The following is a 57671-nucleotide window of genomic DNA, read 5'->3' on the forward strand; positions in this document are numbered from 1 at the left end:
CTGCGATGACGGTTTCGCCGCCGAACTTCTTCACGCCAAGGCGCTTGGATTCGGAATCGCGACCGTTGCGCGAGGAACCGCCAGCTTTTTTATGTGCCATTGGAGTTCTCCTTTAAACCTGAAACCCGTTGATCTTACTTGGCAGCCACGATGTCCGTGATACGGACGACCGTGTGATGCTGGCGATGGCCGCGCGAACGCTTCGAATTCTGACGACGGCGCTTCTTGAAGGCGATGACCTTCTTGCCGCGGGTCTGGTCGACGACTTCCGCCTTGACGGAGGCGCCGGCTACGAAGGGCGCACCGATCGCCGCGTCGGCGCCTTCGCCGATCACGAGGACTTCGGTGAATTCAATGGAATCGCCAGCGGATGCTTCAAGCTTCTCGATGGTCAGCACGTCGTTGGCTGCCACACGGTACTGCTTACCGCCGGTCTTGATGACTGCGAACATTTTTTATCCTTTCATGTTCGTTCCAGCGCTCCCCGCTAAGCAGGTGGCTGTCTTTTTATCAGTCGAAGTTGAGCAGGGATTTCAGGGTACTGGCCCGGAATTCTGGTCTGCCGGTGAAACCCCGCGCGAGCGCGAGGCGGGCAAGGGGCGGACTACTCCACTCCTATTGCGGATGCGGGATACGCGAGTGACCGAAAGGTGTCAAGGCAAAAGGATGGAAAAGCTTGAGATTTCGGCTTGCCAACCTGTCATATGCCCGTTATGAGAACGCCCGCGCCGAACAAGCGCCGACCAAGACCGCGGAGAGGTGGCAGAGTGGTCGAATGCACCGCACTCGAAATGCGGCATACCTGCAAGGGTATCGTGGGTTCAAATCCCACCCTCTCCGCCATTCATCCACTTGTCCATTCCGGCTGCACAGTCTGATTTTTCCGGCGAAATCGGCTCGCCTCGATTCACCGGTCAAGGTCGACTGTAGTTCGCCGCCAGCAGCGCCGCCAGTTCGGCACGACAGTCGTTGAGCGGGCCGACATCCTGGCTTGTCTTTGCCATTGTCATGGCGCCGGAATAGGCGGCGATGACCAGCGTTGCGACTGTCCGTGGATTGAGCCCGATGGCGCGTTTTGCTTCCAGATCTGCCGCAAACTTGACGGAGAGCGCTTGATGCCAGGCTGCGAACACGGCATCGACAAGAACTCGCATTTCGGAGTCAGACTGGGAAACTTCCATTGCCATATTGTTGAGCGGACAACCGGAGACCCGGTCCTTTTGCGTCAGTTCGCCTATGATGGCTTCAAAAATCAGATCTATGGCGGTTGGCGCATCCGCACATCTGCGCAGCGGCTCGATCCATGTCTGCCGAACGGCGGCAGCGACGCGATCACGGATGACTGCAAGTCCGAGGTCGCGCTTTGCAGGGAAATGATGCGCCATCGCGCCGCCGGACACGAAAGCCCGCTCGCGCAGCTCCAGCATGCCGGTCGCGAGATAACCCTGCGTGACAAAGGCGTCATAGGCGGCATCGATGATCCGGCGGCGCACGCCTTCGGGGTCATTGGTTCTCTTGTTTTCGATCATTGTGTCTCACGTGAAATCGACCCTCACTCTAGCAGCTTGACAAAACAGGTCAATTGTCCTGTGATAAAACAGGATGATCGACCTGTCAGGAAAAACCATGGACCCTCACATCATATTCGAGCTTCGCCGCTATCGGCTTCTTACCGAGCGCAGAGAGGCATTGATCCGCCTGTTTGATCGCGAGTTCGTTGAGCCCCAGGAGGCGTTGGGCATGCGCGTCGAAGGGGAGTTTCGCGATCTCGGCGATCCCGATTGTTTTGTGTGGGTTCGCTCCTTCAAGAACATGGACGCCAGAACAGATTCGCTCGAATCCTTCTATTCGGGGCCGGTGTGGAAGGAGCATGGACCGGCCGCCAACGCGACAATGCTGAACTCGGACGATGTCCTGCTGCTGAAGCCGGCGGCCGGCGTTCTTCCGTTTGCGCATAACCTGCCACGGGAGAAAGAGGCGGAGCGCGCGGAAGCACAAGGGCTGATCGTCGTAAACATCTGTTCGCTCGCGCCCGGAACGGAAGAAGATTTTTCGGAATTTTTCCGCGACAGGGCGATGCCGGCCATGTTGGCCGCCGGTGCGCGGATCGAGGCGGTGTTTATGACCGAGCGAAGCAGGAACGGTTTTCCCCGCCTGCCGGTGCGCGAGGGAGAAACGGTGTTCGTCTGGTTTGAAGCTCACGCGGATCAAAGCGGTGCAGCCGCCTACCAGCATCGATTGCGGCAGAATCCGATCTGGACGGCGGAGATTTATCCATGGATGGACAGCCGGTGCTGGCGGAGTATCGATGTCGCACTGTTGTCGCCGACGTCGCGGTCGCTTTGCGCCTAGTGAGCGATCTTGCCCGCACGTCGACGCAATTTCTTCCCCGTCAGTCATCGAAAAGATATTTCAGGATCGACCCGGATCGATTTTGTCATGCAATGCGGTTGATCGGCACGTTTTGCGAACTATCATCAGGATCGGATAGTGGCGGCGCGTCCTCTCGCCTCCATCTTGATCTCATCGCCACCCATTCCGTCCTGATTGCTCCCACTATCAACCGAGGTTTCCCATGCGCATCGCCGTCGGTGGCATTCATACCGAATGCAGCACATACAATCCCGTTCTGAACGAGGAGAAGGATTTTCGGGTGTTGCGCGGGGAAGGGCTGCTGGAATCGCCCTATTTCGCTTTTCTGAAGGATTATGATGCCGAGTTCCTGCCGACGGTCCATGCCCGCGCCATTGCCGGCGGGCCGGTTTCGCGCGCCACCTATGAAGGCTTCAAGAGCGAATTTCTCGAGCGGCTGAAGCCGCTGCTGCCGCTCGACGGTCTCTACCTTGCCATGCACGGCGCCATGTATGTCGAGGGCATGGAGGATGCCGAAGGCGACTGGATCGGTGCGGCCCGCGCACTCGTCGGCGAGGAATGCACCGTCTCGGCAAGCTACGACCTGCACGGCAACGTCACCCAGCGCATCATTGATGCGCTCGACATCTACTCCACCTATCGCACCGCCCCGCATATCGATGTCGAAGAGACGATGCGCCGCTCGGTCTCGATGCTGGTCAAGAGCCTGAAAACCGGCGTGAGGCCGTTCGTCCTCTGGGCGCCGATCCCGGTCGTCCTGCCCGGCGAGCGCACCAGCACCGTCGATGAGCCGGCGAAGAGCCTCTATGCCAGGTTGCCCGAGATCGACGCGATGGATGGTGTCTGGGATGCGTCGCTGATGGTCGGTTACGTCTGGGCCGACGAACCGCGCGCCACGGCCGCCGCTATCATGACCGGCACCGACCGTGCCGTGCTGGAGCGTGAGGCGAAGCGCCTCGCCAAGGCCTATTGGGATGTTCGCGAAGACTTTGTCTTCGGCTGCGAGACCGGTTCGGTCGAGGAATGCGTTGTCAAAGCAATCGCCAGTCCGACCGCTCCCGTCGTGCTCGCCGAATCCGGCGACAATCCGACAGGTGGCGGCGTCGGGGACCGGGCCGATGTCCTGGCCGAGTTGATCGCCAAAGATGCTGACGGCGTCGTCTTTGCCGGTATCGCCGACAAGGCGGCGACCGAAGCCTGTTATGCCGCAGGTGTCGGTGCGCAGCTTGTCTTGAGCGTCGGCGCCTCGCTCGATAGCAAGGGCAGCAGACCGGTCAACGCGCGCTTCATCGTCAAATTCCTGCATGAGACCCCAGACCCCGCCGATCGGCAGGCAGTCGTTTCAATCGGTGGCATCGATCTCGTGCTGTCGGCCAAACGGCGGCCGTACCACACTATCGCCGACTTCACTCGGCTCGGCCTCGACCCGCATGGCGCCAGGATCATCGTCGTCAAATCGGGCTATCTCTCGCCGGAACTGGCGCCGATCGCCAATCCCAACCTGATGGCATTGTCGGAGGGCGTAGTCGATCAGTTCGTCGAGCGTCTGCCGCGGCTGCGCAAGCAGCGTCCGACCTATCCCTTCGACAAGGATTTTGCCTTCGAGCCGCAGGTCTTCCTCTCCGCGCGCTCGCCAGAGGCTTGAGTCCCAGCGATCCGAACGGGAGATGATTTCCCAAGGAAGGATGTTCGGCATGACCGGATTTACGACCCGTCCTGAAATTCTCGGCACTTTCGGCGTCGTCACCTCGACGCACTGGATCGGCTCCGCAGTCGGCATGAGCATTCTCGAAAAGGGCGGCAACGCTTTCGACGCGGCGGTGGCGACCGGCTTCGTGCTGCAGATCGTCGAGCCGCATCTCTGTGGCCCCGGCGGCGACCTGCCGGCGGTGATCTATTCGAAGAGGAAGGACAAGGTCGAGGTCATCTGCGCCCAAGGGCCTGCCCCTGCCGGCGCAACGATCGAGCACTATACGAGGGAAGGCCTGACTCTGATCCCCGGCGACGGCCTGCTTGCGACGGTCATTCCCGGCGCCTTCGACGGCTGGATGCTGATGCTGCGCGACTACGGCACGATGAGCGTGCGCGAGGTGCTGGAACCGGCGATCTATTATGCCGAGCACGGCCATCCCCTGCTGCCGCGCGTCGCAGCGACCATCAAGGGGCTTGCGGCTTTTTTCGAAAAGGAATGGCCGACCTCCCACGAAACCTGGCTGCCTGATGGTAGCGTTCCCGAAGCGCAGGCGAATTTCCGCAATCCGGCGCTGGCGCAAACCTGGAAGCGCGTCATTGCCGAAGCCGAGGCAAAAAGCGGCCGGGAAGCACAGGTGCAGGCGGCCCGCGACGCCTTCTATCGCGGCTTCATCGCCGAAAAGATCGACGCTTACCTGAAGACGGCCGAAGTGATGGATGCAAGCGGCAACCGCCACAAGGGCGTGCTCACCGCAAGCGACATGGCCAACTGGTCGGCGACGATCGAGGAGCCGCTGACCTATGACTATCACGGCTGGACCATCGCCAAAACAGGTCCCTGGGGTCAGGGGCCTGTCTTCCTGCAGACCCTGTCGATCCTGAAGGGCTTCGACCTCGCCGCAATGAGACCGGATGGCGCCGATTTCGTTCATACCGTCGTCGAGGCGATGAAACTCTCCTTTGCCGACCGCGAGGTCTATTACGGCGATCCCAGTTTTTCCGAGATCCCGGTCGCGCATCTGCTGTCGGAGAGCTACGCTGCCGAACGCCGCAAACTCGTCCGCGCGGATGCCTCCTTCGATCTTCGCCCCGGCGTCATTCCGGGTTTCGAAGCGCAGCATGACCTAACGATGAAGATGCTCGGCGCCGAGTCCAAGACCGGCGCCGTCTACGAGCCAACCATGGCGCATCTGTCGGAAAAGCGCGGCGACACCGTGCATATCGACGTGATCGACCGTGACGGCAACATGGTCTCCGTCACGCCGTCCGGCGGCTGGCTGCAGTCTTCGCCAACCGTGCCCGGCCTCGGCTTCTGCCTCAATTCCCGCGCCCAGATGTTCTGGCTGAAGCCTGGCTTGCCGACCTCGCTTGCTCCGGGAAAACGGCCGCGCACGACGCTGACGCCTTCCCTCGGCCTCTATGAAGGCCGCCCGACCCTTGCCTTCGGCACGCCGGGCGGCGATCAGCAAGAGCAATGGCAGCTTTCCTTCTTCCTGCGGCACGTCCATCATCGGCTGAACCTGCAGGCGGCGATCGATCAGCCGCTCTTTCATACCGCTCATTTTCCGAGCTCCTTCTATCCGCGCAGCCGAGAACCCGGCAGCCTGATGACGGAAGAGAGTTTCGGTCCGGATGTGCTCGACGCGCTCGCCAGAAAGGGCCACAAGCTGACGATCACCGATGCCTGGACGATCGGCCGGCTGACCGCCGCGCGGCGCGATGCCGACGGGCTGATGCGCGCCGCAGCCACCCCGCGCCTGATGCAGGCCTATGCTGTCGGACGATAGCGAGCCGCTTTCCAGAGCGCCTGTAGGCAACAAGTATCGGCTGACATAAGCTGTGCCGATGCGGTGCGCGGCCGTGCTTTTGCTGCACCGCTTATATGACTTATGCTAGATATTATTTCACCGATAATTGTTAACGACCGACCGCCTCCGTTTGTGTTCTCTTATCCCTGCGAATCAAAAAGGTTTGATTTGCCCGGGGACGACCACCATGTTCAAGCATGGGTCGATGCAACAGTTGGGTAGGAGCCTATGCTGCAACGGATCGAAGACATTGATGCAGCCCTCATCGACAGGTTGCAGCATTCGGCTTTCAAGTACTTCCTGAAATATTCCAATCCCGAAAATGGCCTTGTGGCCGATACCTCGATCGCCGGCGTGCCGGCGAGCATCGCGGCTGTCGGCTTCGCCCTTTCCTCCTACCCCGTTGCCGTCGAGCGTTGCTGGATCAGCCGCAAGGAAGCAGCCGAGCGCACGGTCAATACGCTGCGTTTCTTCGCCGAGGCGCGCCAGGGCGAAGAGCGCCACGCGACCGGCCATCGCGGCTTCTTCTACCATTTCCTCCACATGGATAGCGGCAATCGCGCCTGGAACAGCGAGCTTTCGACCATCGATACCGCGCTGCTGATCGCCGGCGTGCTGACCTCAGCGCAATATTTCAATCGCGACGACGAGACGGAGACTGATATCCGTGAGCTCGCGACCTTCATCTACGAACGCGTCGACTGGCGCTGGGCACTGAACAAGGGCGACACGATTTCCATGGGCTGGAAGCCTTCGTCGGGCTTCCTGCGCTGGCGTTATCACGGTTTCGACGAGGCGATCATCCTTTATGCGCTGGCGCTCGCCTCGCCGACCCATCCCCTTCCGCAGTCGAGTTACGACGCCTTCACGTCAAGCTATTCCTGGATGATGTTCGGTGACCAGCCGTACCTCTATGCCGGCCCGCTTTTCATTCATCTCTTCTCGCATGCCTGGATCGATTTCCGCGGCATCCAGGACAAACCGATGATGGAGCGCAACTGGGATTACTTCCGCAATACCCAGGTGGTCATCAACATGCAGCGCGACTATGCCGAGCGCAATCCCGGCGGTTTCGTCGGTTACAACAGGAATGTCTGGGGCTTTACCGCCTGCGACGGCCCACCGCCCACCCGGCGCATGCGCGGCGGCCGGCAGCCGAAGGTTCTGGGTTATGCCGCCCGCGGCGCGCCGCTCGGACCTGATGACGGCACGATCGCCCCCTGGGCCGCACTTGCCTGCCTGCCCTATGACCGGCAGGCGGCTCTCGACGGCACCAAGGCGCTGCTGACAACCTATCCGAACCTGCTGTTGGAAGGCGGTTTCCCCGGCGGCTTCAATCCGACCGTGCAGACCAAACGTCCGGAGGGTTGGGTCGACGACCGCACCGTCGGCATCGACCAGGGCCTTGTCGTCATGACCATCGAAAACGAGCGTTCCGACTTCATCTGGAAGCTGATGCGGCAATCGTCGGTCATCCGCCTCGGGCTCGAGCGCGCCGGCTTTACCGGCGGCTGGCTTGAGGGCATCGAACCGCAAGAGCTGGTGCGAAGGGTCGGCTAAGCTCAGCGCTCGAAGACGTGCGCCTTGCCCGAGATATCCAGGCGAACGAGATCGCCCCGCGAGGGAAGGGCGACGCTCGAGGTCTTGATCCGGATCGGCGGCAGGGCAACGCCGTCGAGCGAGACGGCGACGGTGCAGACCGCGCCGCCGAATTCCACTTCGACAACCCGTCCGCCGTAGTCGCGATCGGTTTCACCGGCAACGACGCGGATCTGCTCGGGCCGCAGCATAATTTCCGCCTTGCCATGACGACTGCCTTCGACGGCGACATGGCCGAGGGCACAGTCGGCAAGGCCGTTGCGGATGATGGCCGGAAGCAGCACGGCGTCGCCGAGGAACAGCGCCGTCTCGCGATCCTTGGGATGAAGATACAAGGTTTGCGGCGTTCCCGCCTGGATCAACCGCCCTTCCCGCAGAACCGCGACCTGATCGGCAAAACTCAGTGCCTCTTCCTGATCGTGCGTCACGAGAACGGCGGTAATGCCGGCCGCCTGCAGGACGCGCGCGACAGCCTTGCGCATGTTTTCACGCAAGCCGGTGTCGAGCGCTGAGAATGGTTCGTCGAGCAGCATCAGCCGCGGCTTGCGGCCGAGCGCGCGGGCGAGTGCCACGCGCTGCTGCTGGCCGCCGGAAAGCTGGTGCGGGCGCCGCGCCAGCATGCCGCGGTCGAGCTCGACCATATCGAGCAGTTCGGCGATGCGCCGCTCACGATCGGCAGCACCCCGTTCGAAGCCGAAGCCGATATTCTCGGCCACGCTCAGATGCGGAAACAGCGCCCCATCCTGCGAGACGATGCCGATGCCTCGCTTGTGAGCCGGCATCGCCGCGGGGCCATCGGCCAGCACGTCGCCATCCAGGGTCACCCTGCCGGCATCGGCCTGCTCGAACCCCGCAATGATGCGCAGCAGCGTCGTCTTGCCCGAGCCGGACGGCCCGATGACGGCGGTGCGGCTGCCTGCCTGGACATCGAGCGATATATCCTTCAGCGCCTGGACAGGCCCGTAGCGCTTGCTGATGTTTTCGATCGTAAGCAGCGTCATTGGCCGGCGGTCCGTTTCGATTGCGTATAAAGCGTCAGGGTGAGCGGCAGCGACAGCACGACCATCATGAAGGCGTAAGGGGCGGCCGACACATAATCGATCTCGCTCGTCAGCGACCAGAATTTCGTCGCGAGCGTATCGACGCCGTTTGGCGAGAGCATCAGCGTCGCCGTGAGTTCATTGGTAATGCCAAGTGCGGTCAAGGCGACGCTGGCAGCGGCTCCCGGTGCGGCAAGCCGCATGGTGATCTGCCGCACCGCCTGACCGGGGGTGCGGCCGAGGCCCATCGCGGCGCGCTCCAGCTCCACCGGCGCCTGAGCGATGCTGGCGCGTAAGCCGACCATAGCACGGGGCAGAAAAAGCATCACATAGGCCACGAGCAGCGTTGCGAAGGTCTGATAGAGCGGCAGCACGAGGCGCACGGTGATCGTCACCAGCGCCAGCGCCACGACGACGCCGGGCAGCGAGCCGACATAATAGTGGCAGGCTTCGAGCACGCGCTGGAAGCGGCCGGGCGCGCGCACGGAGAGCCAGGCCATGGGGGCTGCGGCAGTTGTCGCCAGCACGCCGCCGGCGAGAGCGAGCGCCATCGTCTGCAGGAAGGCAGTGCCGACCTCGATGCGCCAGATCTCGCTGCCGCCGAGATAGAGCCAGCGGCCGAGCGTCATCAGCGGCACGCCGAGTGTCAGCACCGCCAGGACAACAGGCAGCAAGATGGCCGGCACCACGAACCAGCCGAGACGCCGGCGATCGGCCGGACGCGGCGAGCCGGAGCCGACGCGGGCATAACGTTCATTGCCGCGCAGCAGCACTTCGAGACCAAGCAGGAAAAGACAGCAGGCGACGAGCACGCCGCCGAGCATGTTGGAGGCCGGGCTGTTGTAGGAGGATTGGAACTGGTCGACGATCGCGGTTGCGAAAGTATCGAAGCGGATCATGACGAACAGCCCGTATTCCGACAGGAGATGCAGCGCAATCAGCAGCGAGCCGCCGCAAATGGCAAATCGCAACTGCGGCAGCACGGTGCGGAAGAAGACGCGCCAGGGATCGAGGCCGAGGGAGGCGGCGGCATCCTCGATGGCCGGATCGAGACGGCGTAGCGCTGCAGCGACCGGCAGATAAAGAAAGGGATAGTAGGCGATAACGGAAACGAAGACGCCGCTCTGCAGGCCGCGCATGCCGGGAATGAGGCTGACCCAGGCGTAACTGTGCACAAAGGCCGGCACCGCGAGCGGCGCGATCGCCAGCCAAGCCCAGAGTCTGGCGCACGGGATGTCCGTGCGTTCGGTCAGCCAGGCAAGCGTCACGGCCAGCACGATCGACAGCGGAATGGTGGCCGATTCCAGGAGGACCGTGTTGACGAGCAGTTCGCCGACACGTGGCCGGAAGACGAGCGTTTTCACCGTTTCCCAACCGACGTCGTAGGTGATCCAGCCGATGAAGCCGAGCGGCACGAGACTGAAGATCGCGATGATGGTCGCGAGAAGCATCACCGGCGCGTGCGGCATGCGCTGGCGCGGCGATAGCATTCGCGCGGCCTTCGGCGCGACCGGCGCCTTGTTGCCGGCTACGAAAAATCTGTTGTCCTGCAGCAAGGCCGATGCCTTCATACGCCGAAAAAGGAAGGCAACCGTCTTGGAAAGACAGTTGCCTGATCCCGTCATGCCCTAAGGTTTTCTTGAGCCAAAAGCAATAGTTTTGGCTGCTGCAAGCCTGCGGCAGAAAGCCCGCAGCCGCTCCCGCGTAAGTGCTGCGGCACGTAGAGAGCCTAAATCAGACCTGCCGCCGTCATCAGTTCCACGACCTTCTTGCTGTCCAGCGTCGAAGCTTCGACCTTCGGAGCATTGAGATCGGCAAGCGGAACGAGCTTGTCGTTGGAAGGGGCGTCCTTGCCGACGGCATATTCATAGGACGTGCCGTTCTTAAGCACGGCCTGACCTGCTTTGCTGGTGACGAATTTCAGGAAAGCCTGCGCTTCCTTCATATGCTGCGTGGACTTCAGGACACCGCCGCCCGACACGGAAACGAAAGCGCCCGGATCCTGGTTCTTGAAGTAATGCATGCCGACATTCTTGCTGTTTTCGCCGGTCTTCGCCTGATCGCCGAACCAGTAGTAATGATAGATGACCGCGCCTTCGACTTCACCAGCATTGACGGCCTTCATGGCAACGCTGTTGCCCTTGTAGGGCGTCGCATTGTCCTTGAGACCCTTCAGCCATGCCTTGGTGGCATCTTCACCCTTCAGCTGCAGCAGCGCGGCGACGATAGCCTGAAAGTCGGCGCCGGCGGGCGATGCACCCCAGCGGCCCTTCCAGGCGGGATCGGCGAGGTCGAGCAGCGACTTCGGCAGCTTGTCTTCGCTGAGCTTCGTTTTGTCATAGGCAAAAACGGTGGAGCGGGCGGCAATGCCGGTCCACATGCCGTCGGCCGGACGATACTGCTCCGGGACCTGATCCAGCGTTTCCTTTTCGACCGGGGCGAAAAGGCTGGCGCCGTCGACCAGCGTCATGGCCGGCGAATTCTCGGTCAGGAAAACATCGGCGGGCGATGCGTCGCCTTCCTGAATGATCTGGTTGGCGAACTGCATGTCGCCGCCCTGGCGCATGGTGACCTTAATGCCGGTCTCCTTGGTGAAGGCATCGATCCATTCGCGGCCCAGGCTTTCATGCTGGGCATTGTAGACGACAAGACCTTCATCCTGCGCATGGGCGCTGCCTGCAAGCGCCGTGGCGGAGAGAAGCGACGCGGCGAGCGCCACCACGTGGGAAAAACGGTTAACAGCAATAGTCATGATGGCCTCCATGGCAATGTCACCCAGACGGGGTAAGAGGCGTATATTTTTCTTGACTGGCTATTTCAAGTTTCGTCACCAAGAAAAAAGCATCACGATATCTTGACCCAATATTTCAGATAGCGGGCGAATAAATCTCGATCGAGCCAAAAGGCGACGCTCGGCCAGCATCGCCTTTTTCGCTGCAATGTTTATTCGACGTCGAACTTGACGCCTTGCGCAAGTGGCAGCGTGCTGCCGTAATTGATGGTGTTGGTCGCGCGGCGCATATAGGCCTTCCAGGCATCAGAGCCGGATTCGCGTCCGCCGCCGGTCTCTTTTTCACCGCCGAAGGCGCCGCCGATTTCGGCGCCCGAAGGGCCGAGGTTGACGTTGGCGATACCGCAATCCGAGCCCCGCGCCGAAACGAAGGTTTCCGCTTCGCGCATGTCATTGGTGAAGATCGACGACGACAATCCCTGCGGCACGGCATTGTGCAGCGCCAGCACCGCGTCGAAATCGCTGTATTTCATCACGTAGAGAATGGGCGCGAAAGTCTCGTGCTCGACCGGGCCGGTCTGATAGGGCATTTCGACGAGCGCCGGGCGAACGTAGAAGGCATCGGCGGAGCCATTGTCGACGCGTTCGCCGCCGGTCACCTTGCCGCCGGCCGATGCCGCCTGACCAAGGGCTGCTTGCATCTTCTCGAAAGCTTGGCCGTCGATCAGCGGGCCCACCAGCGTGCCGGTCTCCAGCGGATTGCCGATGGTAACGGAGCCATAGGCCTTCTGCAGGCGCGGCACCAGCTGGTCGTAGACGCTTTCATGGACGAAGAGACGGCGCAGCGTCGTGCAGCGCTGGCCGGCCGTTCCCATGGCGGAGAAGGCGACGCCGCGCAGCGTCAGGTCGAGATCGGCGCTCGGGCAGACGATGGCTGCATTGTTGCCGCCGAGTTCGAGAATGGCGCGGGCAAAACGCTGCGACAGGCGCGGGCCGACGGCGCGGCCCATGGCGGTCGAGCCGGTGGCGGAAACGAGCGGGATCTTCGGGTGGTCGACCAGCACCTCGCCGACCTCGCGGCCGCCGATGATCAAGGTCGACAGATTGGCCGGCGCCTTGCCGCCCTCGGCGACGAAGCGCTTCAGCGCCTTTTCGAACAGCGCCTGCACGGCAAGGGCCGTCAACGGCGTCTTCTCAGACGGCTTCCAGACGGTGGAATTGCCGCAGACCATCGCCAGCGCCGCATTCCACGACCAGACGGCGACCGGGAAGTTGAATGCGGAAATGATGCCGATTGCGCCGAGCGGGTGCCAGCTTTCCATCATCCGGTGTTCGGAGCGTTCGGTGGCGATCGTCAGGCCATAGAGCTGGCGCGACAGGCCGACGGCGAAATCGCAGATGTCGATCATCTCCTGGACTTCGCCGAGGCCTTCGGAGGTGATCTTGCCGACTTCGATCGAGACGAGGCGGCCGAGCGCCGTCTTGGCGCTGCGCAGTTCCTCGCCGAGCAGGCGGATCAGTTCGCCGCGCTTTGGCGCCGGTACGGAACGCCATTCGAGGAACGCCTTGTGCGCCTCTTCGATCGCCGCTTTCGTTTCGGAAACGGAATGTTCTCTAAGCCTGCCGATTTCCTTGCCGGTTACGGGCGAGGAGACAGACAGCGTGCCGCCCTGATAGCGGCCGGCATCGACGCCGAGTTCGGCGAGCAGCTTGGCGGTTTCGGTGGCGAGATCGAGGACGGCGATGGTCATTGTCGTGTTTCCAATCTTATTGTTCTCAGAAGCGCTTGTCGGTTTTCAGAAGCGGGCATCGGCGAAATGGGCGACCTGAGCGCCGGCTTCGTACCATAATTCCTTGAGCGCACGGAAGCTCGGCTCGGTGGGTGACGTCAGCGGCAGCGGCAGATCGGCCTCGGCAAGCCGGCCGAGAATATGTTCGGCCAATGTGCGGCCGAAGACCGTACCGGGAGCTATGCCGCGGCCATTATAGCCCGAAAAGCCGATGACATTGGGGGCGAATTTGTGGAAGCGCGGCAACGCATTGTCGGTCATGCCGATCTGGCCATACCATTCGCATTCGAATTCGACGTCGCCGATTACGGGAAAGAGCCGCTTCAGGGCGCGCTTGGCCCAGCCCTTATGCACGGCAAGCCCGGTATTGCGCAGCGCGCCGACGCTGCCGAAAACGAGACGTCCAGCCTGATCCATGCGGAAGGAGGAGAGAATGTCCTTGGTGTCCCATGCGCCCTCCCGCCCGGGCAGGATCGACTGACGCAGATTATGGCCGAGCGGCACGGTGGCGAAATTGAAATAGGGCAGATAGACCTGCTCGTTGCGCACCTGCTCGAAGGGGCCGGTGCTATAGGCATCGGTCGCGACGATGATCCAGTCCGCGCTGACCTCGCCGCTTTCCGTCTTCACGGTCCAGCGGCTGCCGCGACGCTCGGTTGCGATGACGGGGCTCGATGTATGGATGGCGACGTCGGCCTTGACGGCGGCATGGGCCAGGCCGCGCGCATAGGCAAGCGGCTGCAGCGTTCCGGCGCGCAGATCGAGCAGCGAGCAGGCATAGGCTTCGCTGCCGGTGCGCTTGGCCGTTTCAGCCGCATCGAGCAGCACGACGGGCGCGCCGCGGGCAGACCATTGCGCCGCACGCTCCTCGATCTCCTTCAGCCCGTCCGCGCCGACGGCGCAGTGCAGCGTGCCGTTGCGTTCGAGTTCGCAGGCGATCCCATGTTTGTCGATCAATTCCATGACGAGCTTCGGCGCATTGCCGAGCAACTCGAGCAGGCGTTCACCATGGACGGGGCCGAGCACGCCGGGCAGGTCGTTGGGCATCACCCACATGCCGGCATTGATCAGGCCGACATTGCGCCCCGCACCGCCGAAGCCGATCTCTTTCGCCTCCAGCAGCACCACCTTCGACCCGGCCTCGGCAAGATGCAGGCCGGAGGACAGGCCTGTGTAGCCGCCGCCGACGATGACGACGTCGGCCGACACCGCGCCTTGGAGGGGTGAGGTCGCCGGCGGTTCGCCGGCGGTCTTTTCCCAGAGGCCGTGGGAGCGCGGATCATTCAGCATGGCACAGTCCGATCGGATTGAAGCCGGCATACTCTAGCGCATAAGAACAGGTGTTGAAGCGGCGATTTCACGCAACGGTCCTCAGCTGCAGGCCCGCGAGCCCGAGCGCCTCCATCGCCGCATCCAGCGATGCGGCCTGCCGTTCCGCATAAAGCGCCAGTTCGTCCTGAACGGTTGCTCCAAGTGCGGTCTCGAAGGCGTCGCGGTTCGAGCGCGTTGCATAATTCTGCTGCTGGTCTGTGCCGAGATTCGACTGGAAGATGCCGGCCGCGCTGACGGGCAGGAAGTCTTCATAGACGATCGGCGCAAAGGCGAGGTAGCCCTTGGCGACAAGCGCTTCGGGATCGTGCGGCAGTGTCCCGGCGACGGAGGCGGCGATGCCGGCCGGCGTGGCGGAATAACGGAAGAAGGCGAGATCCTGCTTGCGCAGCTCATCCCAGCCGTCCGGCAGCGCCTTGAAGCGCTCGGCCAGTTCCTGGTCATAGGCGCCGGCCTTGGCGCCGCCGGCGCCGACCTGCACCTCGCCGCGAACCGAGGCAAGCAGCCGGTCGTAGAGCGCCCGGCCTTTCGCCGTCAACGCCACGCCGCGCTGCTCGATCTCGCCGAAGCGGGCGGTGTGCGTGCCCTGGACCGCGCCCTCGTCACCTGAGAAGACGATCGCCTCCTCCAGCGCCTTGAAGCTCGTCTGCCGCAGCAGGATGTCGCACTGCCGGCGCGGCGGCCCTTCGATGACGGCCTTCGGGGTGATGCCGCGTTCCGGCATGCGGGCCTGCACCGCATCGATATCGAGCGTGCGCGGCGTCAAGTGGTTGATGTGCGGCCCCTTGAAGCTGACGACGTCGGCGATCAGCCGATGCGCATCGTGCAGGCGCTTGTAAGTTTCGGCGCTGACCGTCGCCTCGCCGTGCCAGCGGAAGGTTTCAAGCGCTTCGGCGACGAATTCGCTCGCTTCCGCCTCGGTCAGGCCGCCCTTCTGCTCATGACGCTCGATCAGCGCGATGGCGCGCGGCGTATAGATGCGCCGCGCTGCCAGAATGGCTTCGGCCTCCCGGCGCAGGTTTTCGTCCTCGATCAGTTCCAGGCGCAGCAGCGAGGTGAAGACGCGGAACGGATTGATGTTGAGCGCCGCCTCGTCGATCGGCCGGAAGCAGGTGGAATGAACCGGCACGCCGGCAACCGAAAGATCGTAATAACCGACCGCCTGCATGCCCATGACGGCAAACAGCCGGCGGATGGTGAAAAGCTCTTCCGCCGTGCCGAGGCGGATGGCGCCGTGGCGCTCAATATCGATGCGCTCCAGTTCGCCGGCGCCGGCGAGCCGTTCGCGTAGCGCGGGATTGCTTTCGAGACAGCCGGCATTCACATCCGCCACCAGTTCAATCAGCGTGCCGTATTGCGGCACCTCCGTCCGGTACATCTGCGACATCGCCTCGGTGAAAAGCGATCGGATACGGTCTGTGGAAACGAAGGCGTGCGGCATCTTGGAAAACTCCGGCTCATTCCGTTTTTGCAGGATGAAACTCTTTACAATCGCGGGAAACCCGAAAATATCGACATTTCGGAAATAGCTCATTCTGAAATGGAATGATCATGCTCGCTTCACGACGTTTTCTGCCGTCGATTTCACATCTCGCCGCCTTCGAGGCGGTCGCCCGCACGGGCAGCGTGACGGCAGCGGCGCGCGAACTCGATCTGACGCAGAGCGCCGTCAGCCGCCAGGTTAGCGCGCTGGAGGAGCAGCTCGGCGTCGAGCTCTTCCTGCGCGAACGCCAAACCATGCGGCTGACGCTCGCCGGCGACAGCTATGCCCGCGAGATACGCGAGGCGCTGCGACGCATCTCGAGCGCTTCCTTGAACCTGCGCGCCAATCCGCATGGCGGCACGCTCAATCTCGCCATCCTGCCGACCTTCGGCACGCGCTGGCTGGCGCCGCGCCTGGGGCGCTTTCTTAGCACCAATCCCGGCGTGACCATCAATCTGGCGACCCGGCTTTCGCCCTTCGACTTCCGGCTCGATTCGATAGACGCCGCAATCCATTTCGGCCACCCGCACTGGCCCGGTGCGGAACTGACCTTGCTGATGTCGGAGCGCACGGTGCCGGCCTGCAGTCCTGCTTTCCTGAAGCAGCACAGGATTTCGCGGCCAGAGGATCTGCTTGCCGTTCCGCTTCTGCATCTGACGACGCGCCCCGATGCCTGGGAACAATGGTTCGCCGGCAATGGCGTCTCCTTCGAAAGCGTGCACGGCATGCTCTTCGATCAGTTCGCCACCGCAGCACAAGCGGCAATCGCCGGCCTCGGCGTCGCCCTGTTGCCGACATTCCTGATGCAGGAAGAACTCAGGCGCGGCGATCTCGTCGCCGCCGTCGACCGGGAGATGGAGAGCCGCGAGCGCTATTATCTCGCCTGTCCCAGCGAGCGCGCCGATTATGCCCCGCTCGCCGCCTTTCGCGACTGGATCGTCGCGGAAGCGACGGCCGGAGAGACCACGTGAGGAACGGCTTGCATCCGCATGGCGCTTTCGACCATTATGCGGGCCAAACAACTTTGCAGGAAATTTCCATGAAGCCGATCTTCGTCCAGCTCCAATGCGCCCCCGGCAAGACCTATGAGGTCGCCGACGCCATCTACCAGACCGAGCTGGTGTCGGAGCTCTATTCCACAAGCGGCGATTACGACCTGCTGTTGAAGGTCTATATCGAGGAAGGTCAGGATATCGGCAAGTTCATCAACGACAATATCGCCAATATTCCAGGGATCGTCCGGTCGCTGACAACGCTCACGTTCAAAGCCTTCTGAACTCCCGTCAGACACGATTAACCCTGTTGCGAAGAATCGCTTCCGCAGGACGTTGCTGAAACCACGCCTTAACGCCTGAGATATCTGGTCGTTGCTATAAATCCGCGCCAACACGCGTTTGGCACGCGCAGCGATAGGTGGAAAATGGCGATCGTCGAGGCAGACAGGGGGCGCGAGAATCCGCAGACGGAAACGGCTCCGTTGGTCGTTCATGTCGTGCGCCAGTTCCTGCCCAATCGCGGCGGCCTGGAAGACGTCGTCGCCAATCTCAGCCGCCAGACCCTCCGGCGTGGCTATCGTGTCCGCGTCGTGACGCTGAACTCGCTGTTCACCGCGCCTGAAGACAAGCTGCCGGCTTGCGAGAATATCGACGGCATCGAGGTGGTGCGCATCCCGTGGTCCGGCAGCAGCCGTTATCCGCTGGCGCCGGAGGTTTTTCGCCATCTCGGCGACGCCGATCTCGTGCACGTCCATGCCATCGACTTCTTCTTCGATGCGCTCGCCTGGGGCCGGATGCTGCACGGCAAGCCGATGATCGTCACCACCCATGGCGGTTTCTTCCACACTCGGAAATACGCGGCGATCAAGAAGATATGGTTCCGCACGCTGACCCGCGCCTCGGCGAGAGCCTATCGCCGCGTGGTCTGCTGCAGCGCCTCCGATCTCAAGCAGTTTTCCGAGATCGTGCCGGACAGCGTGCTGATCGAGAACGGCGCCGATATCGGCAAGTTCGCCGACACCGCCTCACGCCTGGCAAGGCGCCGCATCGTCACCATCGGCCGGTTTTCGGTGAACAAGCGGCTGGACCACCTGCTCGACGCGATGGCCGTTCTGAAAGGCCGCGATCCGGAATGGCATCTCGACATTGTCGGGGCCGAATCCGACCGGAATCGGATGGATATCGAAGGCAAGATCGAAAGACGGGACCTGACCGGCCGCGTCACCCTGCATGTGTCGCCAGACAATGATACTATCCGCCGCATCATCACCGCAGCCTCGCTCTTCGCCTCCGCCTCGGAATATGAAGGTTTCGGCCTGGTCGCGCTGGAGGCGATGAGCGCCGGCCTGCTGCCGGTGCTGAACGCCAACGATGCCTTTCAAACACTCGCGGAGCGGCATGCCGTCATCAGGCTTGCCGATTTCACCAGTCCGGAGACTGCCGCGACGGCCATGGAATCGGCTTATGCCGACCTTGCGTGCCGACCGCACGCCCTTCGCTCGGAGCTCCTTGACGCCGCGCGCGGCTATTCCTGGGATATCGTCGCCGGGCGTTACATCGATCTCTACAGATCGCTCGATATCGCCGCCGCGGAAAGCCTCTGACCTACTCCGCAGAAGACCCGCTTACGCTCTTGCGAGACGAATGATCTCGTCGAGGACGAATTTACGCGATTGCGGCGGCGTCAGATTGTGGTCCGCATCCGGCAGCATCAGCAGCCGCACGTTCGAATAGCGGGAAAGCCTGGCGCCACGCGGGCCGAAATGGAAATAGACATGGTCGAGACCGACGTCGCCCTCGCTGTAGATCAGCGTCAGCGGCACCTTGCGCCGGCCGAACAACGCGAAGGACTGCCGGACCTCGCGGGCGATATGGCGCCGGTCGGGAAGCAGTTCGAGCAGCGGCGCGACGAAGGGCGACAGTCGCCGGCCGCCGGCGATGACGATATTCCGCAGCGCCGACACCACGTCCACCTGACCGCGCAGCAGCCGCTTCAGCGTGTCGAGCCTCGCCAGGCGCTGGCCGTAATCGTCGAGGCTACGGGGAACGGAGACGACATGCTCGCGGCGCACCGGCACCTTCGGATCCCAGTAATAGACGAAGGGATTGATCGAGACGACTGCCTTCAGCCGTTCGTCGGCAACGCCGGCGCGGAAGGCGACATAGCCGCCGCTGCAGCGGCCGGCGACCATGATGGGGCCGGCAACGACGCTTTCGAGCAGATCGAGCGCGGCGATCGCATCGTCGGTCTGTGTCATCGAATAAAGCACCTGCTCCGGCGCATCCGGCCGCGGCGGGCTGTCGCCGACATTGGCGGAATCGAAGCGCAGCGACACGACGCCCTGGCGGGCGAGTTCGCGCGCCATGTCTACCGTCGTCCGCCCCCAGCCGGCATGCCGGTCATAGGCGGTCGACAGGAAGAGCACGGCATTGCCCTTGATCTCGCCGAGCGGCCGACTGACGACACCGACCAGATGATCGTGACTTCCGAAACGCACCGGCATTTCCAAGAAACCTTCGCCGGCAAGCGGCGTGGTTTCGATCGCTGCCGGCGAATGAGCGGCGGATGTCTCCGCCGTCGCCGTCTTCAGCCAAGCCGTCAGAAGCTCGACGACATCCATGGGTGTCTTGGCGAAGAGCGGATTGGTGACGAGCTCGTCATAGCCGTCGAACACTTTCTGCTCGACATTGGCGCCAAGCGCCTGCAGCGCATCGGCAAAGCCGGTATCCTCGGCCCTGACCGGACGTTCGAGGATCAGGTAGCGTGACGCCGCCAGGCCCTGCGGCGCGGCGATGTTGAGCTTGCCGAGCTCGGCGGCGATCTCTTCCGGCATGACAAGCCCGGCGATCTGCACCTTTGCAGCCTGCACGTGCTCATGGCCGAGGCCGAGATCGGCGTCGATGATCTTCGACCACATGTTGAGTTCACGCATATAGGCGCGGCCGCTCAGCACTGGTGCCAACATGACGAGGCTGTCGACGCCCTCGATCGAGGAGCCGATGCGCTGGGCAAGGGTCGCGCCGAGACCTTGGCCGATTAGGATGATGCGGTCGCAGTCAGTCAGCGATTTCAGCTTGGCGGCCGCCGCGCGGATCGAGTTTTCCCAGGTTTCCAGCCTTGCCGGCAGCGCATCGAAATCGAGCGCATCGCCAGTGCCGCGGTAATCGAAGCGCAGGCTGGGTACGCCGATATCGGAGAAATGTTCGGCCGCGACGCGGAAGAACTTGCGGCTGCACATTTCCTCGAAGCCCCAGGGACTGACGAAGAGCACCGCAGCCGAGCGTTTCCGGGCTTCAGGATTTTCCGGCATGAACAGCCCGATAGTGCCATCGAAGACGACGGGCAGGGCGGCGTTGCGGCCGGCACCTTCGGCCGGTTCGAGCGAAAGTTCGCCGGGCGCGACCTTGGCGCGATCGGGATCGCCGGGGCGCCCCGGCGCAATGAAGTCGATCACGCGGCCGACCGGCCGCCGCAGCGCCGACGGCAGCTTTTCGACGATGGAGCGCATGACCTCAACATCCTCGAGGGGCACGGCGCGCAGCACGCGGAGTGCGGCGAAATGTGCGAGCGTGCCGGCGATGATCGCGGAGATAAGGCCCATCGGGCCATGGACGAATTCCAGCACTGAAATCGCCGCGCAGGCGCACAAGACGGAGGCGAGCGTCACCTTCGTCAGGCTTGCGTAGAGACCCGAAAGCTGGGACCCGAATCCTGTCTGTCTGATCATCATCACCGACATCGCAACGAACACGAGAATGCGTACGATTGCGGCCCCCTCGGCAGCAAGCCTAGGTACGATCAGTAAACAACCCGCTACCATGAGGAGGCCACCTATCACGCTGATGTTGAGGCGGGAGCGGGCCTTGTCCATCGACAGCAGATAGAGGCTGAGGATCTGCATAAAGGTGTAGGCGGGAGCGACGAGCGCGAGCAGCGCGACCACCGTGCCGCTGCGGCGGAAGGCTTCCCCGAACACGACGAGCACCAGTTCGCTGGAGATCGCGGCCAGCCCGAGGCTCATCGGCAGCACGATATAGGCCATGCTGCGGGTGACGGCGGCGAAGACCTCGACCGGCAAGGTCGAATCGTCGCTGCTGTGCCGCCGTTCGGAATAATAGGGCAGCAGGCTGCCGGTCATCTGGATCGGCAGCTGCAGCGCGATATTGGCGATCGACAGACCGACCGCATAATAGCCGACCATTTCCACCGACCAGAACTGCTGAAGGAAGAGCAGCTCGAGCCGGTTGAGGAAAATGGAATCGATGATGAACTGGATCGACAGGATGATGGAGGAGGAGGCGAGATACTTGAGTGAAACCCCGCACCAGTCGCGCCGTGCAAGCAGGATCGGCAGTGTGGCGAAAAACAACACGAGCTGGCCGAGCGCATAACCGACGAGAACGCCTTCGACCCCGTAGAGGACGGCGCCGGCGGCGACACCGGCGAGCTGTATGATGGAGACGGCGACGGTCAGTTTGAAGAAGCTGCCCAGCCTCTTTTCGCCGATCAGGTAGAATTTGACGAAAGATCCGATCGCCTGGACGAAGAACAGCACTCCGGTGACGAGCGCGACGGAAGGCGCGGTTTTCGCCCAGTGCATCTCCTCGGAGGTCAGGAAGAACAGGGCGTAGAGCGCCAGCAGCAGCACCGTCGAAAACATCATGAAGCTGACGAGGATGGCGGCAAAGCCTCGCCGGCGTCCCGCGTCATAGCCCTCCGCCGAAAGCTGCGGCAGGGTCTTCAGCAGCGTGATGCTAGAGCCGAGCTCGGCGATCGAGGCGCCCGTCATCACCAGCCACAGCGAGAAGGCGACGATGCCGTTGGCTTCCGGCCCAAGCAGGCGCGCGGTGATGATCGAGGAGACGAAGCCCGTCAGCAGCAGCAGCATGCCTGCCGCCGCATTCATCACCGAATTTGCGATAATACCCTTCGACATCTGTCCATCCGCCAGGCGGCCTAAGGCCGGATACCTGCCACCTCTAATGCGAAAATGTTAAAATAAAGCGGAGTGGCGACCTCACCTTAGCTGGCCTGCATCGCCGCCAGCTTCTGGAGCGCCTTCTCATAACTGTTCTCTGCGAGGTAGCGCAGCAGGAACGCCCGCGCCTTCCCGGCCTTCTCTCGTGCACGCTCGGGCGCACGGAAGATATCGCCGAGATGCGCGGCCGCGATTTCAGGAGAGGGATCCGCCCAGACCGCGCCCGGCAACCCCGCAAATTCAGGATGGGAATCGACGACGGGAATGAGGGGAGAGGCGACCAGCCAGCTGTTCTCGGGGTCGCAGAAATCTTCCGTGCCCGACCAGGCGGTTGATATCACAGGGGTGCAATGCATGATCGCCTCGGCCACCGTCAGCCCGAAGCCTTCCGAGCGATGCAGCGAGAGATAGGCATTGGAAGAGCGGATGAGGCCGCTGATCTCGGCGTTCGAGAGCTTGTCGGTAACGATCCGGATACGGCTATCGCCTGCGACCGACGCTATCACTTCGCGCAAGCCCTGATCCTTGCCGATATCGCCGCTCGCCTTCATCAGCAGAAAGGCGCTCGGGCATTCGGCGCTGAACAGTCTGAACGTTTCGATGACGGCTTGAGGGTTCTTCCGGTTGATCGAGGAGCCGGCGCTGAAGATGAAGCTGACGAGAAAGGCATCTTTCTCGATGCCGAACTTCTCCCGTATGCCCTCTGCAGCCGGCTTCTCGGCTACGGGATGCGGAACCACGATGACGGGCGCCGCCGTCAGCGGTGCAATCGTCCGCCTGGTGAATTCCGAGGGGACGAAGACGGCATTCATGTAACGCAACCCGTTGCGCCACTCCGCCGGCACGACTTCGAGCTCCCAGGCGAAATAGCCGATGTTGAAGGCGCGGGTGAATTTGGCGAGCCCCATCTTCAGGATGGCCCGCGGCAGCATCGGCGGATTGAGATGCCAGATACGGCTTCCTGCCGGTTCGACCGGAAGGTGCGACGACACCCAGCCGGCAAAGGATTTTTCACCCGGGTGCGTGCTGACGTCTGAGAGCGAAATCGCCCGTCCCGCTTGGGAAAGCGCATGGGCACAAAGCCTTGCCGATTCACCGATTCCGACGGGCATCGAGAGATAGCCGACGATTTCGACCGGCTTGCGCGGATTGAAGGCGAGACGCGACCGCGGGATCAGCCGCTGCAGGACATGGGCGCGTAGATAGCGGTATATCGTTCTCAAATTACGATCTTTCGATGAGCTTGCATTGTTCCCTGCGAGCCTCAGCCCGTGAGCCCGACGCGACGCGAACTGCCAAGACTTCTGATTTCGCCCGTCGGCGGAACATCGCTCTCAGTGCCGGAGAGCGCGGAGAGCTTCACGCGCCGCACCGGGCCGGGAGCAAGGTGGAACCAGTCGTCGTCGGCCCTGTAGCCTTCGACGTCGATATGCACCGATTGCGCCAGCCGGTCGGTCCTGAGATCGATGACCCAGCTGTCGCCGTCTCTGCCGAGCGACGCTTCGATGCTGGCGTCGTGCAGTGCTTTTCCGCGTCCGCAGGGGAAATGGAAGCTCTCGGCGAGAACGGCCCCATCGGCGAGGGATCGCAGGCGCGCCAAGCTTGCATCATGCGCCGGTGGGCCGAAACGGAAGGCATAGGTCGTATCGAAAAAGGCGCCGAACAGCGCGGTCGAGGCAAGGCGTTCCACGCTTCTTGCCGCCAGCTTGAAAGCCATGTTGCCGCTGACGACCTGCTGTTTTCCATCACGTAGGCAGACGACCTCGAGCTCCAGATCGAGGTCGGTGTCCGTCTCGTTGACGACATGCACGTCGAGGCCATTGGTTCCCTCATCGGTGAAGACCGCCTGAACCGGCCGGAAGGCACGTCGCATCGCATACCAGACAGGTTTCGGCTCGCCGGTGGAATCGATGACGCCCCAGCCGGGGCCGGGCAGCAGGTCCTGCAGCGTCCAGACGAGCGCTCCGTTGCAGCCGGAGCCCTTGCGCCGCCATTCGGCGAAGGTCTCTTCGATGACCTCGCCGGTAACGGCACGGGAAAAGTCGAGATAGCGTTCCTGATCTTCGCGGCGCACCAGGGCCGGATCGAAATCGTAGAGAAGCTCCAGATAAAAGTCGCGGACATCCTCGAAATCCCATGATGCGCTGCGGTCGCGGGGCACCCGCGCCTTCCACTGCGGGCTATGGACGGCGGGCACGTCGAGATGGCGCTGCAGCGTCCTTTGCTGCGGCACATGCGCAAAGGCGAGGCTTTCGGAGGCAAAGCGCACATCGGCGCGGCGGGCATCGGCAATCGGCCTCATATAGGCGCCGACGCCGTAATAATGCGCAATGCCTGAATTGGGCGAAAAGGGCATCGCTCCGCCATAGGGCGAATTCGGCACATAGGGCACGTCGGGACGCATGCGCGCGGCGATGGCCGGGATGATTTCGTCGGTGACCGGTCCACTCCAGAATTCCATGGGCAGGCCGAGCATCGCCGCCTGCTGATGGATCTCGCTGCCGCCGCAGAGAACGGCAAGGGAAGGCGACGCCTGGACGCCGTACAGGAATTCCTCGATTTCGGCATGCACATGCCCAAGAAAGGCCTTGTCGTTGCGCGGATAGTCGAAATTGGCGAACATGAAATCCTGCCACACGAGCAGGCCGAGCTCGTCGCAGAGCGCAAAGAAATCGGGTGTCTCGTAAGCCATGGTGCCGCCGATACGGATCATGTTCATGCCGGCTTGCCAGGCAAGCCGCAGGAACGGCTCATAATCCGCCCTCCCGCCTGGCAGCCGCGCAATATCGGCGGTCGTCCAGACCGCGCCGCGGCAGAAGACCCGCTCGCCGTTGACAAGGAGCGCGAAGTCTTCGCCATCCGCACCGCGGTCGACGTCGATGCGCCGGAAACCGGTGCTGCCGAGCGAATATTCCTCGCCGTCGGAAACCAGCGTCAGATCGTAGAGACGCGGCGTGCCGTGTGTATGCGGCCACCATGGCTCGATATCGGAGAGCTTGAGGATAGCCGAGTAATGATTTTCGCCGATCTTCTCGAAAGGCTGTTCCATGCCGCCGCAGCGCAGCAGCATTGCTGGGCCTTCGGCATTGTTATGCAGGGAGACGCTCAGCCGGCCGACGCCGCTCTCCTCCAGGACCGTGCGGATGGAGACATTGTCGATCGATACCGAATCGCGTTGCACCAATGAAATCGGCCGCCACGGTCCGATGGCATGGATATCGGGGCACCAGCCCGGCATATGGCCGAGCAGCGTCGTGCGGAAATTCTTCAGGCCCGCCGGCGTGATCATCTGCGGCCGCCAGCGCGCCCGCGGGCCGGGTTCGGACAGCCGGGGGCCGAGCGCCCGGAAACAGAGCGCCAGCTCGTCGCCGCCCGAAAGCGTCACCGGGAGCTCATGCGCCGTGAACATGCTTTCGGAAAAGAGGATTTCCTGACCGTTGAGGAAGACATTGCAGATCGTGGCCAGCCCGCCGAAACGCAGGATGGCTTCGCCGGGCTCGGCATCAAAAAGCCGGCACAGGTACCAGGCGTCCTTCATATTCAGCGGTTCGGGATTTTCCCGGTCGAAGAGCCCGGCTTTTTCAAGCGCGGCCGCAACGGTGCCGGGAACGGGCGCGGGAATGAACTGCGCGGAAAGATGAATATCGTGCGGTAGGGCGCAGGCGCCCGGCTCCGTCAGGACTAGGTTCCAGCCTTCGGAAAGCACACTTTCCCGGGCTCCGATGCTTGCCAAACGCCCCCGCATTGTCTGATCTCCGGCCTCAGATTCGCTCCGCAAGCGATGCCATCATGGAATCCCATGCATCGGCGGCCGGATCAAGGGCTGCCTGCAGCGGTTCGAACTTCCTGCGGGCGACAGCGCGGGCAAGCTGGAACTGCACGGATTTCGCCGCGTCGGAAATGCGCCGGGCATCCGCGGCGGCCGTCGCGAACTCGGTTGAGGACAGCCAGGTCAGATAATCAGCGGCCAGCTCGAAATTGGCGCCCACCTGACGGAGCGTGTTGAAGGCATATTTGTGGAAGAAGCCAAACGGCCGATCCGCCACCGCTTCCACCTGCTGCGGGAAGACGCGGGCGAAGGCGCGGATCGGGTTTTGGCGGGGGCGCCTGGCGAAGTGAAAACCGGCAAGCCGCCGCGCGGTCGCGCGAAGATGCGCTTCATCGGCGGGCTTTTCCGGAAACCGTGCAAATTCCGTGTAGGGCAGGAACGGTAGACCGCTCTCCGTCAGCTGCAACTGGAACAGCCCATCGAAATCCTCACCCTCGAGCTGGAAATAGCCGGCATTGTGAAAATACTCGACCTGCTTTGCCGCAACATCAAGCCGGTTGATCGCAACCGTCGTCTTGCCGTGCTCCTGCCGGTAGGCGGTGCCGCGGGTATCCGGCATGTAGAAGGAATCCATCTCGATCAGACAGAGGCGACCCCGCGCGAGCTGCACTTCGACATGCCGTTCGACGCGGTCGTAGATCGCCAGCTCGGTCGCGCGGATGCCATAAAGCGCTTCAAGATCTTCGAGCGGCACCTTGAAGAAGGTGAACTGGTCGCCCTCGAAGTCCTGCGCCAGGGTAAAACCCAGCATCGCCTCGGGCGCGACGCCCGATGTCGCCAGCACCTCGATCCAGAGATCGACATAGCAGTTGGTTTCCGGCCATGCACGTTCGCCGGCATGCAGCGCGTGCTGCCGGTAGGTTTCCGGGCTGATCCCCGGGAAGACCGATGTCATCGCCGTCATCAGCCCCACAGCGTTTTCCTAACGCTGGCCGGCCATTCCTTCACGTCGAGGCCATGGTGGTGGAAGAGGGCGAGCGCGATACGCTCCAGACCGAAGCCGACGCAGGCGGTGTGCGCCACGCTGCCGTCTTCGAGGTTCAGGCCCCACTTCAGACCGAAGGAGTCCTGATGGTAATTGAAACTCATGCAGGCGGTCGGCTTGGCCACTGAGGTAATCGGGATCAGCAGTTCGAACTTCAGGTTCTGGTCTCGCTGATTGTTGACCATCATCTTGCCGGCGCGGCCGAAGAACGGATCGTTGGCAACGTCGATGGTCACGTCGAGGCCGAGCTGCTTCATCATTTCGACGCCGCGGTCCATCCAGCGCTGGCGGAAATCGGTGACGTGCTGCTCGGTTCCCATGCAGACATATTCGCGCATGCGGAACAGCTGCTGGCGGGCGGGGTCCTTCGAAGGCTCGTGGCGGAAGCAGTAGGATTGCAGATCGAAGAGACCACCCGTCTTCGGCAGGTTGCCGCGCTTGGCGACCGTCGGATAGAGCGGGTAGCAGGCAGCCGGCGTCAGCACGATATCGGTCGCTTGCTGGTCCTTGGTCCAGTCCTCGCCGACCTCCATGCATTCAAGCAGGCTCATATGATCGAGCTCGCTGCCGCAGAAACTGTGCACCGTGCCGGCCAGCTGAGGGAAGCTTTTCATGTAACCGCTCTTTTCGAAGAGTGCGCGGTTCATGCCGGGCGGGAAACGCATCGCCTCGGCGCCGTCGGAGCCGCCGAACGTATCGATCAGCCGTTCGAAAGCGGTGATGACATCTTCGAACTGGCCGCTGCGGCCATAGAGACCGTCAACGCCGGTATCGATCAGCAGACCGGACTCGAAGAGCCGGTCCAGAAACGAGGTCTGCATATCCATGGCTTTACCCCAGTAGGCTAGTGTCCTGCTTGTGGACGAGAAGCATGCTCGACGTGTTGCCGAGGATGCGGTCGTTCGAGATCATGAGCTGAGCGGAATGGGCATCGCGCAGATGGCGTCCGAGGCTGAAGGGCGTGCCGTTTTTGTAGCCCATGATGCCGCAGATCAGCATGGAATGGTTGACGATCTCCAGGATCGTCTCGGAAGAGGCGATCTTGACGTTGTTCATCGCCACCGCAAAGCCCATCGACGACAGCCTGTCCGGATTTAGTTTGGCATCTTCATAAGCCTTCAACCCGGCAACGACGTTGGATTTCACCATTTGCAGCAGGGTCGAGACCTCGGCGAGGCGCAGGGCGCCCGGCGGCTGGGCGTCCGGCGCCTTGCGGGCAGCGGCGCGCACGAAGGCCTGGGCGCGGGCGACCGCATCGACCGCGATGCCGTACCAGACGCCGCTCCAGAGCAGATGCGAGGAAGCGAGCATTGATTGTGCGGCAATCTCGGCGAAAGGTTTCGGCAGGATCTGCCGTGCGGGCGCTTGGCCTTTGAAGAGGAAACCGTCGGAACAGGTGCCGCGCATGCCGAGCGTGTTCCAGGCATGCGTTTTTTCGAGCGTATACTGGTCCTTGAGGAAGGCCGTCAGCACCTGATCGGAAGAGGCTGCCTGCGGATGACTGCGCGAAGTGATGAGGATGGCGTCGGCATGCGAGCCGTAGGAAATGACGGTCGCATCCTTTTCGAGGCGGCAGGTATCGCCGTCGATCTCGATCGCACAAATGCTGTTGCGAAGGTTGCCGCCGATGCCGCCCTCGGTGGTGGCCGATGCGATCAGCAACTGTTCGGCAGCGATGCGGCGCATGAAGCCGCAATGCCATTCGTTTTCGGCGCCGTGCTCGACGAGGCTCGACAGCTTGATATGGTGCATGGCAAAAACCATGGCGCTTGCGGCACAGGCTTGGCCCAGCATCGAGCACAATTCGGCGATTTCGGTGGTCGAGGCCGATTCACCGCCGAGCTGGCGCGGCACCTGAATGCCGAGCAGCCTCTCGGCCTTCATCGCATCCACGGCTTCCCGGGGAAAGCGACCTTCGACGTCGACGGCGTCCGCATGTCTCGCCGCAACTTCGGCGACACGAGCGACCCTTGCGACAAGACCGTCCTCTATGATCTTGACGGGGAAGTTCATCAGGCGACCTTCCGACCGTCCTGGATGATATCGACCGTCTTGGCGATGGCCGAGATGCTCGCGAATGATTTGCGGTTCAGCAGGTTGTCGGGAAATTCGATGTCGAATGCCTCTTCGATGCCGAGCATGAGCTGCACCGAGGCAAAGGACGTCAGACCTGCCGCATAAAGATCGGCGTCGTCGGCGACCTGGTCGATTGACACAGGAAGCTTGCCGAATTTGGCTACGAGGTCGCGGATTGTCGTATTCATCCCATCACTCCAAGATTCTCATGATCCCGAACCGGCGTTCATCGCCTTGTCATGAGCGTTCTTTTAGTGCGGAAAACAGAACATTCCGCTAATTTATTGGGTTAAAGATGATTGTTCCTCATGGTTAGGATTTTAGCGATCCTTCCGGAGAGGACGCGAATGTTTATTTTATATCAATCTGCTAAGATCATTTCAGCGATAATGCTCGACACAGCTTCCGGTGCCGCGAGTACAGAAATGATACGGAAAGCCGCTAAGCCTCGTCAGTGGGCGGATAGCAATGCTCGCCGCCGCGGTAATCCGAAACTGAATAACAGCCGTCGCCCGTCGGCCGGATGCTGCTTCCGCTGACGACGGCTTTGCCGTGACCGCCCGGAATATCGAGGATGTAGGTCGGCTGGCAAAGACCGGAAATCCGTCCGCGCAGCGCCGCCACGATCCTCTGCCCCTCCTCGATCGTCAGCCTGAAATGACCGGTTCCCGGCGCAAGATCGGGATGATGGAGGTAATAGGGTTTCACGCGGATTTCGACGAAAGCCTTCATCAGCTCCGCGAGCACGTCGGGATCGTCGTTGATGCCCTTGAGCAGCACCGACTGGCTGACCATGGCGATTCCGGCATCGATAAGGCGCGCGCATGCCGCACGCGCTTCCGTCGTCAATTCCCTGACATGGTTGGCATGCAGCGCCACATAAACGGTCTTGCCACTCGCCTTCAGCGCGGCGATGAGCGCCGCATCTATTTTCTCGGGATCGACGACGGGAACGCGCGTGTGGAAACGCACGATCTTCACATGCGCGACATCAGCGAGCGCCTCCATGATGTCACGGAGCCGGCGCGGCGAAAGCACCAGCGGGTCGCCGCCGGTCAGGATGACTTCCCAGATTTCCGGGTGGCCGCCGATATAATCGAGAGCTGCCTGCATCGCTGCGCCGTCGAGCGTGCCCAAACCCTGCGGCCCCACCATTTCGCGACGGAAGCAGAAGCGGCAGTAGACCGGGCAGACATGCACGGCTTTGAGCAACAAGCGGTCGGGATAACGATGGACGATGCCTTCGACCGGGCTGTGGGCATGGTCGCCGATCGGATCGGCGCGTTCCTCGGGGGCGACGATAAGTTCGGCAGCGTCAGGCACGAACTGCCGCGCGATCGGATCATCAGGATCGCCGCGGTCGATCAGCCTGGTCATCGCCGGCGTCAGGGCAATGGCGTAACGCGCGGCCACCGCTTCGAGCGCGGCACGATCGGCAGGCGCGGCAAGCCCCGCGTTCACGAGGTCGTCGACACTCTTCACCGGTTTGACGACATTCATCTTCCATACTCCGCAACCGGCGCCCAGAGCACCTGGTCGATACGCGACGCTCCCGTCGCCAACATCACCAGCCGGTCGAAACCGAGCGCAATGCCGCTTGCCTCGGGCATCAATGACAGCGCAGCCAAGAAATCCTCGTCGATCGGATAGGTCTCGCCGTAGATCCGCACCTTCTCGGCCATTTCGATCTCGAAGCGCCGGCGCTGCTCGGCAGCATTGGTGAGTTCGCCGAAGCCGTTGGCAAGCTCGACGCCGCAAGCATAGAGCTCGAAACGCTCGGCAACCCGTGGGTCGTGCGCCGAGGGACGCGCAAGTGCTGCCTCAGAGACGGGATATTCATCGAGGATGGTGATACGACCAAAACCGAGATGCGGCTCGATCTTTTCGACCAGCACCCGGCTGAACAGATCGGCCCAGCCGTCGTCTTCGGCGACACGCATGCCGACGCGCCTGAGCTCGGCCGCCAGATGAGCGCGATCGGTCCATCCGTCAGCGGCGACGGAAGCGAGAAGATCTATGCCGGCATGACGCTCGAAGGCTTCGGCCACACTGATCCGCTCCGGCCCTGCGAAGGGATCGCTCTCGGCGCCGCGATAGGCGAGCCTCGGCGTCTTCACCGTTTCGGCGGCCAGCGCCAGGAGCCGCACGCAATCCATCATCAGGCTCTCGTAACTTTCGCCGGCCCGATACCATTCGAGCATGGTGAACTCGGGATGGTGCAACGGCCCGCGCTCGCGGTTGCGGTAGACATGGGCAAAACAGGAGATGCGCTCCTCGCCCGCCGCAAGCAGCTTCTTGCAGGCGAATTCCGGCGAGGTGTGCAGGTAAAACGGCGCCGTCTGACCGTCCGTCGTTATCGCTTCCGTCGCGAAGGCATGCAGATGCGCTTCGTTGCCGGGCGAGACCTGCAGCACCGCCGTATCGACCTCGATGAAATCCTCGCGCGCGAAAAACCCGCGCAATGCCGCCTGAATCGCGTTGCGCCCGATCAGGAACGGGCGGCGATCGGCATGCACGGACGGGGTCCACCAGGGGGAGGCTTTGGCCGAAAAGTTCATTCCAAGCTTTCTTCGCCGGAGAAGCCGGTATGGGGGTGGCTATTTCCCGGATTTTAGGTTAGTTGCGCCCCCAAAGAAAAACATTTGCGTCTTGGGGCGTCTCGACAGTCCTCTACGACGCCGAAAGCCGAGTTACAAGGAAGTCTTATGGTCAAGGTCATCGCCTCTTCGGTCCGCAAGGGCAACGTTCTCGACGTGGACGGCAAGCTCTACGTCGTTCTCACCGCCCAGAACTTTCATCCGGGCAAGGGCACGCCGGTCACCCAGGTCGACATGCGCCGCATCGTCGACGGCGTGAAGGTTTCCGAGCGCTGGCGCACCACCGAACAGGTCGAGCGCGCCTTCGTCGAAGACGTCAACTTCCAATACCTCTATGAAGATGGTGAAGGCTTCCACTTCATGAATCCGGCAACCTATGACCAGGTGGTCGTCAGCCAGGAAACGATGGGCGACCAGAAGGCCTATCTCCAGGAAGGCATGACCTGCATCCTGTCGATCCATGAAGGCATTCCGCTGGCGCTCGAACTGCCGCGCCACGTCACGCTCGAGATCGTCGAGACGGAACCGGTCGTCAAGGGCCAGACGGCATCCTCGTCCTACAAGCCGGCCATGCTCTCCAACGGCATCCGCACCTCGGTTCCGCCGCATATCGACGCCGGCACCCGCGTCGTCATCGCGACGGAAGACAATTCCTACGTCGAACGCGCCAAGGACTGATCCTGGTTTTCATCCATCGAGGAGGCCGGCTCACGCCGGCCTCTCACTGAAATGTGAACTTCAGGCAGGTGTCGATGACCGCTCATTCTGCCCGGAAGTATCTTCGCTCAGCAAAAGCTGGACCTAATTCCTAGAGCCGAAATCAGATAACCTTTCGGACCTCGCTCTCGAAGCTCATGACATGAGCCATTGCGATCTTTTCAGCCTCATCTGCATCCCCTCTGCATACCGCCTCAAGCATGAGGACTTGATCATGCAAGACGTCCTCAAGGCGCGGCACCAGAGTCGGAAAGCGTTTCATGGCGACGTAAAGGATTCTCAGCGACAGATTGTGGTAGTGATCCAGGGTATCGAACAGGAAAGAGTTCTTCGCCACTTTGTAAATGAAGCGGTGAACCCGCCGATCCAGGGCAAGGATATCTTCCAGTGCCATCGGACCGGTCGTTTGCTTGAGCTCATCGATCAGTAGCCGCGCTTCTTGCCGCTCAAACTCGCGCAGCCTTTCCGCAGCTAGCCGGGTCGCCCAGGATTCGATCCGTGCCCGCGCCTCGTAAACCGCCGTCAGATCATTGATATCGATCTTGCTGACAAATGTGCCGCGCCGCGCGCTGACGACAACGAAACCATCATATTGCAGACGCTGAAGCGCCTCCCGGACCGGAGTGCGCCCGACTTCCATGCGTTTCATGAGGTCGGCTTCCCGCAGAAGCGTGCCCGGAGGAAGCAGCGTCGTGATGATGTCGTCGCGCAGCCGAATATAGGTCCGCTCCGCCAGCGTTGCTTCAGCCGCTTCGTAATCCACTTCGAATGCCGACATATTCAGCGTGTTCCTCTCTGTCCATTTCCGCATAGCTAGAGGTTGCTCCGCCTAGAAAAAAGGCGCTCAACGAATCTGCTTGACTTCGTATCATGGCTGCATATTGTCAATATATCAGCAATATATAACCACAAAGAGGGGTTTCAAATGAAACATGCTGAATTGACAAAAAAACCGCAGGCGAATGGGATCATTGCCGTGGCGATCTTGAGTTTGGGGCTGTTTGCGACGGCTGTGCCATTCACTGCTAACGCCGACGATCTGGAGCTGATGAAGGCGGGCACGCTCGTCGTTACGGTCCAGCCTTACATGCCCTATACGGCGGTCAAGGATGGAAAGCTCGTCGGCCTCGACAGCGACATCTTGACAGCCATAGCCGATAAGCTCGGTCTCAAAATCGAAATCAACGTCACCGACTTTCCGGGCATGCTGGCTTCCGTGCAGACACAGCGGGCTGATATAACCATTGGCGGAATCGCCTGGTCCGACGCTCGCCAGAAAGTCGGCTTGTTCACGGACCCGCCGTATTATTCGCCGCCGGCGATGGCCGTAAGCGGCACGGCGAGCTTTCCCGATGTTGCGAGCCTCGAAGGCAAAAATCTCGGCACCGTTACCGGCTATGTCTGGGCGAAATCCATCGCTCAGGTACCTAACGCATCACCCCATACGTTCCCGAGCGCCGACAGTGTGTTCCAGGATATTTCTGCCGGGCGGCTGGACGTCGGCTTTCTCGATCCGCTGCTGATCACCTATCAACAGCAGCAGCGCCCCGACATGAAGGTCCGCATCGAATATCTGAAACCGCCGACAGACGAACAGGTCGCCGCGCATCCCGATTACAAATATTTTCAAGCCTACATGACCGGATTCTACCTTCCAAAGCAGTCGCCGAAGCTGGCCAAGGCTGTTTCCGATCAGATCGACGGCATGTACAAGGACGGATCCCTTGCCGCTTTGATCACGAAATGGGGCGGCGATCCCCAGCAGTTCTTGGTCCCATCGCCCGAGATGGCGGCACAGCGGCGCGGCGTCGACCGTCCGGCCGACTGGAACCCGCCTTCCGTCGCGAAGTGAGATCGAAGCATGACGGCGTTGTCATCCTTCACCGATATCTTCCAGGTTCCCTGGAACGACTACGTCGGAAACATTGCCGGGGGTCTGCTCAAGACCCTCGGCTATACCGTGGTCAGCTTCATCGGCGCGACGATTCTTGGTCTTGTCCTTGCGTTGATGAGGCTCAACCGGCTGCGACTGGTCCGCGTCCCTGCGGCGTTCTACACCGAGCTTTTCAAAAACGTACCGCTCCTGGCGATCATTTTCCTCACCTATTTCGGCCTGCCTTCCGTGGGCATCAGGCTGGAGGTTTTCGAGGCTGGAGTGTTGAGCCTGGTGCTCTTCTACGCTGCCTACCTGTCCGAGATCTTTCGAGCAGCTATCGCCGGCGTGCACCAAGGACAGCAAGAGGCGTCTCAAGCTCTCGGGCTAGGGCGCGTCAAGACTTTCAGCCATGTCGTCCTGCCGCAGGCGGTGCGCCTGGCGCTTCCCGGTACGAACACGATGTTCGTCGATCTGATCAAGTCGACCTCGCTGCTTGTGACGATCTCCGCTGCCGAGTTGATGACGCAGGCGCAGTTGATCGCCTCGGAAACATTCCGGGCGCTTGAAGTGTATCTGGTGATCTCGGCCGTCTATTTCGCTATCTGTTATCCGGTGTCGCAATGTCTGCTTCTGCTGGAGCGCAAGATCCAAGCTGGTGTGCCATTGTCATTGGCGAGAAGGCGCCGGCTCAAATTGGCCAAGACCTATCTCGCCGAGGGAAAGGTCTGACCCATGACGACCACTCCTGCCAAAACTGCCTTTGTGCCAAAGCAGCCGGTCGGTCGCTCCGCCGTCAAAATTAGCGGATTGCGCAAGTCTTTCGACGGGCGCCTGGTGCTCGACCGCGTCGATCTCGAGGTTCCCACAGGCAAAATCGTGAGCATCATTGGCCAGAGCGGTGGAGGAAAGACCACCCTCATGCGCTGCGTCAATTTGCTTGAGCGTCCCGATCAGGGAACGATCACTGTCGGCGATGAAACGATTTTTGCCGACGGCAAGGTGACCTGCCGCAACCTTGCAAAGCTTCGGCAGCGTGTCGGCATGGTGTTTCAGCGTTTCAATCTGTTCCCGCATCTGACGGCCCTGGAGAACGTCGTTCTCGCTCAGATGCACGCGGCCGGGATTAGTGAAGGACAGGCTGTGGAGCGGGCCGTGAAACTTCTGACCAGAGTGGGCCTTGCCAAACGGGCGATGGCTTATCCTGAACAAATGTCGGGCGGCGAGCAGCAGCGTGTGGCGATCGCACGCGCTCTGGCGCTGGAACCGACCGTGTTGCTGTTCGACGAGCCGACGTCGGCGCTCGATCCTGAATCGACCGGCGAAGTGCTCCGCGTCATGCGGGAGCTTGCGGCCGACGGCATGACAATGATCCTGGTCACCCACGAGCTGCCCTTTGCGAAGGAGGTGTCGGACTGGGTCGTGTTCATCGATGGTGGTCTTATCATTGAGCAGGGAACCGCCGGAGACGTGCTTGACCGTCCTACCGAAGCGCGCACGGCTGCCTACGTCGCGCGCTACGCGTCGCCAGGCTAGCTCCTGGTCTGATCGGCATCCAAGCCTCGTTTCTCTAATGATAAATCCACATCTGATGAATAAGCTAACAACAGATATCGCCGTCATCGGCGGCGGCGTGATCGGCGTGGCAACCGCTCTGCGGCTGCGTGCCGACGGTCGCGATGTCGTTGTGATCGAACCCAACAAACCTGGTTCGGGCGCATCGTACGGCAATGCCGGGACGATCGCCGATTATGCAATCATTCCCGTTGGCACGCCCGCTGTCCTCAAAAACCTGGTCTCGCTGCTGCTCAATTCCGACAGCCCGTTATCCATCCGCAAGGCGGCATTGCCCACCTTGTTTCCATGGCTGATGCGTTTTGCCTACGAATCCCTCCCTCACAGATACAGAGACAATACCAGCCGTATCGCCGACCTTCTGTCCAACGCTTCATCGGAATGGCTCGACCTTGCAACAGAGATCGGCGCATCCGATCTCTTGAGTGCGAAGGGATGCCTCTACCTCTACCAAACGCCCGAGGCCTTCAAGGCGGCTGCTTCGGATGTCGAGCTTCGCCGAAACTACGGGATTGCGCAGCAGCTCCTCACTCCCGACGAGGTGCGAAGCCTGGAGCCTCGGCTGCCGCAGGTTCATGGCGGAGGGCTTTTCTTTCCGAACGCAATAAACTTCACCGACCCCGGCGAGGTCATGAGCGTGATGGAAGCCGCCGCCAGACAAGCGGGCGTCGAGTTCGTCCGAGACGCCGTGACGACTATTTCGCGCGAGCGGAATGGAGTGAGGATGATGGCTTCAGCCCACAGCATTCATGCCCGAGCGGCAGTCATCGCTGCCGGCGCACATTCCCGCGGCCTGGCTCTGCAGCTCGGAGAGCGGGTCCCCCTGGATACCGAGCGCGGTTATCACCTCGAGTTCGATATGGAAGCACAGCCGGTGGAACGACCGGTGTGCCCGACGCATCATGGATTTTACTTTTGTCCGATGCGTGGCCGCCTGCGCGTGGCCGGCACTGTTGAACTCGGAGGCCTCACCGCGCCTTCGAACCCACGGCGCCTCGAAGTGCTATTGACAAACGCCCGCAGGATTTTCCCGACGCTTGGTGAACCAAGCCGGAGCTGGATGGGCTTTCGCCCTTCCATGCCCGATTCCGTTCCCGTTATCCGGCCTTCAAGAGGAGGAAGGGATGTCGTGTTTGCTTTTGGACACGGGCATATCGGCTTGACGCTGGCACCGCGGACGGCCCGTATGGTTAGCTCGATCCTCGCCGCTTGATCGCGTCATGAATCGTGCTTGCGACAGCAGCAGGCTCCTTTATCCTCTCAGAGATGCGGGTTGCGCGGCCGGTACTTCTTGACGAGCTTCTGGTTGATCTCGGCCGCGCCCGGCATGTTGGCGCTGAGATAAACCGGCGCATCGCCGGATTTCGAAAGCTCCGAGGCGACTTCGGCAAAGATCGCGTTGATGATGGTCACACCGACCGCCGTCGAGACCGGTCCGACCCGAAGCCCTGCGCCCTCGAGATCGACAACGGCGTCACCCGGCGGCAGTCCGTTGTCGAGCACCACGTCGGCGACGTCGGCGAGCCGGCGGCGGCCATTGGCGATAGCCGAGGAATAGGCGATCGAGGTGATGGCGATCACCTTTGCGCCGATGTCGCGGGCATAGTCGGCGGCTTCGATCGGCGCGGCGTTCACCCCCGAATTGGAGGCGATGATGATGACGTCGCCCGGCTGCATGCCGTAACGCTCCAGCATCGGCCGCACCAGGCCTTGCGTGCGTTCATAGACCGAACTGATGACCGCACCCTCATGCAGCATGGCCGAGCCGACGAGCACGGGCACGGTGAAGGCAAGCCCGCCGGCACGATAGTGCACCTCTTCCGCCAGCATATGCGAATGGCCGGTGCCGAAGACATAGACACGTTTGTCGCCGCGGGCCGCATCGAGGATGACCGCCGCAGCCTGCGCCATCGGCCCGGCAAGCGTCTGCTTCAGCTCTTCCAGCCGGGCGATCAGGTTGGAGAAATAGGCATCGGTAATCTCGGTCATCCCACTTCTCCTTGAGTTCAGGCCGCTTCGCCGGCAAGCCAGCTGGCGGAGACGGTGAGCGCATCGGTGAGATGCACGAGATCGGCACGCGCGCCCGGTGAAAGATGGCCGCGATCGGCAAGTCTCAGGAAACGGGCGGGATAGAGGGTCGCCATGCGCAGCGCCTCGGCGAGCGTCAGGTCGAGATAGGCGACGCCGTAGCGGATCGTCGAGATCATGTCGACATCGGAGCCGGCGAGCGTTCCGTCGGAAAGCACCAGCTTCGAGCAGAAGCCGCCCCGTTCGCGCCGGACGGTGCGGCCGTTCAGCGTGAACGAGTCCTGCTGCGAGCCGACAAGCGACATCGCGTCGGTGACGAAGAACAACTTGCCTTCCCCGCGCTTGGCGCGCAGCGCCGTGCGCAGCGCCTTCGGATCGACGTGATGGCCGTCGGCAATGATGCCGCACCAGGTTGCGGGATGATCGATGGCTGCGCCGACGAGGCCGGGAGCACGGTGTCCCATCTGGCTCATGGCGTTGAAGAGATGCGTGACCCCACGCGCTCCGGCATCGAAACGTTCCTCCGCCGCCTCGCTCGAACAATCGGAATGGCCGATGCTGACGGTAACGCCGGCTTCCGCAAGCTCGCGCACCTGGGCGACCGTCACCTGCTCGGCCGCGATGGTGACGAGCAGCGTGCCGATCGACTCACGTGCCCGGATGAAGGCCTTGACGTCACGGTCCTCCACTGGCCGCATCAGTTCGGCCAGATGCGCGCCCTTGCGGGCCGGTGCCAGATGCGGGCCTTCGAGATGCAGGCCGGCGACGCCGCGGTTCTCTTTTACAGCCTCCTTCGCCGCCTCGATGGCGGCATCGGTCGCCTCCGATGTATCGGTGATCAAGGTCGGCAGCAGCGATGTCGTGCCATAGGGCCGATGCCCGTCGGCGATGATCTCCATCGACGCTGGGGAGGGCTCGTCGTTCAGCATCCGGCCGCCGCCGCCATTGACCTGCGCATCGATGAAGCCGGCCGACAGCACGCCGCCTTCAAGGGTTACCGTCTCGCCATCGGGCAGGTCGTTTTCCGCGACGATCGTTTCGACGCGGCCGTCGGCAAGGACGAGTGCCTTGTCGTCATGGAAGCGCTCGCCGTCGAAAATGCGGGCGCCGACGAAGATCTTGCGTCCCATCAGACCGTCTCCGTCACCTTGAGCAGGTTGGCCGGCCGGTCGGGGTCGAAGCCCTTGCGGCGCGTCACCGATTCGATCAGCCGGTAATAGACGAGCAGCGATACAAGCGGATCGACAAGACCGTTGCCCGTCGTCGGCACGCGCAGATTGATGCCGGAGAGCGGCTGCGTGGAGAAACCGACAGTGGTGGCGCCGAGCTTCTGCAGCCGCTGCAGCGCCTGACCGTTATTGGCGAAGGCCGCGTCGTCAGGCGCAAAGGCGACGACCGGAAAGCCCGGCTGCACCAGGCGCATCGGGCCATGCATCAGTTCCGCCAGTGAAAAGGCCTCGGCGTGCAGGCCGGAGGTTTCCTTGGCCTTCAGCGCCGCTTCGAGCGCGATCGCGAAGGCCGGGCCGCGGCCGGCCGTATAGAGCGAGGTCGCATGGAACAGCACCTCCTCGGCCGCCGCCGTGTCGATCCCGGCGGTCGCCGAAAGCGCCTCCGGCAGTTTTTCCAGTGCTGCATGCAGGTCGGACGCGCCGCCGATCGCAGCCGTCACGCCGGAAAGCGCGGCGACGGAGGCGATGAAGGATTTCGTTGCCGCCACACTCTTTTCCGCGCCGGCGTTGAGGCCGAGGACGATATCGGCCTGTTTGGCAAGCGGGCTATCGGTGACATTGACGACGGCGATCGTCGTCGCGCCGCCCTTCTTCGCCGCTTCCTGCAAGGCGACGATATCCGGGCTCGCGCCCGACTGCGAGACGGTGAAATGCACGCCGCCCTTCAGGTGCAGGGCCGCACCATAGACGGAAGCGATCGATGGGCCGACCGAGGCGACTGGGACGCCGCAGGTGATCTCGAACAGATATTTGAAGAAGGTGGCAGCATGGTCCGAGGAGCCGCGCGCGGCCGTCGTCACCACGCTCGGGCGAGCGGATGAAAACAGCCGGGCAATCTCGCCAAAGACCGGCTTTTCGTTGTCGAGAAGCGTGGCCACCACTTCGGGTGATTGGCCGGCTTCCTGCAGCATTAGCGACTGGTTCTCACTCATGGTCATCTCCAATTCTCAATTCGGCAACGAAATCGTAGGCATCGCCGCGATAATGCGAGCGGGTGTATTCGACGACGCGCTGGTCTTCCAGGCGCGAGACACGTTCGATCAGAAGCGCCGGCGCGCCTGCCTTGACGTTCAGCATCGCGGCATAGGACGCATCGAGCGTGACGGCGGTCAGCCGCTGCAGCGCACGCACCGGCCGATGGCCATTCGCCGCCAGCGCATCGTAGAGCGATCCCTCGCCGCCGGCGTTCTCCCCCAAAAACTTGACCGGCACGACGGCGCGCTCGATCGCCAGCGGCAGGCCATCGGCGAGGCGCAGCCGGTCGAGCCTCAGCACCGGTTCGTCGCCGCCGAGGCCGAGCAGGAAGGATTCCTCCGGCGACGGCGTGTTGACCTCCCGCGACAAGATGCGTGCGGCCGGCAGACGTCCGCGCGAGCGCATGTCGGCGGAGAAGGAGGAAAGCCGCCAGAGCGATTGCTCCATGCGCTCCACCTTGCCCGATACAAAAGTACCGCTTCCGTGGCGCGATTCCAGTGCACCCGTCGCCATGAGGTCGCGATAGGCAGTGCGCACGGTGACGCGGCCGAGCTTGAGAGCCTCGGCAAGATCGCGCTCGCCCGGCAGCGCCGTGCCGGCCTTCAGCAAGCCCTCCTGAATGAGGCTGGTCAGCGCCTGCGCCAGCCGCTTGTAGAGCGGTCCGGCCAGCGCTTCGTCGCGCAGGCCGCGCCTATTGAGTTCAGCTACTAGACTGGTTCTATCCATGGACACACAATAGAACCTATATAGAACCAATCAGCAAGCATGAATCACAAGGCGCAGAAGAAAAAACCCTCTCCGGCAATCCGAAGAGGGTTCATAGCGATCAAATTTGACAGCCGTGCGTCTCAGAGCATGTCGCGCAAAAGTGTGCGGCGGTTTTGCGATAACGACATGCGTAAAAGCAAAAACCTAAAACGCGAGGAGCGAATCTGAAGATCGCGACGCGCTTTAGAACGCTCAGCTCTTGGTGAAGATATAATCCGTTTCCTGGCGCAGCACCTCGCCCGGACGCAGGACTGCATTCGGGAAGCCCTCGTGATTGATGGCATCCGGCCAGACCTGCGTTTCCAGGCAGAAGCCGGCGAACGGGCCGTATTTGCGCCCGCCGAGGCCGGGAGCGCCTGTATTGAGCTTGAAGCCGGCATAGAACTGCACGCCCGGCTCGGTGCTGCGTACTTCGAGCGACACGCCGGAATAGAGGCTGCGGGCGAGCGCCACGCTCCGTTTGGCGGTGCGCTCGCGAGACAGGCAGAAATTGTGGTCGTACAATACCTGTTCACTGCCGACGAAACGCTTCATCGGAGCCATTTCGCGGAAATCGAATTCGGTGCCGGCAACGGGGCGGATTTCGCCGGTCGGCACCTGCTTCTCGTCGGTCGGCAAATAGTGATCGGCGGCGATCATGATGTCGTGGCCCAGCGCATCTTCGCGGCCGTCGAGATTGAAATAGGCGTGCTGGCAGACATTGGCGAGCGTCGGCTGATCGCTTGTTGATTCGTAGGTGATCGACAGTTCACCATTGCCGTGCACCCGGAACGTCGCCTGGATGGTGCAATTGCCGGGATAGCCGGCGCGGCCGTCGGGATCGACGATCTTCATCACCAGGCGGTCGACCTCATGCTCGACGATCGTCCAGTTGCGCTTGGCGATGTTGTCGCTGCCGCCATGTAGATGTGTGACGCCGTTTTCGTTCGGCTCGAGCTGATAGTCCTTGCCATCGAGCGTGAAGGCGCCGCCGCCGACGCGGTTGGCGCAGCGGCCAGGCGTCGCGCCGAAATAGGCCGAATAGAGGGGATAGCTGTTGAAATCCTCGAAGCCGAGCTGCAGCGGCGCCTCGTGGCCTGCAAGGCGCAGATCCTGTATGACGGCGCCCCAGGTGATGATCCTGGCCGTCAGCCCGCCACCCTTGATGACGACGCGATAGACGGTCTCGCCCGCCTTCGTCTGACCGAAAACTTCCCGCTCCAACTTATCCGACATGATCGACCGTCCATTCCTTTGCGCGTCCGATAAAGACACGCGGCGCTATAGGGTTTCGGACGGGAACCTGCCCGCATTTCTTCCAAACCGCAACCGGGCAGGTCAGAAAGAAATGCCGTTCAGAGATCCATGCCGATCTCTTCGACGTCATAGGGCGTCGTCTGATAAATCTCGTTGATCCAGTTGCCGAACAAGAGATGCGCGTGGCTGCGCCAGCGGTTCTGCGGGGCAAGCGTTGGATCATTATGCGGGAAGTAATTGTGCGGCATCTTGATCGGCACGCCGGCATCCACATCGCGGAAATACTCATCCGAAAGCGAGGTGGAATCATATTCGACGTGGTTGAACATGTAGAGCCGCCGGCCCCTCTTCTCGTGCACGAGGCATACGCCCATCTCGCTGGATTCCATCAGGATTTCGAGGCTTGCGGATTTCTCGATATCTTCGCGGCGCACCTCGGTCCACCGCGACACCGGGACCTCGAAATTGTCGGAAAAGCCGTTCAAATAGATGGAGGAAGGCTTCAGGTTCCGGTGCCGGTAGACGCCGAAGGCCTTTTCCTTCAGCTCATATTTCGGAACGCCGTGGAAGTGATAGATCGCCGCCATCGCGCCCCAGCAGACGTTCATCGTCGAATGGACGTTGGTCTCCGTCCAATTGAAGATCTCCTGCATCTCTGCCCAATAGGTAACGTCCTCATAGGGGAGAAGCTCGATCGGCGCCCCGGTAATGATGAAGCCGTCGAACTTGCGCTGCTTCACCTCTTCCCAGGTCTGATAGAAGGCAAGCAGGTGATCTTCGGATGTGTTCTTAGCCTTGTGGCCGCCGATGCGGATGAGTGACAGCTCCACCTGCAGCGGCGAAGCGCCGACGAGACGGGCCATCTGCAGTTCGGTCTTGATCTTGTTGGGCATCAGGTTGAGCAGCCCGATCTGCAACGGTCTTATATCCTGACGGATCGCCATCGTCTCGGTCATCACCCGCACACCTTCCTGAACCAGGGTTTCGAAAGCGGGCAGCGTATCGGGGATCTTGATGGGCATTTGCGGTCAACTCGATCAAAAATAAAAAACCGGCGGCGAAAAAATCGCTACCGGTCCGCACGCGGCCCTTTAGCGAATTTTTTAACGTGGCTGCAAGCCGGCCGGCCAAATCACCACGGAGTGCCTTAATTAGTCTCAGTTGAGCCGCGAATCAACTACGAATGCATGCAGGAGCGGTGGGTCAAGAATCATCACAGTTTAATGACTGATAAAATCTGTTGATAGACCGGTAACGCCACCATGTTAATAATGACAGTATGGGCGGTGTTGGAAAAGCATGATGGCAGATAAGATCGAGGGGAGGCCGGGCACCAGGAGGCAGGATAAGGTTGGTTACGACTTCAGCCTGACATATCGCCTCGGAGTAATGTTCTCGGCATTCTGGAATTCTGAAGTGCGTGGCAAGGTGCTGTTTCTGGCGACCGTGCTGATCCTTGTCATCCTGGTGACGGCCTATGGCCAGGTCATCCTCAACGAGTGGAACGCCCCCTTCTACGATTCGCTCGAGCGCCGCGATCTCGGCGAATTCTTCCACCAGCTCGAAATCTTCGCAATGATTGCCGGCACGCTTCTGCTGCTCAACGTGCTGCAGGCCTGGCTGAACCAGATGACGGCGCTCTATATGCGCGAGGGCCTGTCGCGCGATCTCGTTGACCAGTGGCTGAAGCGCAAGCGGGCGCTGCGGCTCGCCTCGAGCGGCCTGATCGGCGTCAATCCGGACCAGCGCCTGCACGAGGATTCCCGCAACCTCGCCGAAAGCACCACCGGACTCGTGCTCGGCCTCTTACAGTCGACCATTCTTCTGGTGAGCTTCATCGGCGTGCTCTGGGAGCTGTCCAGCGGCTTCGTCTTTCACATCAGCGGCCACAGCTTCTCCATACCGGGCTATATGGTCTGGGCGGCGATTTTCTATGCCGCTTCTGCCTCGGTGCTGAGCCAGGTCGTCGGCCGCAAGCTGGTCAAGCTCAATGCCGACCGGTTCTCGAAAGAGGCCGAGCTTCGTTTCACCCTGATGCATGCCAACGAGAACATGCCGGCGATCACCGTCGCCCGCGGCGAGGAGAACGAGCGCCGGCGCATCAATACCGACATCAGCTCGGTACTGAGGGTCGTCAAGCGGCTCGCCATGGCCAATACCAATCTCACCTGGGTTTCGGCCGGCTACGGCTGGCTGGTGATCGTCATTCCGATTATCGTTGCCGCACCCGCCTATTTTTCCGGCGGCCTCACCCTCGGTCAGCTGATGATGTCGGTCGGCGCCTTCAACCAGGTCAATACGGCGTTGCGCTGGTATGTCGCCAATTTCGGCCCGATCGCCGAATGGCGTGCCACGCTGATGCGCGTCACCGACTTCCGCCAGGCGCTGCTCGACATGGACGAGGACTTTGGCCTGAAGGGCAGCATCGCCTACGAAAACACCGCCCCCGACCGGCTGACGCTGAAGGATGTGGTGATCAATGCCAAGATCGGCGAAGACATCGAGGAATGCGGCGGTTTTCGCCTGCGTGAAACCGATATCATGATCAAGGCCGGCGAAAAAATTATGATCAACGGCGATCATAGCGTCAACCGCAAGCTGCTGTTCCAGGCCTTGGCCGGGCTCTGGCCGTGCGGCAGCGGCACGATGGGTCTGCCGCCGATCGACGACATGCTGTTCGTTCCGCAGATCGCCTATATTCCGGGCGGCACGCTGCGCGAGGCGCTTGCCTTCCCCGAAAGCCCCGATGCCTACGAGCAGGCTGCCGTCGAGGCGGCCCTTGAAAAGGCCGGCCTGCACTCTCTGATCGCAAGGCTCGATACCCGCGCCCGCTGGGACAAGCTGCTCGACGGCGATCAACAGAAGGCGATCGGCTTCGCCCGCCTGCTGCTGGTGCGCCCGCGCTGGATCATCTTCGACGAAGTGCTCGAGGGCATGGAGCCGGAATGGCAGGAAACGATGTGCAGCGTGCTGACTTCGATGCCTGAAACCGGCATGATCTATATCGGCCGCTCTGAAACCTATCTGGAGGCGCTGCAGCCGCGGGTGCTGCATCTGCAGGCTCTGCCTTCGAGATCCGAAGAGCCGCAGCAGCAGGTCGCCCAGACCACCGGCGCCAGCGCCAGTGCGGGCGCCGCCGCCGTGCCCGCGCCGGTGCTTTAAGCTGCCCCTATCGTCTGGCTGAACCTTTGCCCACACAGATGACGCGAGCGGCTGAGTGCGAGAGTCTCAGCCTTCCAGCTCTTCCCGCAGCATTTCGAGCTCCAGCCATTCCTCTTCCATCTTGGTCAGGCTAACTCGCAGCTTTTCCATCTCGCTTGCAAGCCGGTTGAAGGCAGCGGGGTCGCGCGTGAAGAGATTGGGATCGGCCATGACAAGTTCGCGCTTGGCGATCTCGGCCTCGGCCTTGGCCATTTCCTTCGGCAGATTGTCAAGCGCGAATTTCTGCTTGAAGGAAAGCTTGCTCTTCGAGGCTGCGCCGGAAGCTGTTGTCTCCTGCGCCTTCGGCTTCTCCGCCGCTTTCTCGGCCTTTCTGCGCTCTTCGAGCGCGCCCCTGCGCTGCGCCAACATGTCCGTGTAGCCGCCGGCATATTCGATCCATCGGCCGTCGGGCGCATCCGGCACGGCGGGCGCGATCGTCGAGGTTACGGTGCGGTCGAGGAAGTCGCGATCGTGGCTGACGAGGATGACGGTGCCGGGAAAGCCGGCGACGATTTCCTGCAAGAGGTCGAGCGTCTCGATATCGAGATCGTTTGTGGGTTCGTCGAGAATCAGGAGGTTTGCCGGGCGCGAGAGGATGCGCGCCAGCATCAGCCGGGCGCGCTCGCCGCCGGAGAGGCTCCTGATCGGCGTGCGCGCCTGTTCCGGCTGGAACAGGAATTCCTTCATGTAGCCGGTGACATGGCGCTGCTCGCCGTTGACGAGCAGGTTTTCGCCGCGCCCGTCGGTCAGGTAGTTTGCAAGCGTATCCTCGGGATCGAGGTCCTCGCGCTTCTGGTCGAGGGTGGCGATCTCCAGGTTGGTGCCGAGCTTTATTGTGCCGCTATCCGGGGAAAGTTGGCCGGTCAGCATTTTCAGGAGCGTCGTCTTGCCGGCGCCGTTCGGCCCGACGAGACCGATGCAATCGCCGCGATGTACGCGGATCGAGAACGGCGTGACGATGGCCCGGTCGCCGAAGCTCTTGGTGATCTTCTCGGCCTCGATCACCAGCTTGCCGGATTCCTGCGCGTCCGAAACCGTTGCCTGCACCGTGCCCTGCGGCCCCTTGTGGCCGCGATATTGCGAACGCATCGTCTGCAGCTCGCCGAGGCGGCGCATGTTGCGTTTGCGCCGGGCCGTGACGCCGTAGCGCAGCCAGTGCTCCTCGCGCTCGATCGCCTTGCCGAGCTTGTGCTGCTCGAGCTCTTCCGCCTCCAGCACCTGATCGCGCCAGGCCTCGAAATGGGCGAATCCCCTGTCGAGCCGGCGCGAGGCGCCGCGGTCGAGCCAGACGGTCGCGGTCGAAACCTTCTCCAGGAAACGACGGTCGTGCGAAATCAGCACCAGGGCACTGCGGGTCTTCTGCAGTTCGCCTTCCAGCCATTCGATGGTCGGCAGGTCCAAATGGTTGGTCGGCTCGTCGAGCAGGAGAATATCGGGCTCCGGTGCCAGCACCCGGGCAAGGGCGGCCCGGCGCGATTCGCCGCCGGAAAGGGTGCTCGGATCTTCCTCGCCGGTCAGGCCGAGATGGGACAGAAGATAGGTCACGCGATAGGGGTCGTCGCCCGGTCCCAGCCCGGCCTCGGCATAGGCCTGAACGGTGCTGAAACCGGCAAAGTCCGGCGCCTGTTCGAGATAGCGCACCGTCGAGGACGGATGGCGGAAGACCTCGCCGGACTGCGCCTCGACCAGGCCGGCGGCAATCTTCAGAAGTGTTGATTTTCCTGAGCCGTTGCGCCCGACGAGACAGATCTTGTCGCCGGGCTCGACCTGCAGGGAAGCGCCCGCCAGCAGCGGTGCGCCCCCGAAGCTCAGGAAGATATCGTCGAGTTTCAGAATGGGAGGGGCCAAAAATCAGACTCCGGAAAGATCATAGGGCCGGGCAAGCACGATCGCCCGGCCGCTTTTGAGCGAAAAGCGAACCTTGCCTTCCGCAACGTTGGATATGGTGCGCGACGAGCCGAAAGGCAGATGGAAATCCGTGAGCGGATAGCGCGCATTCTCGATGGAAAGCCCCTTCAACTCGCTGAATCCGGGCACGGAAAACAGGCTGCCCTTGGGAAGGTCCAGTTCGATCGTGCCGGCGAGCAGCGGAACGGCCTCTTCCTTGCCTGAAGTCAGCAGCACGTCGAAACCCTGTTCCGCCAGGCCGACGGCCGACAGCAGGTGCTGGAGCGCGTGGTCGGACCGTTCGCCGGCGAGCGCTCCGGCCAGGATGAGCCGCCGAGCGCCCCGGACGACCGCTTCCGACACGGCGATCTCGCCGTCCGTCGCCGCCTTCGCTGCGGGATAGGGCTGCTTCGGCACATCGAGAAAACCCGCTTCGAGATCGGGGGGCGTCGAATCGAAATCGCCGACCCAGAGCTCAGGCATGACCCCAAGCGCCATCGCATGCCGCATGCCGCCATCGGCCGCGATGAAACGGCTGCCGCCGATCGCGTGGCGCAAACGCTCCGTCAGGCTGAGTTCGCCGCCGAGCAGAATGGTGAAAGTGGATTGGCTCATGGGCACTGCCCTTAGCGCAAACGGGGGGGCGAGGGGAAGGGGCCCCGACGGACGGCGCTTTCGCCTCAACCGGGCGTGTCCTTGTCGCGCGACAGAAAGATCGCCTCGTAGCCACCGATGAAACGTTCGAACAGCGTCGCGAAACGCTCTATATCCTCGCGTGGCCAATCGGAGACGATCTCGGAGATGATGGCTATTTTCTGCGCATGGATCTCGGCAAGCAGCGCCTGGCCGGCGTCTGTGATGACGACGACGATCCGCCGTGCATCGGCCTGCGAGGCCTCGCGCCGCAACACATTGCGTCCGACCATCTCGGCCACCACCCGGCTGGCGCGCGACGGATCGATGCGCAGCATCTCCGCGATCATGCCGACAGTGACCTCGGCGGGCGGCTCAGCCCGCCGTACGGCGTCCAGCACGTCGAGATGGGAAAGCTCAAGGCCCGGTGCGGCACTCTGGATTGCCAGCCTGCCGATCAGCCTTCGCCCGGTCATCAGGCGCATGCGCGCCATGCTCCTGCCGATGCGAGGCAGGTTCTCATCGTCCGGCTCGGCCCGACTGTTGGACAGGATCTTCGTCAGCGTCTCATTCATGACGGAACCATAGCAGAGCGGAGGTCAAAATTGAATATGCCGGGGTCACTCATGTGCCGTTGACAATTACATGCTGATAGCACATAAATAGCTCGAACCCGGAAATATGCCCCATGGACATGCTACCCGCGCCTGCGCCGCTCGTGACGGACCGTCGTCGCCGGCTTATCCTCTTCTTCTTTCTGATGACCGCCATGTTCATGGCGACGCTTGATAATCAAATCGTCTCCACGGCGCTGCCGACCATCGTCGGCGAGTTCGGCCATCTCGAACGTTTCGGCTGGATCGGCTCGGCCTACCTGCTGGCGCTCAGCGCCGTCATGCCGCTCTATGGCAAGCTCGGCGACCTCTTCGGCCGCAAATATGTGATGATGACGGCGATCGCGATCTTCACCATCGGCTCCGCGGTCTGCGGCTTCGCCGTCTCGATGAACACGCTGATCGCCGCCCGTGTGCTGCAGGGCCTTGGCGGTGGTGGCATCATGGTATCGATCTTTGCCGTCAACGCCGATCTGTTCGAGCCGCGCGAGCGAGCGCGCTATCAAAGCTATTCGAGCCTCGTGCTGATGGCTTCAGGCGCGATCGGCCCGGTGCTCGGGGGCACGATGAGCGATCTCTTCGGCTGGCGCTCGATCTTCCTCGTCAACGTGCCGATCGGTTTCATCGTATTGGCCGGCCTTGCCTTCATGCTGCCCTACCGCAAGCCGCATCGACGCCCGAAGATCGACTATGCCGGCGCGCTGCTGATCGCGCTGACGACGACGAGCATCGTGCTTGCCACAGACAGTAGCGAATTGTTCGGCTCGTTGATCTCACCACAGAGTATCGGGATCGTCGCCTTCGGCGCCGTCTGCGCCGTCACCTGGGTGTTCGTCGAGCGCCGCGCGCCGGAGCCGATCGTTCCCCTGCAGCTCTTCCGCAATTCGACCTTCAGCCTCCTGCTGCTAATATCGGTGATGGGTGGCGCCATCGCCATCGGCATGGTCAACTATCTCGCTCTCTTCCTGCAGACGACGACCGGCCTTTCGCCATCGGCCGCCGGACTTCTGTTCATTCTGCTGACCGGTGGTCTCGTCTGCGGATCGCTGTCGGCCGGGCGTATCATCTCGATGACCGGCCGCTACAAGCCCTTCGCCATCGCAAGCCTCACCTGCAGCGCCATTGCCTTCGCCCTGATGTCGCAGGTCCATGCGGGAACGCCGATCGCTGTCATCGGCGCGATCATGATGCTGCATGGCATCGGCATCGGTCTTGCGCAGCAGGTCCCCATCATCGGCGTGCAGAATGCCGCCCCCGCCCGCGACGTCGGCGCTGCGACCGGCTCGGTGACGCTCTCGCGCATGGGCGGCGCCTCGATCGCCATTTCGATCTATGGCGCGATCATCGCCTCCGGGCTCGGCAAGGTCGGCGCTCCCATTCCCGGTGTTGCCGATATCGAACAGCTGACGCCGAAGATGATGGCTGCCCTTCCCGAAGCGAGCCGCCAGGCCGTCGCAGATGTCTATGCCGCCGCCTTCTCGCCCCTTTTCATGACTTCCTGCGCCATTGCCCTGATCGGCCTTGCTGCCGCAATGACGCTGAAGCCCGTGCAGCTGCCGCGCAGCGGGGAAATGAAGCGACCGCAATCGGCGGCGGCGGAAGCGGCGGAATAGCGGGCGGCATGACGGGAATATTCACCGGCAAACGTTCCATTATCGCGTAAATAAATTAAAAGTTGCGATTTTCTCGCGGGGCTGCCGTTTTCCAGCCTGTTGCTTCAATCAAACCGTTCTTTTTCCGTGCCGCCGACAAATCTATGCCTGCTGACGGAACTTTCGCCATAATTTCATCCGAGCGAAGGGAACCTCGATGCCTGAGGCTTGCTAAAATGCAACGGCGCCATAATTAAACAGAGTCTCGCTATGCAACCGATGCGTAAATCAGTTACAGCAACGACGTGTATCGGCCTAGCATGCGGCGCGAGATCAGGGGTGCGCACCTGTTGAGTTCCCCTTGCCAAGGCCGGTCCCTATCTGCGGCAAACCGGCAAAACAGCGACATGATGCGGAGAACCAGACTGGACAGCTTGACGACGTGGAAATCGCCCGCGCTTTCCAGTTATGCCATCTCTGCGGCGCGTCGCTTCACCCGTCGCCTCGTGCTGCTTTCAGCTGTCGCAATGGTGCTGAACGGGTGTCAGTCGCTGATCGAACAATCCTACCAGCCGAGCATCTCGCCGTCCTCCAATCCCCAGATCGTCGACGAGGTGCAGAAGAACGATCCGCGCGCGGCGATGGGCGCCCGTGAGCATCCGCGTATCGTGGCAAGCTACGGCGGCGAATATAAGGATGCCAGGACCGAGCGCCTCGTCGCCCGTATTGCCGGCGCGCTGACGGCGGTGTCGGAAAATCCGAGCCAGTCCTACCGCATCACCATCCTGAATTCGCCTGCGATCAACGCATTTGCGCTGCCGGGCGGGTATCTCTACGTCACCCGCGGCCTGCTCGCCCTTGCCAACGATGCCTCGGAAGTCGCCGCTGTGCTGTCGCACGAAATGGGCCACGTGACAGCGAATCACGGTATCGAGCGGCAGAAGCGCGAAGAAGCTGAAGTCATCGCCAGCCGCGTCGTCGCCGAGGTCCTCTCGAGCGACATCGCCGGCAAGCAGGCGCTTGCCCGGGGCAAGCTCAGGCTTGCCGCCTTCTCCCGCCAGCAGGAGCTGCAGGCCGATGTCATCGGCGTGCGCATGCTCGGCGAAGCCGGTTACGACCCCTATGCCGCCGCCCGCTTCCTCGATTCCATGGCGGCCTACAGCCGCTTCATGTCGGTCGACCCCGAAGCCGACCAGAGCCTCGACTTCCTCTCGAGCCATCCGAACTCCGCCCAGCGCATCGAGCTTGCCCGCACCCATGCGCGCGCCTTCGGCCAGGAGGGGACGGTCGGCGACAAGGGCCGCGATTATTATCTCGACGGCATTGACGGCCTGCTCTATGGCGACAGCCCGGAAGAAGGTTACGTACGCGGCCAGACTTTCCTGCATGGCGGCCTCGGCATCCGCTTCGACGTGCCGGTGGACTTCAAGATCGACAATAAGGTCGAAGCCGTGATGGCCACCGGTCCCAACGACATCGCCGTCCGCTTCGATGGCGTCGCCGACAACCAGAACCAGAGCCTCACAAACTACATCTCGAGCGGCTGGGTGACCGGTCTCGACCCATCGACCATTCAGCAGATCACCGTCAATGGCATGGAAGCAGCCACCGCGCGCGCAAGTGCCGACCGCTGGGATTTCGATGTCACCGTCATCCGCAACAATGCGCAGATCTTCCGTTTCCTGACCGCCGTGCCGAAAGGCAGCGACGCCCTCGAACCGACGGCCAATGTTCTGCGCGCCAGTTTCCGGCGCATGACGCCGGCTGAAGCTGCCTCGCTGAAGCCGCTGCGCATTCGTGTCGTCACCGTGCGGCCCGGCGAGAACATCTCGACGCTTGCCGCCCGGATGATGGGTACCGACCGCAAGCTCGATCTCTTCAAGCTCATCAATGCCCTGCCGACGGGTGCGGCCGTTTCCCCTGGCGATCGCGTCAAAATCATCGCCGAATAAAAAAGCCCGGCTTGCGCCGGGCCAGTCGGTGCTGCTGGAGGGTAAAGAAGTTCAGGCGTAGGCCGCCATATGGGGGTCGGCGCTGACCAGCGCGCTGCGAAGCTTTTCCATCGCCCGGCTTTCAATCTGCCGCACGCGCTCCTTGGAAATGCCGAGATCGGCGCCAAGTTCTTCGAGCGTCGCGCCGTCTTCCGCCAGGCGCCGGGCGCTGATGATCTTCATCTCGCGTTCGTTGAGATGTTTCAGCGCCGAGGCGAGCCAGACGCGGCGGCGTTCGCCGTCGATCATATTGGAAACCTGCTCGTCCGGCAGCGGATCGTCGCTGACGAGAAAATCCATCTTCTCCGCGCTCTCGGCATCGCCGGAGACGGAAGGCGCCTGCAGCGAAGCGTCGTTGCCGGAAAGCCTGGCATCCATGGTCTGCACGTCGGCAAGGCTGACGCCGAGAGCCGCGGCGATTTCCTGATGAATGGATTGCAGCGTTAGCTGCGTATCGCCCCTGGCGAGCTTGGCGCGCAGGCGGCGCAGATTGAAGAATAGCGCCTTCTGCGCCGAACTGGTGCCGCCGCGCACGATCGACCAGTTGCGCAGGATATAATCCTGAATCGACGCCCTGATCCACCAACTGGCATAGGTCGAAAAACGCACGTCACGTTCCGGTTCGAAACGCGCGGCGGCTTCCAGCAGGCCGACATAGCCCTCTTGCACGAGGTCGCTCATCGGCAGACCGAAATTGCGGAACTTGCCGGCCATAGAGATAACCAGGCGCATATGCGCCATGGCGATTTGGTTGCGCGCACCGCGATCGTCGTGATCTTTCCAGCGGGTGGCGAGATCATGCTCTTCCTGGCGGGCGAGATAGGGGGCGGCCATCGCGATTTTGATCATGCGCCGATCTGCAGACATGTTCTTCATTTCGATCTCCCGAAACAGGCCTTCGCCCTCAAAATGAACAATAAAACTCACCTTCCGGAACATCGCTGTCCGGACTGAATGGGGTTCCGAATGCAAAAGGGCCTCACCCTAGACTTTTCAGGGAAAGGCCCTATTTCTCATCATGTGCCGCTAAGACGGCTGGGTCGGACCTGTTTCTTCACGTTGCCGAACGGGCAATATTGAAAAGGCATGAGCCGCTCCTCACCGAATATTGACGGAATGGCAGTTCGCCCGACGAGCCAGCGCCCGACGAGCAGTCCGCAATTACGTGTAGTAAACGCGTCAGTCGGGAAAAAGTTCCAATAAAAAACCCGGCGCGAAGGCCGGGTTTTTTCATGGGAGAGACAGGACTGCCTTAAGCGGCTTCGTCCTGCGAATCGTCTTCTTCGATCGCCTTGCCGCGCTTCGGACCCTTGTTGAGGTTGGTCTCGACGAGGCGGACGGCTTCGGTTTCCGACATCTTGTTGACGGCGGCGATTTCGCGCGCCATGCGATCGAGCGCTGCTTCGTAGAGCTGGCGCTCGGAATAGGACTGCTCGGGCTGGTTTTCTGCACGATAGAGATCACGCACGACTTCAGCGATGGAAATCAGATCGCCGGAATTGATCTTGGCATCATATTCCTGGGCGCGACGGGACCACATGGTGCGCTTGACGCGCGCCTTTCCCTGCACAACCTTCAACGCACGATCGACGAAATCCGTTTCCGAAAGCTTGCGCATTCCGATGCTCATCGCCTTGGCGACCGGAACCTTCAGGCGCATCTTGTCCTTTTCGAAATCGATAACGAAAAGTTCAAGCTTCATGCCGGCAACTTCTTGCTCTTCGATAGCGGTGATGGTACCGACGCCATGAGCGGGGTAGACGATCGATTCACCGGTCTTGAAGCCGTGACGTGCTGTAGAAGGTTTTTTCTGCTGAGTCGTCATTCTATTCAAAAACTCCCTGTTACGCTTCCGGCGGCGGCCGGAGCCGGGTCAGTCAGGCCCGGTTGAGACGGTTGCATCCGTCGGGTGACTTCACTCTGGTCCCATCAGGCAAAAGCAAGGACTTCTTGCGCGCGATCTGGGGGACCCGGCGCTCAAAGCGTTGATATGTCACGGAAACCGCGTACGGATTGGTTTTGCTTTCGTGATGGTTTTGGGCATGCGTCATGCCACAAATGGAACAGTAGGCGAAACCTATCACAAAAATATGAGGAAATCAATAATTTGCTTCGTCTGAGTCATGCGGGCAACACAGATCACCCATATGCCAGACGCAGGATTTAAAACGTTTCAGCGCATGGCCGCTCAAATGCGGCGGCCGAATCGCGCAACCGTCTTAGTCGCCGGAACCGGGTTTTTCGGAGAAGTATTTCTCGAATTTTCCGGTCTGGCCATCCATTTCTTTGGCCTCCGGCAACGGGTCCTTCTTGACCGTGATGTTCGGCCATATGCTGGCATACTCGGTATTGATCTTCAGCCATTTGTCGAGGCCCGGCTCGGTATCCGGCTTGATCGCCTCGGCGGGACATTCCGGTTCGCAGACGCCGCAATCGATGCATTCGTCGGGATGGATGACGAGAAAATTCTCGCCTTCATAAAAGCAGTCGACGGGGCAGACTTCCACGCAATCGGTGTATTTGCACTTGATGCAATTGTCGGTCACGACATAGGTCATGAAGAACTCCAGGATTTCATGCGGATGGGGCCGGGCAACCTGGAACGTCGCGCCTATCCCCTTGCCGGGCGAAAAGCGTGGACAGGCTTGGCAGGCAAGCACGCTTCCGGCAAGTTGTCAGTGACCTATCGGCTTTGGCGCCGGATTTCAAGGATAAACGATCTGCAAAAGCCGCCACCACAGACAGAGTTTTCTAATCCTCGTCCGACATCAGCCTGTCGATTGCACGTCTTTCCTTCTTGGTCGGACGACCGGTACCGGTCGCACGGGTCGCTTGCTCAAACGGCGTGAGACGTTTTGTCTCATCCGGCGGTGGGGATTGGTCGTCGTAGAGCAGGCGAGCCTCCTCATAGGGACCCCGCCGCTCCCCGGCGAGACGCACGACGAGGATGACGTCGCGCCGCTCCAGCGTCAGTTCGACACGGTCGCCCGGCTTGACCATCTGGCTCGGGTGACTGCAGCGCTCGCCGTTGATGCGCACGTGCCCCGACTGGACATGGCTCTGGGCCAGCGAGCGCGACTTCACCATGCGCGTGAAGAACAGCCACTTGTCGATGCGCTGGCGCGAACCGCTTGCCGGCTGTGTCTCCCCGCCCATGATTACTTCTTCATCTGTTCCTTGAGAGCTGCGAGCTTGGCGAAGGGCGAATCCGGATCGATCGGCTTCTCCTTGCGCGGCGGCTTGGCCTCGAAGCGCAGCGGCTGGGCGCCGCGATTGTTGTTGCGGTCGTTGCGGTCATTGCGATCGTTACGCTCGCCGCGGTCCTTCCGGTCGCCACGATCCTGACGATCACCGCGCGGCTGGTCCTTGCGCTCGCCGCTTGGCTGCGGCCTGCCGCCGTCGCGGCGGCCACCGTCCTTGCCGCGGCCGTGGCGGTTGTCGCGCCCGTCGCCGCCACGGTTGCCCTCGCCGCCTTCACCACCGTTCGGACGGCGATTGCGCTCGCCGCGCTCCTGGTTCTGGCCGCCCCGGCGTTCGCCATGGCCGCCGCGTGCCTGGCGATGATTGTCATTGCGGCCGCCGAGACGCCACAAAAGAACCGGCTTCGGTTCCGCCGGCTCGCCAGCTTCCCCGGAAGCGGCAGCCTCTGCCGTAGCGGTTGCCTCAGTCACTTCGGCCGCAGCGTTGCCGTCGTTCGCTTCTGTCGCGGGGACGTCGGCCGCCGTCGAAGCCGGCTCGGCTGCGGATGGCTCGGAAGCAGCCTCTTCGGTCGCTCCGTCGGCATCGTCGTGATCGGCTTTTTCCGCCGCTTCTTCCGCGGATGTTTCCGCGGAGGCGGCAGGGGCTGAAGCTGCGTCCTGCGCCGCAAGATGGGCCGACGCCTCTTCCGCCTTCACGGCATCGGCGCGATAGCCGAGGCCCTTGAGGATCTCTTCCATGTCCTCGAGCGTCGCCCCGAGAATCGACAGCATCGCCGTCGTCGTCGTGAAACGGCGACCGTCATAGGCGCCCTCCGGACGATTGCTCTGACCGGGCTTCCATTGCAGCAGCGGACGAATGATATCGGCGAGCCGCTCCAGAATGTCGATGCGCACGGCGCGCTTGCCGAGGAAACGGAAGCCGGCGAGCTTGTAGAACATCCGCTCGAAGCTCGGATCGGTGACGACCGAGGTGCGCCCGGCGGCAAGCACGGGAATGAGATCGCCGTAGCCCGGCTTGTCGAGACCGTCGTTCTTCAACGCCCAGAGCAGCGTGATCAGTTCGGCCGGTGCCGGCTTCAGAAGGGCCGGAACAAAGATATGATAGGCACCGAAACGCACGCCGTAGCGGCGCATGGAGGCGCGAGCCTCCTGATCCAGCGACTTCACCTCCTCGGTGACGTCACGGCGGAAGAGCACGCCGAGATTTTCGACCAGCTGGAAGGCAAGGCCCTTGGCAAGACCCTGCAGGTCTTCGGCGCGCGACAGATCGTCCAGCGGCTTCAATACCGTGCTGATGTGATGATTGACGAAACGTTCGATACGGGCGGCGACGTGATCGCGGGCGTTGCCCGTCAACTGCTCGTCGGCAAGCAGGATCACACGCGGACGCATGACGTGGTCGCTGCCCGAAAGCCGCGCCACCGGATCGCCGAGCCAACGGATCAAGCCATCCGAACCGATCGCCAGATCGCTGTTGCCCGCGGCATGCAGCCGGGCCGCACGGGCTTCGAACTCGAGCGCGAGCGCCTTCTGCGACGCAGCCTGAACCGCCTTGGCATCCGGTCCATCCGTTCCCGCCACCGGGGTGAAACGGAATCCGCTCAACTGCCCCACATGATGTCCTTCAACGAAGACATCGCCATTCACACTGATTTCAGCTTCCAGCATCGCATTCTCTCTCAGGCGCTTCATGAGCACAGATGTCCTGCGATCAACAAAGCGTTTCGTCAACCTTTCATGTAACGCATCGGACAATCGATCTTCGATTTCCCGCGTCTTTTCCTGCCAATGTGTCGGATCGGCAAGCCAGCCGGGCCGATTCGAAACGTAGGTCCAGGTCCTTATCTGCGCGATTCGCGCCGAAAGCGTGTCAATTTCCCCATCAGTTCGATCCGAGCGATGAACCTGCTCCGCAAGAAACTGCTCGTTCACCGTGCCATAGCGCACGAGATCGGAAAAGAGGGTCGAAATAAGATCGGCATGTTGGGCCGGAGTGATACGCCGGTAGTCGGGCAGGGCGCAAGCCTCCCAGAGTTTTTCGACGCGGGCCGGCCTGTCGGCGAGGTCCATTACCTCGGGGTAGCGCGAAAGCTGCTCGAGCGCCTGCTGGTCGACCGCCGGCAGCGCCCGCGTCAGGCCGGGCACGCGCGGCCCGGCCTCCAGGCTGGCGCGCAGCGACTGAATCGAGGAGAAGTCCATCTCCGTCGTGCGCCACTGCAGAACCTTGACGTTGTCGAATTCATGTCCCTCGATGCGCTGCACCAGTTCCTCGTCGAAGGGCGAGACCTGTCCGGTGACGCCGAAGGTGCCGTCCCGCACGTGCCGGCCGGCGCGGCCGGCGATCTGGCCGAGTTCGGCCGGATTGAGGTTGCGGAATTGGTAGCCGTCGAATTTCCGGTCCTGGGCGAAGGCGACGTGATCGACATCGAGGTTGAGGCCCATGCCGATCGCATCGGTCGCCACCAGATATTCGACGTCGCCCGCCTGATAGAGCGCGACCTGTGCATTGCGGGTGCGGGGGCTGAGCGCCCCCAGCACGACCGCCGCGCCGCCGCGCTGCCGGCGGATGAGCTCGGCGATGGCATAGACCTCATCGGCGGAAAAGGCGACGATGGCGGAACGCTGCGGCAGCCGGGTGATCTTCTTCTGCCCGGCGTAAAGGAGATGCGAAAGCCGCGGCCGCTCGACGATCGTAATCCCGGGCAGGATGTGCTGCAGGATCGGCCGCATCGTCCCTGCACCCAGCAGCAGCGTTTCATCACGTCCGCGAAGGTGCAGGATGCGGTCGGTGAAGATATGGCCACGCTCGAGATCGCCGGCGAGCTGCACCTCGTCGATCGCGACAA

Annotated in this window: 48 protein-coding genes, 1 tRNA gene and 1 riboswitch (2 of these 50 running past the window's edge); of the genes, 16 read left to right on the top strand and 33 right to left on the bottom strand. The window is 62.0% G+C overall.

From position 1 onward, the window contains the following. Together rpmA and rplU are read right to left on the bottom strand one after the other, a co-directional pair. Positions 1–100, bottom strand: partial view of a 50S ribosomal protein L27 gene (gene rpmA, locus QWJ46_RS08070; RefSeq protein ID WP_302750403.1) — the beginning only. Its footprint begins 170 nt before the window's first position; 100 of the gene's 270 nt are visible here — the first part of the coding sequence; it begins with the start codon at positions 98–100; the stop codon falls past the left edge of the window. Positions 101–134: 34 nt separating this feature from the next. Continuing rightward, a complete protein-coding gene (rplU, locus tag QWJ46_RS08075; RefSeq protein WP_007824851.1) occupies positions 135–452 on the bottom strand; it encodes a 50S ribosomal protein L21 in 318 nt (105 codons plus the stop codon). 301 nt (positions 453–753) lie between these two features. Here rplU and QWJ46_RS08080 point away from each other — a divergent pair. After that, positions 754–843, top strand: a tRNA-Ser gene (locus tag QWJ46_RS08080). Between the two features lie 71 nt (positions 844–914). Here the strand turns inward: QWJ46_RS08080 and QWJ46_RS08085 are convergent. Then, positions 915–1529, bottom strand: coding sequence for a TetR/AcrR family transcriptional regulator (locus QWJ46_RS08085; protein ID WP_302750406.1), 615 nt, complete (start codon positions 1527–1529; stop codon positions 915–917). 73 nt (positions 1530–1602) lie between these two features. Here QWJ46_RS08085 and QWJ46_RS08090 point away from each other — a divergent pair, with 73 nt between their 5' ends. The 4 genes from QWJ46_RS08090 (at position 1603) to QWJ46_RS08105 (ending at position 7433) form a co-directional block, all read left to right on the top strand. Further along, positions 1603–2352: an NIPSNAP family protein gene (locus tag QWJ46_RS08090; RefSeq protein WP_302750408.1), complete on the top strand. Its 750-nt coding sequence runs from the start codon at positions 1603–1605 to the stop codon at positions 2350–2352. Positions 2353–2575: 223 nt separating this feature from the next. After that, the gene (locus tag QWJ46_RS08095) at positions 2576–4018 is read left to right on the top strand and encodes a M81 family metallopeptidase (protein WP_302750409.1); all 1443 of its coding nucleotides are present in this window, start codon (positions 2576–2578) and stop codon (positions 4016–4018) included. A gap of 49 nt (positions 4019–4067) precedes the next feature. After that, entirely contained in the window at positions 4068–5852 is a 1785-nt protein-coding gene (locus tag QWJ46_RS08100) for a gamma-glutamyltransferase family protein (protein ID WP_302750411.1), read from the top strand. A 249-nt stretch (positions 5853–6101) separates the two neighbouring features. Next, complete coding sequence (locus QWJ46_RS08105; protein ID WP_302750413.1) at positions 6102–7433, top strand: glucoamylase family protein; 1332 nt, start codon at positions 6102–6104, stop codon at positions 7431–7433. A 2-nt stretch (positions 7434–7435) separates the two neighbouring features. Here the strand turns inward: QWJ46_RS08105 and QWJ46_RS08110 are convergent, their stop codons facing one another. The 6 genes from QWJ46_RS08110 to QWJ46_RS08135 all read right to left on the bottom strand — a co-directional run bounded on the left by QWJ46_RS08110 (position 7436) and on the right by QWJ46_RS08135 (position 15803). Further along, on the bottom strand, positions 7436–8473 hold the full coding sequence (locus tag QWJ46_RS08110; RefSeq protein ID WP_302750415.1) for an ABC transporter ATP-binding protein: 1038 nt from the start codon (positions 8471–8473) through the stop codon (positions 7436–7438). Continuing rightward, a complete protein-coding gene (locus QWJ46_RS08115; protein ID WP_302750417.1) occupies positions 8470–10137 on the bottom strand; it encodes an iron ABC transporter permease in 1668 nt (555 codons plus the stop codon). The genes QWJ46_RS08110 and QWJ46_RS08115 overlap by 4 nt, the downstream gene beginning before the upstream one ends. Before the next feature lie 104 nt (positions 10138–10241). Beyond that, a complete protein-coding gene (locus QWJ46_RS08120) occupies positions 10242–11264 on the bottom strand; it encodes an iron ABC transporter substrate-binding protein (RefSeq protein ID WP_302750418.1) in 1023 nt (340 codons plus the stop codon). 191 nt (positions 11265–11455) lie between these two features. Beyond that, positions 11456–12994, bottom strand: a complete 1539-nt coding sequence (locus QWJ46_RS08125) for an aldehyde dehydrogenase family protein (RefSeq protein ID WP_302750419.1) — start codon at positions 12992–12994, stop codon at positions 11456–11458. Between the two features lie 45 nt (positions 12995–13039). Beyond that, complete coding sequence (locus QWJ46_RS08130) at positions 13040–14323, bottom strand: FAD-binding oxidoreductase (protein ID WP_302750420.1); 1284 nt, start codon at positions 14321–14323, stop codon at positions 13040–13042. A gap of 67 nt (positions 14324–14390) precedes the next feature. After that, entirely contained in the window at positions 14391–15803 is a 1413-nt protein-coding gene (locus QWJ46_RS08135) for a VOC family protein (RefSeq protein ID WP_302750421.1), read from the bottom strand. Positions 15804–15907: 104 nt separating this feature from the next. On the opposite strand from QWJ46_RS08135, the gene QWJ46_RS08140 reads away from it, so the two are divergent. The 3 genes from QWJ46_RS08140 to QWJ46_RS08150 all read left to right on the top strand — a co-directional run bounded on the left by QWJ46_RS08140 (position 15908) and on the right by QWJ46_RS08150 (position 18444). Further along, positions 15908–16816, top strand: coding sequence for a LysR family transcriptional regulator (locus QWJ46_RS08140; protein WP_302750423.1), 909 nt, complete (start codon positions 15908–15910; stop codon positions 16814–16816). A 68-nt stretch (positions 16817–16884) separates the two neighbouring features. Continuing rightward, positions 16885–17121, top strand: a complete 237-nt coding sequence (locus QWJ46_RS08145; protein WP_003567502.1) for an Lrp/AsnC ligand binding domain-containing protein — start codon at positions 16885–16887, stop codon at positions 17119–17121. Positions 17122–17265: 144 nt separating this feature from the next. Beyond that, positions 17266–18444, top strand: coding sequence for a glycosyltransferase family 4 protein (locus QWJ46_RS08150; RefSeq protein WP_302750461.1), 1179 nt, complete (start codon positions 17266–17268; stop codon positions 18442–18444). Positions 18445–18465: 21 nt separating this feature from the next. Here QWJ46_RS08150 and QWJ46_RS08155 read toward each other — a convergent pair whose 3' ends face one another. The 9 genes from QWJ46_RS08155 to epmA all read right to left on the bottom strand — a co-directional run bounded on the left by QWJ46_RS08155 (position 18466) and on the right by epmA (position 31267). Further along, a complete protein-coding gene (locus QWJ46_RS08155) occupies positions 18466–21777 on the bottom strand; it encodes an alpha/beta fold hydrolase (RefSeq protein ID WP_302750462.1) in 3312 nt (1103 codons plus the stop codon). An 86-nt stretch (positions 21778–21863) separates the two neighbouring features. Continuing rightward, positions 21864–23042 (bottom strand): glycosyltransferase family 4 protein, encoded by a 1179-nt coding sequence (locus QWJ46_RS08160; RefSeq protein WP_302750463.1) that lies wholly within the window; start codon positions 23040–23042, stop codon positions 21864–21866. 41 nt (positions 23043–23083) lie between these two features. Further along, entirely contained in the window at positions 23084–25564 is a 2481-nt protein-coding gene (locus tag QWJ46_RS08165) for a glycoside hydrolase family 2 protein (protein WP_302750464.1), read from the bottom strand. A gap of 16 nt (positions 25565–25580) precedes the next feature. Further along, positions 25581–26543 (bottom strand): DUF1839 family protein, encoded by a 963-nt coding sequence (locus QWJ46_RS08170; protein ID WP_302750879.1) that lies wholly within the window; start codon positions 26541–26543, stop codon positions 25581–25583. Between the two features lie 8 nt (positions 26544–26551). Then, a complete protein-coding gene (locus tag QWJ46_RS08175; protein ID WP_302750465.1) occupies positions 26552–27460 on the bottom strand; it encodes an amino acid--[acyl-carrier-protein] ligase in 909 nt (302 codons plus the stop codon). Between the two features lie 4 nt (positions 27461–27464). Further along, the gene (locus QWJ46_RS08180) at positions 27465–28646 is read right to left on the bottom strand and encodes an acyl-CoA dehydrogenase family protein (RefSeq protein WP_302750466.1); all 1182 of its coding nucleotides are present in this window, start codon (positions 28644–28646) and stop codon (positions 27465–27467) included. Beyond that, positions 28646–28897, bottom strand: a complete 252-nt coding sequence (locus QWJ46_RS08185) for an acyl carrier protein (RefSeq protein ID WP_302750467.1) — start codon at positions 28895–28897, stop codon at positions 28646–28648. Before QWJ46_RS08185 ends, QWJ46_RS08180 begins: the two co-directional genes overlap by 1 nt. Positions 28898–29150: 253 nt before the next feature. Further along, a complete protein-coding gene (locus QWJ46_RS08190) occupies positions 29151–30209 on the bottom strand; it encodes a lysine-2,3-aminomutase-like protein (protein ID WP_302750469.1) in 1059 nt (352 codons plus the stop codon). Further along, a complete protein-coding gene (gene epmA, locus QWJ46_RS08195; protein WP_302750471.1) occupies positions 30206–31267 on the bottom strand; it encodes an EF-P lysine aminoacylase EpmA in 1062 nt (353 codons plus the stop codon). Before epmA ends, QWJ46_RS08190 begins: the two co-directional genes overlap by 4 nt. A gap of 147 nt (positions 31268–31414) precedes the next feature. Here epmA and efp point away from each other — a divergent pair, with 147 nt between their 5' ends. After that, positions 31415–31984, top strand: a complete 570-nt coding sequence (gene efp, locus QWJ46_RS08200; RefSeq protein ID WP_064805660.1) for an elongation factor P — start codon at positions 31415–31417, stop codon at positions 31982–31984. Between the two features lie 142 nt (positions 31985–32126). On the opposite strand, the gene QWJ46_RS08205 is transcribed toward efp, so the two are convergent. Beyond that, positions 32127–32801 carry a GntR family transcriptional regulator gene (locus QWJ46_RS08205; protein WP_088391103.1) on the bottom strand — a complete coding sequence of 225 codons (675 nt, stop codon included), beginning with the start codon at positions 32799–32801 and terminating at the stop codon, positions 32127–32129. Positions 32802–32948: 147 nt separating this feature from the next. Here QWJ46_RS08205 and QWJ46_RS08210 point away from each other — a divergent pair, with 147 nt between their 5' ends. The 4 genes from QWJ46_RS08210 to QWJ46_RS08225 are packed head-to-tail and all read left to right on the top strand — an operon-like array spanning position 32949 to position 36684. Continuing rightward, a complete protein-coding gene (locus tag QWJ46_RS08210) occupies positions 32949–33875 on the top strand; it encodes an ABC transporter substrate-binding protein (protein WP_184454581.1) in 927 nt (308 codons plus the stop codon). Between the two features lie 9 nt (positions 33876–33884). Beyond that, positions 33885–34628, top strand: coding sequence for an amino acid ABC transporter permease (locus tag QWJ46_RS08215; RefSeq protein WP_184454583.1), 744 nt, complete (start codon positions 33885–33887; stop codon positions 34626–34628). Between the two features lie 3 nt (positions 34629–34631). Then, positions 34632–35432, top strand: a complete 801-nt coding sequence (locus QWJ46_RS08220) for an amino acid ABC transporter ATP-binding protein (RefSeq protein ID WP_302750477.1) — start codon at positions 34632–34634, stop codon at positions 35430–35432. Positions 35433–35487: 55 nt separating this feature from the next. Next, the gene (locus QWJ46_RS08225; protein ID WP_302750479.1) at positions 35488–36684 is read left to right on the top strand and encodes an FAD-binding oxidoreductase; all 1197 of its coding nucleotides are present in this window, start codon (positions 35488–35490) and stop codon (positions 36682–36684) included. A 47-nt stretch (positions 36685–36731) separates the two neighbouring features. Here QWJ46_RS08225 and QWJ46_RS08230 read toward each other — a convergent pair whose 3' ends face one another. From QWJ46_RS08230 to metA, 6 genes are all read right to left on the bottom strand, one after another. Beyond that, positions 36732–37460 (bottom strand): SIS domain-containing protein, encoded by a 729-nt coding sequence (locus tag QWJ46_RS08230; protein WP_302750481.1) that lies wholly within the window; start codon positions 37458–37460, stop codon positions 36732–36734. Between the two features lie 17 nt (positions 37461–37477). Further along, a complete protein-coding gene (gene nagA / locus QWJ46_RS08235) occupies positions 37478–38629 on the bottom strand; it encodes an N-acetylglucosamine-6-phosphate deacetylase (protein ID WP_302750483.1) in 1152 nt (383 codons plus the stop codon). Continuing rightward, positions 38629–39660 (bottom strand): SIS domain-containing protein, encoded by a 1032-nt coding sequence (locus tag QWJ46_RS08240; RefSeq protein ID WP_302750485.1) that lies wholly within the window; start codon positions 39658–39660, stop codon positions 38629–38631. Before QWJ46_RS08240 ends, nagA begins: the two co-directional genes overlap by 1 nt. Then, entirely contained in the window at positions 39653–40429 is a 777-nt protein-coding gene (locus QWJ46_RS08245; RefSeq protein WP_184454846.1) for a GntR family transcriptional regulator, read from the bottom strand. Before QWJ46_RS08245 ends, QWJ46_RS08240 begins: the two co-directional genes overlap by 8 nt. A 234-nt stretch (positions 40430–40663) precedes the next feature. After that, complete coding sequence (locus QWJ46_RS08250) at positions 40664–41686, bottom strand: aldose epimerase family protein (protein ID WP_302750489.1); 1023 nt, start codon at positions 41684–41686, stop codon at positions 40664–40666. A gap of 119 nt (positions 41687–41805) precedes the next feature. Then, a complete protein-coding gene (gene metA / locus QWJ46_RS08255) occupies positions 41806–42729 on the bottom strand; it encodes a homoserine O-succinyltransferase (protein WP_020922563.1) in 924 nt (307 codons plus the stop codon). A 49-nt stretch (positions 42730–42778) separates the two neighbouring features. Then, a riboswitch (SAM riboswitch) is annotated at positions 42779–42856 on the bottom strand. Between the two features lie 153 nt (positions 42857–43009). On the opposite strand from metA, the gene QWJ46_RS08260 reads away from it, so the two are divergent. Then, positions 43010–44869 (top strand): ABC transporter ATP-binding protein/permease, encoded by a 1860-nt coding sequence (locus QWJ46_RS08260; protein ID WP_302750493.1) that lies wholly within the window; start codon positions 43010–43012, stop codon positions 44867–44869. A 66-nt stretch (positions 44870–44935) separates the two neighbouring features. On the opposite strand, the gene QWJ46_RS08265 is transcribed toward QWJ46_RS08260, so the two are convergent. From QWJ46_RS08265 to QWJ46_RS08275, 3 genes are all read right to left on the bottom strand, one after another. Next, a complete protein-coding gene (locus QWJ46_RS08265; protein ID WP_302750495.1) occupies positions 44936–46756 on the bottom strand; it encodes an ABC-F family ATP-binding cassette domain-containing protein in 1821 nt (606 codons plus the stop codon). 3 nt (positions 46757–46759) lie between these two features. Then, complete coding sequence (locus tag QWJ46_RS08270) at positions 46760–47410, bottom strand: thiamine diphosphokinase (RefSeq protein WP_302750497.1); 651 nt, start codon at positions 47408–47410, stop codon at positions 46760–46762. A gap of 65 nt (positions 47411–47475) precedes the next feature. After that, positions 47476–48003, bottom strand: a complete 528-nt coding sequence (locus tag QWJ46_RS08275; RefSeq protein ID WP_302750498.1) for a MarR family winged helix-turn-helix transcriptional regulator — start codon at positions 48001–48003, stop codon at positions 47476–47478. A gap of 113 nt (positions 48004–48116) precedes the next feature. Here QWJ46_RS08275 and QWJ46_RS08280 point away from each other — a divergent pair, with 113 nt between their 5' ends. Both QWJ46_RS08280 and QWJ46_RS08285 read left to right on the top strand, forming a co-directional pair. Further along, positions 48117–49655 (top strand): MDR family MFS transporter, encoded by a 1539-nt coding sequence (locus QWJ46_RS08280; RefSeq protein WP_302750499.1) that lies wholly within the window; start codon positions 48117–48119, stop codon positions 49653–49655. A gap of 386 nt (positions 49656–50041) precedes the next feature. Then, positions 50042–51586 carry a M48 family metalloprotease gene (locus tag QWJ46_RS08285; protein ID WP_302750500.1) on the top strand — a complete coding sequence of 515 codons (1545 nt, stop codon included), beginning with the start codon at positions 50042–50044 and terminating at the stop codon, positions 51584–51586. A 51-nt stretch (positions 51587–51637) separates the two neighbouring features. Here QWJ46_RS08285 and QWJ46_RS08290 read toward each other — a convergent pair whose 3' ends face one another. From QWJ46_RS08290 to QWJ46_RS08310, 5 genes are all read right to left on the bottom strand, one after another. Beyond that, on the bottom strand, positions 51638–52501 hold the full coding sequence (locus QWJ46_RS08290; protein ID WP_011427212.1) for an RNA polymerase factor sigma-32: 864 nt from the start codon (positions 52499–52501) through the stop codon (positions 51638–51640). A gap of 376 nt (positions 52502–52877) precedes the next feature. Beyond that, positions 52878–53450, bottom strand: coding sequence for a CarD family transcriptional regulator (locus QWJ46_RS08295; protein ID WP_011427211.1), 573 nt, complete (start codon positions 53448–53450; stop codon positions 52878–52880). Positions 53451–53844: 394 nt separating this feature from the next. Next, entirely contained in the window at positions 53845–54183 is a 339-nt protein-coding gene (fdxA, locus tag QWJ46_RS08300) for a ferredoxin FdxA (protein ID WP_011427210.1), read from the bottom strand. 193 nt (positions 54184–54376) lie between these two features. Then, on the bottom strand, positions 54377–54781 hold the full coding sequence (locus tag QWJ46_RS08305; RefSeq protein ID WP_302750508.1) for an RNA-binding S4 domain-containing protein: 405 nt from the start codon (positions 54779–54781) through the stop codon (positions 54377–54379). A 2-nt stretch (positions 54782–54783) separates the two neighbouring features. Then, a protein-coding gene (locus tag QWJ46_RS08310; RefSeq protein WP_302750510.1) for a helicase-related protein crosses the window boundary here: on the bottom strand, positions 54784–57671 show its 3' portion. Its footprint extends 292 nt past the window's final position; 2888 of the gene's 3180 nt are visible here — the last part of the coding sequence; its start codon lies beyond the right edge, outside the window — the gene reads right to left on this strand; it ends in the stop codon at positions 54784–54786.

The sequence above is a fragment of the Rhizobium sp. CBN3 genome (assembly GCF_030518245.1).
Classification (GTDB): Bacteria; Pseudomonadota; Alphaproteobacteria; order Rhizobiales; family Rhizobiaceae; genus Rhizobium; species Rhizobium aethiopicum_A.

Excerpts from the sequence above, each read along its gene's own strand:
- rplU (WP_007824851.1), bottom strand. The coding sequence starts at position 452 with ATGTTCGCAGTCATCAAGACCGGCGGTAAGCAGTACCGTGTGGCAGCC.
- QWJ46_RS08085 (WP_302750406.1), bottom strand. The coding sequence starts at position 1,529 with ATGATCGAAAACAAGAGAACCAATGACCCCGAAGGCGTGCGCCGCCGG.
- QWJ46_RS08090 (WP_302750408.1), top strand. The coding sequence starts at position 1,603 with ATGATCGACCTGTCAGGAAAAACCATGGACCCTCACATCATATTCGAG.
- QWJ46_RS08095 (WP_302750409.1), top strand. The coding sequence starts at position 2,576 with ATGCGCATCGCCGTCGGTGGCATTCATACCGAATGCAGCACATACAAT.
- QWJ46_RS08100 (WP_302750411.1), top strand. The coding sequence starts at position 4,068 with ATGACCGGATTTACGACCCGTCCTGAAATTCTCGGCACTTTCGGCGTC.
- QWJ46_RS08105 (WP_302750413.1), top strand. The coding sequence starts at position 6,102 with ATGCTGCAACGGATCGAAGACATTGATGCAGCCCTCATCGACAGGTTG.
- QWJ46_RS08110 (WP_302750415.1), bottom strand. The coding sequence starts at position 8,473 with ATGACGCTGCTTACGATCGAAAACATCAGCAAGCGCTACGGGCCTGTC.
- QWJ46_RS08115 (WP_302750417.1), bottom strand. The coding sequence starts at position 10,137 with ATGACGGGATCAGGCAACTGTCTTTCCAAGACGGTTGCCTTCCTTTTT.
- QWJ46_RS08120 (WP_302750418.1), bottom strand. The coding sequence starts at position 11,264 with ATGACTATTGCTGTTAACCGTTTTTCCCACGTGGTGGCGCTCGCCGCG.
- QWJ46_RS08125 (WP_302750419.1), bottom strand. The coding sequence starts at position 12,994 with ATGACCATCGCCGTCCTCGATCTCGCCACCGAAACCGCCAAGCTGCTC.
- QWJ46_RS08130 (WP_302750420.1), bottom strand. The coding sequence starts at position 14,323 with ATGCTGAATGATCCGCGCTCCCACGGCCTCTGGGAAAAGACCGCCGGC.
- QWJ46_RS08135 (WP_302750421.1), bottom strand. The coding sequence starts at position 15,803 with ATGCCGCACGCCTTCGTTTCCACAGACCGTATCCGATCGCTTTTCACC.
- QWJ46_RS08140 (WP_302750423.1), top strand. The coding sequence starts at position 15,908 with ATGATCATGCTCGCTTCACGACGTTTTCTGCCGTCGATTTCACATCTC.
- QWJ46_RS08145 (WP_003567502.1), top strand. The coding sequence starts at position 16,885 with ATGAAGCCGATCTTCGTCCAGCTCCAATGCGCCCCCGGCAAGACCTAT.
- QWJ46_RS08150 (WP_302750461.1), top strand. The coding sequence starts at position 17,266 with ATGGCGATCGTCGAGGCAGACAGGGGGCGCGAGAATCCGCAGACGGAA.
- QWJ46_RS08155 (WP_302750462.1), bottom strand. The coding sequence starts at position 21,777 with ATGTCGAAGGGTATTATCGCAAATTCGGTGATGAATGCGGCGGCAGGC.
- QWJ46_RS08165 (WP_302750464.1), bottom strand. The coding sequence starts at position 25,564 with ATGCGGGGGCGTTTGGCAAGCATCGGAGCCCGGGAAAGTGTGCTTTCC.
- QWJ46_RS08170 (WP_302750879.1), bottom strand. The coding sequence starts at position 26,543 with ATGACATCGGTCTTCCCGGGGATCAGCCCGGAAACCTACCGGCAGCAC.
- QWJ46_RS08175 (WP_302750465.1), bottom strand. The coding sequence starts at position 27,460 with ATGGATATGCAGACCTCGTTTCTGGACCGGCTCTTCGAGTCCGGTCTG.
- QWJ46_RS08180 (WP_302750466.1), bottom strand. The coding sequence starts at position 28,646 with ATGAACTTCCCCGTCAAGATCATAGAGGACGGTCTTGTCGCAAGGGTC.
- QWJ46_RS08185 (WP_302750467.1), bottom strand. The coding sequence starts at position 28,897 with ATGAATACGACAATCCGCGACCTCGTAGCCAAATTCGGCAAGCTTCCT.
- QWJ46_RS08190 (WP_302750469.1), bottom strand. The coding sequence starts at position 30,209 with ATGAATGTCGTCAAACCGGTGAAGAGTGTCGACGACCTCGTGAACGCG.
- epmA (WP_302750471.1), bottom strand. The coding sequence starts at position 31,267 with ATGAACTTTTCGGCCAAAGCCTCCCCCTGGTGGACCCCGTCCGTGCAT.
- efp (WP_064805660.1), top strand. The coding sequence starts at position 31,415 with ATGGTCAAGGTCATCGCCTCTTCGGTCCGCAAGGGCAACGTTCTCGAC.
- QWJ46_RS08205 (WP_088391103.1), bottom strand. The coding sequence starts at position 32,801 with ATGTCGGCATTCGAAGTGGATTACGAAGCGGCTGAAGCAACGCTGGCG.
- QWJ46_RS08210 (WP_184454581.1), top strand. The coding sequence starts at position 32,949 with ATGAAACATGCTGAATTGACAAAAAAACCGCAGGCGAATGGGATCATT.
- QWJ46_RS08215 (WP_184454583.1), top strand. The coding sequence starts at position 33,885 with ATGACGGCGTTGTCATCCTTCACCGATATCTTCCAGGTTCCCTGGAAC.
- QWJ46_RS08220 (WP_302750477.1), top strand. The coding sequence starts at position 34,632 with ATGACGACCACTCCTGCCAAAACTGCCTTTGTGCCAAAGCAGCCGGTC.
- QWJ46_RS08225 (WP_302750479.1), top strand. The coding sequence starts at position 35,488 with ATGAATAAGCTAACAACAGATATCGCCGTCATCGGCGGCGGCGTGATC.
- QWJ46_RS08230 (WP_302750481.1), bottom strand. The coding sequence starts at position 37,460 with ATGACCGAGATTACCGATGCCTATTTCTCCAACCTGATCGCCCGGCTG.
- nagA (WP_302750483.1), bottom strand. The coding sequence starts at position 38,629 with ATGGGACGCAAGATCTTCGTCGGCGCCCGCATTTTCGACGGCGAGCGC.
- QWJ46_RS08240 (WP_302750485.1), bottom strand. The coding sequence starts at position 39,660 with ATGAGTGAGAACCAGTCGCTAATGCTGCAGGAAGCCGGCCAATCACCC.
- QWJ46_RS08245 (WP_184454846.1), bottom strand. The coding sequence starts at position 40,429 with ATGGATAGAACCAGTCTAGTAGCTGAACTCAATAGGCGCGGCCTGCGC.
- QWJ46_RS08250 (WP_302750489.1), bottom strand. The coding sequence starts at position 41,686 with ATGTCGGATAAGTTGGAGCGGGAAGTTTTCGGTCAGACGAAGGCGGGC.
- metA (WP_020922563.1), bottom strand. The coding sequence starts at position 42,729 with ATGCCCATCAAGATCCCCGATACGCTGCCCGCTTTCGAAACCCTGGTT.
- QWJ46_RS08260 (WP_302750493.1), top strand. The coding sequence starts at position 43,010 with ATGGCAGATAAGATCGAGGGGAGGCCGGGCACCAGGAGGCAGGATAAG.
- QWJ46_RS08270 (WP_302750497.1), bottom strand. The coding sequence starts at position 47,410 with ATGAGCCAATCCACTTTCACCATTCTGCTCGGCGGCGAACTCAGCCTG.
- QWJ46_RS08275 (WP_302750498.1), bottom strand. The coding sequence starts at position 48,003 with ATGAATGAGACGCTGACGAAGATCCTGTCCAACAGTCGGGCCGAGCCG.
- QWJ46_RS08280 (WP_302750499.1), top strand. The coding sequence starts at position 48,117 with ATGGACATGCTACCCGCGCCTGCGCCGCTCGTGACGGACCGTCGTCGC.
- QWJ46_RS08285 (WP_302750500.1), top strand. The coding sequence starts at position 50,042 with ATGATGCGGAGAACCAGACTGGACAGCTTGACGACGTGGAAATCGCCC.
- QWJ46_RS08290 (WP_011427212.1), bottom strand. The coding sequence starts at position 52,501 with ATGAAGAACATGTCTGCAGATCGGCGCATGATCAAAATCGCGATGGCC.
- QWJ46_RS08295 (WP_011427211.1), bottom strand. The coding sequence starts at position 53,450 with ATGACGACTCAGCAGAAAAAACCTTCTACAGCACGTCACGGCTTCAAG.
- fdxA (WP_011427210.1), bottom strand. The coding sequence starts at position 54,183 with ATGACCTATGTCGTGACCGACAATTGCATCAAGTGCAAATACACCGAT.
- QWJ46_RS08305 (WP_302750508.1), bottom strand. The coding sequence starts at position 54,781 with ATGGGCGGGGAGACACAGCCGGCAAGCGGTTCGCGCCAGCGCATCGAC.